General features: G+C 65.6%; 67 protein-coding genes and 1 riboswitch (1 of these 68 only partly in view). Of the genes, 34 read left to right on the forward strand and 33 right to left on the reverse strand.

The features are described 5' to 3' along the window. Positions 1–306, reverse strand: a 306-nt coding sequence (locus PKE85_RS08745; RefSeq protein ID WP_271204356.1) for a transposase, incomplete at its 3' end; no start/stop codon positions are given. Positions 307–426: 120 nt separating this feature from the next. Between PKE85_RS08745 and PKE85_RS08750 the strand changes: the two genes are divergently transcribed. Continuing rightward, on the forward strand, positions 427–873 hold the full coding sequence (locus PKE85_RS08750) for an NUDIX hydrolase (RefSeq protein ID WP_271204357.1): 447 nt from the start codon (positions 427–429) through the stop codon (positions 871–873). 42 nt (positions 874–915) lie between these two features. On the opposite strand, the gene PKE85_RS08755 is transcribed toward PKE85_RS08750, so the two are convergent. The 5 genes from PKE85_RS08755 to PKE85_RS08775 form a co-directional block, all read right to left on the reverse strand. Beyond that, positions 916–1,062 carry a hypothetical protein gene (locus PKE85_RS08755; protein WP_271204358.1) on the reverse strand — a complete coding sequence of 49 codons (147 nt, stop codon included), beginning with the start codon at positions 1,060–1,062 and terminating at the stop codon, positions 916–918. A gap of 154 nt (positions 1,063–1,216) precedes the next feature. Continuing rightward, the gene (locus PKE85_RS08760) at positions 1,217–3,451 is read right to left on the reverse strand and encodes a xanthine dehydrogenase family protein molybdopterin-binding subunit (protein WP_271204359.1); all 2,235 of its coding nucleotides are present in this window, start codon (positions 3,449–3,451) and stop codon (positions 1,217–1,219) included. A 16-nt stretch (positions 3,452–3,467) separates the two neighbouring features. Then, a complete protein-coding gene (locus tag PKE85_RS08765; RefSeq protein WP_271204360.1) occupies positions 3,468–4,484 on the reverse strand; it encodes an FAD binding domain-containing protein in 1,017 nt (338 codons plus the stop codon). Then, positions 4,481–5,014, reverse strand: coding sequence for a (2Fe-2S)-binding protein (locus tag PKE85_RS08770; protein ID WP_271204361.1), 534 nt, complete (start codon positions 5,012–5,014; stop codon positions 4,481–4,483). Before PKE85_RS08770 ends, PKE85_RS08765 begins: the two co-directional genes overlap by 4 nt. 71 nt (positions 5,015–5,085) lie before the next feature. Next, on the reverse strand, positions 5,086–5,406 hold the full coding sequence (locus PKE85_RS08775; protein WP_271204362.1) for a dihydroneopterin aldolase: 321 nt from the start codon (positions 5,404–5,406) through the stop codon (positions 5,086–5,088). Positions 5,407–5,558: 152 nt separating this feature from the next. On the opposite strand from PKE85_RS08775, the gene PKE85_RS08780 reads away from it, so the two are divergent. Further along, entirely contained in the window at positions 5,559–6,518 is a 960-nt protein-coding gene (locus PKE85_RS08780; protein ID WP_271204363.1) for an HWE histidine kinase domain-containing protein, read from the forward strand. A gap of 48 nt (positions 6,519–6,566) precedes the next feature. On the opposite strand, the gene PKE85_RS08785 is transcribed toward PKE85_RS08780, so the two are convergent. Both PKE85_RS08785 and PKE85_RS08790 read right to left on the reverse strand, forming a co-directional pair. Further along, positions 6,567–6,842 carry a hypothetical protein gene (locus PKE85_RS08785; protein WP_271204364.1) on the reverse strand — a complete coding sequence of 92 codons (276 nt, stop codon included), beginning with the start codon at positions 6,840–6,842 and terminating at the stop codon, positions 6,567–6,569. A gap of 266 nt (positions 6,843–7,108) precedes the next feature. Then, entirely contained in the window at positions 7,109–7,678 is a 570-nt protein-coding gene (locus PKE85_RS08790; RefSeq protein ID WP_271204365.1) for a type 1 glutamine amidotransferase domain-containing protein, read from the reverse strand. Positions 7,679–7,866: 188 nt separating this feature from the next. Here PKE85_RS08790 and PKE85_RS08795 point away from each other — a divergent pair, with 188 nt between their 5' ends. Both PKE85_RS08795 and PKE85_RS08800 read left to right on the forward strand, forming a co-directional pair. Beyond that, complete coding sequence (locus PKE85_RS08795) at positions 7,867–8,682, forward strand: alpha/beta fold hydrolase (RefSeq protein ID WP_271204366.1); 816 nt, start codon at positions 7,867–7,869, stop codon at positions 8,680–8,682. Between the two features lie 115 nt (positions 8,683–8,797). Continuing rightward, positions 8,798–9,658: an SDR family oxidoreductase gene (locus PKE85_RS08800; protein ID WP_271204367.1), complete on the forward strand. Its 861-nt coding sequence runs from the start codon at positions 8,798–8,800 to the stop codon at positions 9,656–9,658. A 55-nt stretch (positions 9,659–9,713) separates the two neighbouring features. Here the strand turns inward: PKE85_RS08800 and PKE85_RS08805 are convergent, their stop codons facing one another. Continuing rightward, complete coding sequence (locus PKE85_RS08805) at positions 9,714–10,043, reverse strand: hypothetical protein (protein ID WP_271204368.1); 330 nt, start codon at positions 10,041–10,043, stop codon at positions 9,714–9,716. 231 nt (positions 10,044–10,274) lie between these two features. On the opposite strand from PKE85_RS08805, the gene PKE85_RS08810 reads away from it, so the two are divergent. The 8 genes from PKE85_RS08810 (at position 10,275) to PKE85_RS08845 (ending at position 15,770) form a co-directional block, all read left to right on the forward strand. After that, a complete protein-coding gene (locus PKE85_RS08810; RefSeq protein ID WP_271202256.1) occupies positions 10,275–10,550 on the forward strand; it encodes a metal-sensitive transcriptional regulator in 276 nt (91 codons plus the stop codon). After that, a complete protein-coding gene (locus tag PKE85_RS08815) occupies positions 10,547–10,951 on the forward strand; it encodes a hypothetical protein (RefSeq protein WP_271204369.1) in 405 nt (134 codons plus the stop codon). Before PKE85_RS08810 ends, PKE85_RS08815 begins: the two co-directional genes overlap by 4 nt. Positions 10,952–11,081: 130 nt before the next feature. After that, the gene (locus tag PKE85_RS08820; protein WP_271204370.1) at positions 11,082–11,306 is read left to right on the forward strand and encodes a hypothetical protein; all 225 of its coding nucleotides are present in this window, start codon (positions 11,082–11,084) and stop codon (positions 11,304–11,306) included. Beyond that, positions 11,306–12,742: a TolC family protein gene (locus PKE85_RS08825; RefSeq protein ID WP_271204371.1), complete on the forward strand. Its 1,437-nt coding sequence runs from the start codon at positions 11,306–11,308 to the stop codon at positions 12,740–12,742. Before PKE85_RS08820 ends, PKE85_RS08825 begins: the two co-directional genes overlap by 1 nt. A 14-nt stretch (positions 12,743–12,756) precedes the next feature. Beyond that, positions 12,757–14,160: a multicopper oxidase domain-containing protein gene (locus PKE85_RS08830; RefSeq protein WP_271204372.1), complete on the forward strand. Its 1,404-nt coding sequence runs from the start codon at positions 12,757–12,759 to the stop codon at positions 14,158–14,160. A 26-nt stretch (positions 14,161–14,186) separates the two neighbouring features. After that, entirely contained in the window at positions 14,187–14,660 is a 474-nt protein-coding gene (locus tag PKE85_RS08835; protein WP_271204373.1) for a cupredoxin domain-containing protein, read from the forward strand. 20 nt (positions 14,661–14,680) lie between these two features. Continuing rightward, positions 14,681–14,962 (forward strand): copper-binding protein, encoded by a 282-nt coding sequence (locus PKE85_RS08840; protein ID WP_271204374.1) that lies wholly within the window; start codon positions 14,681–14,683, stop codon positions 14,960–14,962. Positions 14,963–15,026: 64 nt separating this feature from the next. Beyond that, positions 15,027–15,770 carry a MauE/DoxX family redox-associated membrane protein gene (locus PKE85_RS08845; protein WP_428981334.1) on the forward strand — a complete coding sequence of 248 codons (744 nt, stop codon included), beginning with the start codon at positions 15,027–15,029 and terminating at the stop codon, positions 15,768–15,770. A 12-nt stretch (positions 15,771–15,782) separates the two neighbouring features. On the opposite strand, the gene PKE85_RS08850 is transcribed toward PKE85_RS08845, so the two are convergent. The 7 genes from PKE85_RS08850 to PKE85_RS08880 all read right to left on the reverse strand — a co-directional run bounded on the left by PKE85_RS08850 (position 15,783) and on the right by PKE85_RS08880 (position 20,004). Beyond that, positions 15,783–16,220 carry an EamA family transporter gene (locus PKE85_RS08850; protein ID WP_271204375.1) on the reverse strand — a complete coding sequence of 146 codons (438 nt, stop codon included), beginning with the start codon at positions 16,218–16,220 and terminating at the stop codon, positions 15,783–15,785. 3 nt (positions 16,221–16,223) lie between these two features. Next, on the reverse strand, positions 16,224–16,601 hold the full coding sequence (gene crcB, locus PKE85_RS08855; protein WP_271204376.1) for a fluoride efflux transporter CrcB: 378 nt from the start codon (positions 16,599–16,601) through the stop codon (positions 16,224–16,226). Between the two features lie 92 nt (positions 16,602–16,693). Continuing rightward, a riboswitch (Fluoride riboswitch) is annotated at positions 16,694–16,754 on the reverse strand. 29 nt (positions 16,755–16,783) lie between these two features. Beyond that, a complete protein-coding gene (locus tag PKE85_RS08860; RefSeq protein WP_271204377.1) occupies positions 16,784–17,389 on the reverse strand; it encodes a uracil-DNA glycosylase family protein in 606 nt (201 codons plus the stop codon). Then, on the reverse strand, positions 17,386–18,270 hold the full coding sequence (locus PKE85_RS08865) for a LysR family transcriptional regulator (protein ID WP_271204378.1): 885 nt from the start codon (positions 18,268–18,270) through the stop codon (positions 17,386–17,388). Before PKE85_RS08865 ends, PKE85_RS08860 begins: the two co-directional genes overlap by 4 nt. A gap of 19 nt (positions 18,271–18,289) precedes the next feature. Beyond that, positions 18,290–19,066 carry an anti-sigma factor family protein gene (locus tag PKE85_RS08870; RefSeq protein WP_271204380.1) on the reverse strand — a complete coding sequence of 259 codons (777 nt, stop codon included), beginning with the start codon at positions 19,064–19,066 and terminating at the stop codon, positions 18,290–18,292. A 2-nt stretch (positions 19,067–19,068) separates the two neighbouring features. Beyond that, positions 19,069–19,572 carry an RNA polymerase sigma factor gene (locus PKE85_RS08875; RefSeq protein ID WP_271204381.1) on the reverse strand — a complete coding sequence of 168 codons (504 nt, stop codon included), beginning with the start codon at positions 19,570–19,572 and terminating at the stop codon, positions 19,069–19,071. A gap of 18 nt (positions 19,573–19,590) precedes the next feature. Next, positions 19,591–20,004 (reverse strand): nuclear transport factor 2 family protein, encoded by a 414-nt coding sequence (locus PKE85_RS08880; protein ID WP_271204382.1) that lies wholly within the window; start codon positions 20,002–20,004, stop codon positions 19,591–19,593. Between the two features lie 173 nt (positions 20,005–20,177). Here PKE85_RS08880 and PKE85_RS08885 point away from each other — a divergent pair, with 173 nt between their 5' ends. From PKE85_RS08885 to cydB, 7 genes are all read left to right on the forward strand, one after another. Then, entirely contained in the window at positions 20,178–20,600 is a 423-nt protein-coding gene (locus PKE85_RS08885) for a DUF305 domain-containing protein (protein WP_271204383.1), read from the forward strand. Continuing rightward, a complete protein-coding gene (locus PKE85_RS08890; protein WP_271204384.1) occupies positions 20,597–21,994 on the forward strand; it encodes a YncE family protein in 1,398 nt (465 codons plus the stop codon). The genes PKE85_RS08885 and PKE85_RS08890 overlap by 4 nt, the downstream gene beginning before the upstream one ends. Before the next feature lie 139 nt (positions 21,995–22,133). Continuing rightward, a complete protein-coding gene (locus tag PKE85_RS08895) occupies positions 22,134–22,628 on the forward strand; it encodes a UbiA prenyltransferase family protein (RefSeq protein ID WP_271204385.1) in 495 nt (164 codons plus the stop codon). 24 nt (positions 22,629–22,652) lie between these two features. After that, the gene (locus tag PKE85_RS08900; protein WP_271204386.1) at positions 22,653–23,804 is read left to right on the forward strand and encodes a TDT family transporter; all 1,152 of its coding nucleotides are present in this window, start codon (positions 22,653–22,655) and stop codon (positions 23,802–23,804) included. A 113-nt stretch (positions 23,805–23,917) separates the two neighbouring features. After that, complete coding sequence (gene dps, locus PKE85_RS08905; RefSeq protein ID WP_271204387.1) at positions 23,918–24,472, forward strand: DNA starvation/stationary phase protection protein Dps; 555 nt, start codon at positions 23,918–23,920, stop codon at positions 24,470–24,472. A 105-nt stretch (positions 24,473–24,577) separates the two neighbouring features. Continuing rightward, complete coding sequence (locus tag PKE85_RS08910) at positions 24,578–26,011, forward strand: cytochrome ubiquinol oxidase subunit I (RefSeq protein WP_271204388.1); 1,434 nt, start codon at positions 24,578–24,580, stop codon at positions 26,009–26,011. A gap of 7 nt (positions 26,012–26,018) precedes the next feature. After that, positions 26,019–27,035: a cytochrome d ubiquinol oxidase subunit II gene (gene cydB / locus PKE85_RS08915; RefSeq protein ID WP_271204389.1), complete on the forward strand. Its 1,017-nt coding sequence runs from the start codon at positions 26,019–26,021 to the stop codon at positions 27,033–27,035. A gap of 392 nt (positions 27,036–27,427) precedes the next feature. On the opposite strand, the gene PKE85_RS08920 is transcribed toward cydB, so the two are convergent. The 5 genes from PKE85_RS08920 to PKE85_RS08940 form a co-directional block, all read right to left on the reverse strand. Further along, positions 27,428–27,565 (reverse strand): hypothetical protein, encoded by a 138-nt coding sequence (locus PKE85_RS08920; RefSeq protein WP_271204390.1) that lies wholly within the window; start codon positions 27,563–27,565, stop codon positions 27,428–27,430. Positions 27,566–27,643: 78 nt separating this feature from the next. Further along, positions 27,644–27,946 carry a SorB family sulfite dehydrogenase c-type cytochrome subunit gene (sorB, locus tag PKE85_RS08925; RefSeq protein ID WP_271204391.1) on the reverse strand — a complete coding sequence of 101 codons (303 nt, stop codon included), beginning with the start codon at positions 27,944–27,946 and terminating at the stop codon, positions 27,644–27,646. 11 nt (positions 27,947–27,957) lie between these two features. Then, on the reverse strand, positions 27,958–29,172 hold the full coding sequence (sorA, locus tag PKE85_RS08930) for a SorA family sulfite dehydrogenase catalytic subunit (RefSeq protein WP_271204392.1): 1,215 nt from the start codon (positions 29,170–29,172) through the stop codon (positions 27,958–27,960). Between the two features lie 72 nt (positions 29,173–29,244). After that, on the reverse strand, positions 29,245–30,021 hold the full coding sequence (locus PKE85_RS08935) for an anti-sigma factor (protein ID WP_271204393.1): 777 nt from the start codon (positions 30,019–30,021) through the stop codon (positions 29,245–29,247). Next, positions 30,018–30,581, reverse strand: coding sequence for an RNA polymerase sigma factor (locus tag PKE85_RS08940; protein ID WP_271204394.1), 564 nt, complete (start codon positions 30,579–30,581; stop codon positions 30,018–30,020). The genes PKE85_RS08935 and PKE85_RS08940 overlap by 4 nt, the downstream gene beginning before the upstream one ends. An 87-nt stretch (positions 30,582–30,668) precedes the next feature. Between PKE85_RS08940 and PKE85_RS08945 the strand changes: the two genes are divergently transcribed. Beyond that, positions 30,669–31,760: a molybdopterin-dependent oxidoreductase gene (locus PKE85_RS08945; RefSeq protein WP_271204395.1), complete on the forward strand. Its 1,092-nt coding sequence runs from the start codon at positions 30,669–30,671 to the stop codon at positions 31,758–31,760. A gap of 3 nt (positions 31,761–31,763) precedes the next feature. Here the strand turns inward: PKE85_RS08945 and PKE85_RS08950 are convergent, their stop codons facing one another. Next, the gene (locus PKE85_RS08950; RefSeq protein WP_271204396.1) at positions 31,764–32,090 is read right to left on the reverse strand and encodes a DUF202 domain-containing protein; all 327 of its coding nucleotides are present in this window, start codon (positions 32,088–32,090) and stop codon (positions 31,764–31,766) included. A 275-nt stretch (positions 32,091–32,365) separates the two neighbouring features. Between PKE85_RS08950 and PKE85_RS08955 the strand changes: the two genes are divergently transcribed. After that, entirely contained in the window at positions 32,366–33,022 is a 657-nt protein-coding gene (locus PKE85_RS08955) for a Crp/Fnr family transcriptional regulator (protein WP_271204397.1), read from the forward strand. A 25-nt stretch (positions 33,023–33,047) separates the two neighbouring features. On the opposite strand, the gene PKE85_RS08960 is transcribed toward PKE85_RS08955, so the two are convergent. Genes PKE85_RS08960 through PKE85_RS08975 form a run of 4 tightly spaced genes read right to left on the reverse strand, consistent with a single transcriptional unit; the run spans position 33,048 to position 35,595 of the window. Then, a complete protein-coding gene (locus tag PKE85_RS08960) occupies positions 33,048–33,767 on the reverse strand; it encodes a cytochrome c biogenesis CcdA family protein (RefSeq protein ID WP_271204398.1) in 720 nt (239 codons plus the stop codon). A gap of 10 nt (positions 33,768–33,777) precedes the next feature. Beyond that, positions 33,778–34,179, reverse strand: coding sequence for a thioredoxin family protein (locus PKE85_RS08965; protein WP_428981335.1), 402 nt, complete (start codon positions 34,177–34,179; stop codon positions 33,778–33,780). A 25-nt stretch (positions 34,180–34,204) separates the two neighbouring features. Next, entirely contained in the window at positions 34,205–34,801 is a 597-nt protein-coding gene (locus PKE85_RS08970) for a rhodanese-like domain-containing protein (RefSeq protein WP_428981336.1), read from the reverse strand. Next, positions 34,798–35,595 (reverse strand): quinoprotein dehydrogenase-associated SoxYZ-like carrier, encoded by a 798-nt coding sequence (locus PKE85_RS08975; protein WP_271204399.1) that lies wholly within the window; start codon positions 35,593–35,595, stop codon positions 34,798–34,800. Before PKE85_RS08975 ends, PKE85_RS08970 begins: the two co-directional genes overlap by 4 nt. A 166-nt stretch (positions 35,596–35,761) precedes the next feature. On the opposite strand from PKE85_RS08975, the gene PKE85_RS08980 reads away from it, so the two are divergent. Then, positions 35,762–36,229: a cyclic nucleotide-binding domain-containing protein gene (locus tag PKE85_RS08980; RefSeq protein WP_271204400.1), complete on the forward strand. Its 468-nt coding sequence runs from the start codon at positions 35,762–35,764 to the stop codon at positions 36,227–36,229. Between the two features lie 36 nt (positions 36,230–36,265). Beyond that, positions 36,266–36,826, forward strand: a complete 561-nt coding sequence (locus PKE85_RS08985; RefSeq protein WP_271204401.1) for a hypothetical protein — start codon at positions 36,266–36,268, stop codon at positions 36,824–36,826. 33 nt (positions 36,827–36,859) lie between these two features. Here the strand turns inward: PKE85_RS08985 and PKE85_RS08990 are convergent, their stop codons facing one another. The 3 genes from PKE85_RS08990 to PKE85_RS09000 all read right to left on the reverse strand — a co-directional run bounded on the left by PKE85_RS08990 (position 36,860) and on the right by PKE85_RS09000 (position 38,891). After that, positions 36,860–38,074 carry a YeeE/YedE family protein gene (locus PKE85_RS08990; protein WP_271204402.1) on the reverse strand — a complete coding sequence of 405 codons (1,215 nt, stop codon included), beginning with the start codon at positions 38,072–38,074 and terminating at the stop codon, positions 36,860–36,862. Between the two features lie 76 nt (positions 38,075–38,150). After that, positions 38,151–38,519: an ArsR/SmtB family transcription factor gene (locus PKE85_RS08995; RefSeq protein ID WP_271204403.1), complete on the reverse strand. Its 369-nt coding sequence runs from the start codon at positions 38,517–38,519 to the stop codon at positions 38,151–38,153. Positions 38,520–38,534: 15 nt separating this feature from the next. Next, a complete protein-coding gene (locus tag PKE85_RS09000) occupies positions 38,535–38,891 on the reverse strand; it encodes a thioredoxin fold domain-containing protein (protein ID WP_271204404.1) in 357 nt (118 codons plus the stop codon). Positions 38,892–38,996: 105 nt separating this feature from the next. Here PKE85_RS09000 and PKE85_RS09005 point away from each other — a divergent pair, with 105 nt between their 5' ends. Next, positions 38,997–39,719, forward strand: a complete 723-nt coding sequence (locus tag PKE85_RS09005; RefSeq protein ID WP_271204405.1) for a cytochrome c biogenesis CcdA family protein — start codon at positions 38,997–38,999, stop codon at positions 39,717–39,719. An 11-nt stretch (positions 39,720–39,730) separates the two neighbouring features. After that, positions 39,731–40,297, forward strand: coding sequence for a SoxW family protein (locus PKE85_RS09010; protein WP_271204406.1), 567 nt, complete (start codon positions 39,731–39,733; stop codon positions 40,295–40,297). A 25-nt stretch (positions 40,298–40,322) separates the two neighbouring features. Here PKE85_RS09010 and soxX read toward each other — a convergent pair whose 3' ends face one another. Both soxX and soxA read right to left on the reverse strand, forming a co-directional pair. Next, positions 40,323–40,937, reverse strand: coding sequence for a sulfur oxidation c-type cytochrome SoxX (gene soxX, locus PKE85_RS09015; protein ID WP_271204407.1), 615 nt, complete (start codon positions 40,935–40,937; stop codon positions 40,323–40,325). A gap of 17 nt (positions 40,938–40,954) precedes the next feature. After that, positions 40,955–41,809, reverse strand: a complete 855-nt coding sequence (gene soxA, locus PKE85_RS09020; protein ID WP_271204408.1) for a sulfur oxidation c-type cytochrome SoxA — start codon at positions 41,807–41,809, stop codon at positions 40,955–40,957. 234 nt (positions 41,810–42,043) lie between these two features. On the opposite strand from soxA, the gene soxY reads away from it, so the two are divergent. The 9 genes from soxY to PKE85_RS09065 all read left to right on the forward strand — a co-directional run bounded on the left by soxY (position 42,044) and on the right by PKE85_RS09065 (position 50,707). Beyond that, positions 42,044–42,508, forward strand: a complete 465-nt coding sequence (soxY, locus tag PKE85_RS09025) for a thiosulfate oxidation carrier protein SoxY (RefSeq protein ID WP_271204409.1) — start codon at positions 42,044–42,046, stop codon at positions 42,506–42,508. Between the two features lie 46 nt (positions 42,509–42,554). After that, positions 42,555–42,881, forward strand: coding sequence for a thiosulfate oxidation carrier complex protein SoxZ (soxZ, locus tag PKE85_RS09030; protein ID WP_271204410.1), 327 nt, complete (start codon positions 42,555–42,557; stop codon positions 42,879–42,881). Positions 42,882–42,975: 94 nt separating this feature from the next. Further along, a complete protein-coding gene (gene soxB, locus PKE85_RS09035) occupies positions 42,976–44,670 on the forward strand; it encodes a thiosulfohydrolase SoxB (RefSeq protein ID WP_271204411.1) in 1,695 nt (564 codons plus the stop codon). A 29-nt stretch (positions 44,671–44,699) separates the two neighbouring features. Next, positions 44,700–45,965: a sulfite dehydrogenase gene (soxC, locus tag PKE85_RS09040; protein ID WP_271204412.1), complete on the forward strand. Its 1,266-nt coding sequence runs from the start codon at positions 44,700–44,702 to the stop codon at positions 45,963–45,965. Next, complete coding sequence (locus PKE85_RS09045; protein WP_271204413.1) at positions 45,949–46,623, forward strand: c-type cytochrome; 675 nt, start codon at positions 45,949–45,951, stop codon at positions 46,621–46,623. Before soxC ends, PKE85_RS09045 begins: the two co-directional genes overlap by 17 nt. 543 nt (positions 46,624–47,166) lie before the next feature. After that, on the forward strand, positions 47,167–48,450 hold the full coding sequence (locus PKE85_RS09050) for an NAD(P)/FAD-dependent oxidoreductase (protein WP_271204414.1): 1,284 nt from the start codon (positions 47,167–47,169) through the stop codon (positions 48,448–48,450). A 55-nt stretch (positions 48,451–48,505) separates the two neighbouring features. Continuing rightward, positions 48,506–48,991, forward strand: a complete 486-nt coding sequence (locus PKE85_RS09055) for a DsrE family protein (RefSeq protein WP_271204415.1) — start codon at positions 48,506–48,508, stop codon at positions 48,989–48,991. A 124-nt stretch (positions 48,992–49,115) separates the two neighbouring features. Beyond that, complete coding sequence (locus tag PKE85_RS09060; RefSeq protein ID WP_271204416.1) at positions 49,116–49,781, forward strand: c-type cytochrome; 666 nt, start codon at positions 49,116–49,118, stop codon at positions 49,779–49,781. A gap of 26 nt (positions 49,782–49,807) precedes the next feature. Continuing rightward, complete coding sequence (locus tag PKE85_RS09065; protein WP_271204417.1) at positions 49,808–50,707, forward strand: c-type cytochrome; 900 nt, start codon at positions 49,808–49,810, stop codon at positions 50,705–50,707. Positions 50,708–50,718: 11 nt separating this feature from the next. Here the strand turns inward: PKE85_RS09065 and PKE85_RS09070 are convergent, their stop codons facing one another. Then, a complete protein-coding gene (locus tag PKE85_RS09070) occupies positions 50,719–51,510 on the reverse strand; it encodes a sulfite exporter TauE/SafE family protein (RefSeq protein ID WP_271204418.1) in 792 nt (263 codons plus the stop codon). 10 nt (positions 51,511–51,520) lie between these two features. Beyond that, positions 51,521–52,911, reverse strand: the 3' portion of a protein-coding gene (locus PKE85_RS09075) for a bifunctional protein tyrosine phosphatase family protein/NAD(P)/FAD-dependent oxidoreductase (RefSeq protein ID WP_271204419.1). 298 nt of this gene lie beyond the right edge of the window; 1,391 of the gene's 1,689 nt are visible here — the last part of the coding sequence; the start codon falls outside the window, past its right edge; it ends in the stop codon at positions 51,521–51,523.

Raw genomic sequence — 52,911 nt, forward strand, 5'->3', positions numbered from 1 at the left:
CGTGCGGTGCGCCTTCAGGTAGGTCGCGTCGATCATCACCGCTTTGGGTTCGGCGCCCACCGCAGCCAGACCTTCCATGATGCGCGTGAACACGCCTGCCTCACCCCAGCGCTTCCAGCGGTTGTACAGCATCTTGTGCGGGCCGTACGCGCCAGGAGCATCGCGCCAGCGCAGCCCGTTGCAGTTGACGAACACGATGCCGCTCAGCACCCGCCGGTCATCCACTCGAGGCTTGCCGTGGCTCTTCGGAAAGAACGGCCGCAGCCGCTCCATCTGCTCATCCGTTAGCCAAAACAGGTCGCTCATCCCGGTCTCCTCGCGGAGCCTGAATCAGATCGCGACGCTCATATCAATGGGTCCTGAACCTAACCACCCGGCGCGACCTTCATCGGAAACGTTCATCAGATCAAGGCGTTGACGGTCGCCATGGGAAAGAAGAACAGCCGCGAGAAGCCGCATGAGCAGTTCGCCGCCGCTCCTTACAGAATCGGCGCTGATGGACGCCTCGAGGTCATGCTGATCACGAGCCGGGAAACCCGACGCTGGGTCGTCCCGAAGGGGTGGCCGATCAGCAAGCTCGGCCCAATGGGCACAGCGTTGAGGGAGGCCTTTGAAGAGGCTGGCGTCCGCGGTGTGGGTGGGGCCTCGATCGGCACGTTCGACTACCTGAAGCGGATGCGCCGGAAACGCGACCGTCAGTGCGCAGTGGAGGTGTTTCCCCTGCGCGTGCTCGAGCAACTCGACGAATGGCCTGAGATGGACGAGCGCGAACGGCGCTGGTTTCTCCCACAGGAAGCGTCGGAGGCCGTTCAGGAAAAGCGGCTGAGAAAAATTCTGCTCGGCCTGCCCGAACGCATCGCCCTCAACGACTGATCTCTTGGCTGGGAATCAGGGGCGGCCGGCGCTCCGTCCCATCTAGATCAAGCGGTAGGTCTCGGGCTCGACTCCAAGTCGCGCCTCCTGCGCGCGGACGTCGTCGCCACAGTTAATGATTGTGAGCTCCGCCTCGGGAACGTCGTGCGCGAGCAGGTCTCGCGCCTCGCCCTCGTCGATCGCGAACACGATACAGCGGTCGACCGCCTCGTCCGCTCCGCTGTTGCTCTCAATGATGAACCCGTCGTCGGTGGTCAGTCCTATTTGGCCCTCCGGTCGTTCGCGATCGAACGGCCGCCGCCGTCGACGGGATCGCAATCAGCGCGGCCGGTCGTCCTTCGCCTCAGAGCAGCTTATCGATCGTGATTGGCAGGTCGCGCACGCGCTTTCCTGTCGCGTGAAACACGGCGTTGGCGATGGCGGCCGCCGCGCCCACGATGCCGATCTCGCCGAGCCCCTTAACGCCGAGCGGATTGGCCTTGTCGTCCTCCTCGACGAAGATGACGTCGATGTTCTGGACGTCGGCGTGGGCCGGCATGTGGTACTCGCCGAGATTGGCGTTGACGACCCGACCGAGAGCCTTGTCCCACATAGTCTCCTCGTGGAGCGCCATGCCGATCCCCATCACCACGCCGCCGAGGATCTGGCTGCGGGCGGTGGCGAGGTTCAGGATCTTTCCGGCCGCGATGGCGCTGACGATGCGGGTCACCCGCACGACGCCGAGCTGCTCGTCGACGCGCACCTCGGCGAACACGGCCGAATGCGTGTAGGACGCGTATTTGCCGGCGAAGTCCTCGTCGGGCTCGAACATGGCTTCGGCCGTTACGTCCGCACTGCCCGAGCCCCTGACGGCGTCCCCGAAGGTCACGAATTTCTCGTCGTCGGAGACGAGCGAGATCTTCCCGTTTGCGAAACTGACATGCTCAAGGGAGGCGTTTGCGAGCGGAGAGTCATGGAGACCGCGGGCGGCCTTCAGCAGTTCCTCCTTGAGCGCCGTGCAGGCGACGCGGACCGCGTTGCCGGCGGACGCCGCGCCCCACGAGCCGCCTTCCGGCGGCGCCATCGGCAGCGAAGTGTCGCCGACGCGCGCCGTGACGTCGTCAATGTCGAGGCCCAGCGCGTCCGCGCCGATCTGGGCCAGGATCGTGTAGGTGCCAGTGCCGATGTCGGCGGTGCCGCACGCCACCTCGAGCTTGCCTTCAGCGGAAAGCGTCGCCCGCCCCCCATGCGGCTGCATCATGGCCTCCCAGCAGCCGGTCGCCATGCCCTGACCGATCAGCTCCTTGCCGTCGCGCATCGAGCGCGGCCTGGAATCGCGGTCCTTCCAGCCGAACTGCTCCGCGCCCTGCGCATAGGCCGCCTTCAGCTCCTTGGACGAGAACGGCTTGTCGTCATTCTGGTCCTTCTCGGCGTAGTTCTTCAGCCTGAGCTCGAGCGGGTCCATGCCGAGCCGGTAGGACAGCTCGTCCATCGCGATCTCGAGCGCACACACCCCGAGCGCCGCGCCGGGCGCGCGCATGTCGGACGGCGTCGAGACGTCGATCTTGGCGAGCTCGTACTTCAGGCTGACGTTCGGGCAATCGTAGATCAGCCCCGACCAGTTCACAGTCGGCTCCTGATAGTCCTCAAACTGCGACGTCGCCTGAATGGCGTGGTGGCTAATCGAGGTCAGCTCGCCGTCTTCTTTCGCCGACAGCGCCACGGTCTGCAGCGTGTCCGGCCGCCAGCCCATCGTGTACATCTGGCCACGTGTCAGCACGAGACGGACCGAGCGTTCGAGCTTGATCGCCGTCATGGTCGCAACCAGCAGGTCGTATTGCGGCCGCAGCACCATGCCGAAGGCGCCGCCCACGAAGGGCGACGTCACCCGAACTTTGCCCGGATCGAGGCCCAGCACCGCGCAGATGTAGTTCTTCGGGTTGTTCACCCCTTGCGTCTTGGTGTGGATCGTGAGCGCGCCGTCGCCTTCCCAGATGACGGTCGTCGCCATCAGCTCCATCGGATTGTGGTGCTCGGGCGCGACCCGATAGCTCTCGCTCAGCTTGATGTCAGCGCCCTTGAAGGTCGCCTCGGCGTCGCCGCGCGGAGGCGGCGGCGGCGGAATGCCGTCGCGGGGCTCGAACGTGTCGTAGGCCTCGTGGCGCGCCTCTGCGACGTCGACGGTCGGCGTCTCGGCCTCGTAGGTCGCGGTCACGAGCGAGGCTGCGTGGCGCGCGTTCTCATGGGTGTCGGCCACCACCAGCGCGATCGGCTGGCCGCTGTAGAGAATGCGGTCGTTGTACAGCGCTCGGAACGGGCTGCCGGGCACCGCCACCATGTCGTTGAGATAGGGCTCGTCGCTGTCGGGCAGCTCCGGGCGGTTCTCATGCGTCAGGATGTCGATGACGCCAGGCGCTGATTTCGCGGCCGACAAATCGATGCTGACGATGCGGCCCTTGGCGATCGTGGCCGGAACAGCCGCGGCGTACACCATGCCGTCGGCGAAGAATTCGGCGGCGTATTTCGCGCGGCCCGTCACTTTGAGCGCGCCGTCGACGCGCGGATGGGCGCGGCCGACGTAAGGATGGACGTTCGACATGTGCTGACGTCCCTTCTCAGTTGACGATCTTGCTGGACTGGACCTGCGGCGTCCCGGCTGCGGCCTGGAACAGCGCGCGGACGACGGCGCGGCGGGCGAGCTCGATCTTGAAATCGTTCTCACCATGGCCCGCGGCGCCCTTCAGCAGGCGGTCGGCCGCCTCCTCGAACGCGCTCGAGGACGGCAGCTTGCCCTTGAGGAGCGCCTCGGCCTCGGGCACGCGCCAGGGTTTGTGCGCGACCCCGCCGAGCGCGATCCGCGCCTCCCCGACCACGTCGCCGTCGAGCTCGACCGCGGCCGCGACCGAGACAAGCGCGAAAGCGTAGGACAGCCGGTCGCGGAGCTTGAGATAGGTGTGTTTCTTCCCGAAGCGCGGGGCCGGCAGTTCGACCGCCGTCACCATCTCGCCGTGGGCGAGCGTGTTGTCCTTCTCCGGACTGTCGCCGGGCAGGCGATGAAAATCTTCGAACGAGATGGTCCGCGCGCCGTCCGGTCCCTCGACATGCACCGTCGCTCCAAGCGCGGCGAGCGCGACGCACATGTCGGACGGGTGCGTGGCGATGCAGGAGTCGCTTGCGCCGAGGATTGCATGGATGCGGTTGACACCCGTTTTGGCCGGACAGCCAGAGCCCGGCTCGCGTTTGTTGCAGGGCACGCCGGCGTCGTAAAAATAGTAGCAGCGCGTGCGCTGGAGCAGGTTGCCGCCGGTGGTGGCGGCGTTCCGGAGCTGGGCGGACGCGCCGGCCAGAATGGCGCTCGCGAGCAGCGGATAGTCGCGCTCGATCCGCGTGTCATAGGCAAGGTCCGAGTTCGGCACGAGCGCGCCGATCTTCAGCCCGCCCTCCGCGGTGTCTTCGATATCTTTAAGTGGCAAACGGGTGATGTCGACGAGGCGCCCCGGCCGCTCGACGTCGTATTTCATCAAGTCGACGAGGTTGGTGCCGCCTGCGATGAAGCGTGCATGCGGATCCCCCGCCACCGCTTCGATGGCGTCGCCGACGGTGGTGGCGCGGGTGTAGCTGAAGTTCATCATTCCGCGGCCTCCAGCGTGGGGGCTTTAAGCGTCGGCGCCTCTCGCGCTCTCCGCACCTCCTCGATCGCTTCGACGATGTTGGTGTAGGCCCCGCAGCGGCAGAGGTTGCCGCTCATCAGCTCGCGGATCTCTTCCGGCCCATGGGCGTGGCCCTCGTCCAGCATGCCGACCGCCGAGCATATCTGGCCCGGCGTGCAGTAGCCGCACTGGAAGGCGTCATGCGTCACGAAGGCGGCTTGCAGCGGATGGAGATGCTCGGGCGTCCCTATGCCTTCGATCGTGGTGATCTCGCGGCCGTCGTTCATGACGGCGAGTTGCAGGCACGAGTTCACCCGCCGCCCGTCGATCAGCACCGTGCAGGCGCCGCACTGGCCCTGGTCGCAGCCCTTTTTCGAGCCGGTGAGATGTAGCCGCTCGCGCAGCACGTCGAGAAGCGTGGCCGAGGGTGGGATTTCGACCGAGTGGGTCTCGCCATTCACCGACAGGGTGACGGCGACGGGCTCCGGGGCGGAGCGCGCGTCTTGCGGCAAGGGAACATCTCCCAAAACTGGTTGTCACGCCCTCCATCGAGTGCGCGCGAAGCGTTTGGGATCAGAACAATTCAAAACCGAGAACGTTCCCGCTCCACGATGATCGCGGTGTGGGAGAAGATCGCCTGAATGGGTGCAGACGGCTTGCGGATCTCGACGCGCACGCGTTGCGCGATCCGGAACTTCGCGAACACAGCCGCCGCGACCGCGTTGGCGGCCGCCTCTACCAGCTTGTAGCGGCGCTCGGTGAAGGCCTTGGTCACGGTCTCGACGAGGTCGGCCCAGTCGATCGTGCCGTCGGCGTCGTCACGCTCTTCTGCCACGGACAGATCGGCCCCGATCCCGCCGACGCTTCGCAACCCCGACCAGCTCCGCGCCGGCGGGATCGACACCGCGCAGCCAGCTTCAGGGGGTCAACATTGGACGCCGATAAGGGGTCAAAGTTCAGTGCCGATTGATAGGCAAGCGCTGAGCGCGACCGAGCGAGTCGGAAGCAGGAACTTTTGATTGCGGAGCTGAACCACCGGTCCGTAACATCCTTGGGGTGATCCGCGGCCTCATCCGGCAGGCCAAGCCTTCATCGGACAGGATCGAGGACTTCGTGACCCTGGTCGACGGGCGCATCCACGCACTCGCCCGAGCTCACAACCAGATCACTGACGATCACTGGAGCCCGGCACCGATCCGCGCCCTTATCGACGCCGAGGCGCAGGCCTTCCTCGACGCCTCCGACAACGGCGTGCACGTCACCGGCGAGCCCGTGATGCTGAACCCGCAGGCTTACTCGACCATGGCGCTGGTGGTGCACGAGCTCGTCACGAACTCGACCAAGTACGGCAGCCTGTCGGCGGGCGGCCACGTCGACGTGTCCTGGACGCGCAAAAAGGGCGGCGACCTGACGTTCAACGGGCGCGAGCGGGGCGGCCCGCCCGTCGAGCCACCAACCCGCAAGCGCTTCGGCACGACGATCATCAACCGCTCAGTCCCGTACGACCTCGGCGGCCGTGCCGACATCGACTACTCGCCGGACGGCGTGAAGGCGACCTTCTTGATCCCGGCCCGCCACGTCTCCGATACAGCAGGTCCCCCGCCGCCGATGTCGATCAAGTGCCCGCGGCATTCGTCGACCCATCCCTCGAACGCGCCACCCAAGTTCCTGACCAGCCACAAGGCGCTGTTGGTCGAAGACAGCCTGATCATCGCGTTGGACGCCGAGGACATCCTCGGCCGGCTTGGCGCGGAGGTAATGACCGCCTCGACGGTCGAGGGAGCGCTGGACCTGATCGACGAAACGACGCCGACCATCGCCGTTCTCGACATCAATCTCGGCGACCAGACCAGTTTTACCGTGGCTGACCAACTCGCCAAGCTCGGCGTCCCGTTCCTGTTCGCCACCGGCTACGGCGAGCAGGCGGAATTACCGGACGAGCACAGGCACAGGACGGTGATCCAGAAGCCCTACTCGATCGAGGGCATAGCCCGCGTCTTGGAAGAACTGGTCTGAGACACAAAACCCTGCGGGCGAGCGTGGGCGCCCGGCAAGGCGGTGCGATCAGGCCCCGGCTTCGGTGGCTTCTTTGGCCAGCCGCGCCGCCTTGAGGCGCTCGGTCTTGGCTTCCCGCTCGGTTCGCTCACATTCGATGATGCCCATGGCCGCCTTCGTCGTGGCGTCATGTTTTGCGGTCCACTTCGCCGCGCCGACGGGCTGCTCTTCGCCTAGATCTTCGTCCACGTCCGGCTTCCTGCGTTGTGACGCCAGATAGGGCGAGAGAATCCGCGGGCGAAGTGTTCGGTTCGCCACGGCCATGTAAAAGACCGCGTGCCGCATGAACCGCACAGAACTTTTAGTGCCTCCCGCACGTAAGAAGCGCAACCGCTTCCGGTGTTTCCGACCTCGGGGCGCGGCGAGAGAGGCCGATCGCGAGGTCGGCTCCTGCATCGTGTGTCTCCGGTCTCTGTTCTCTCCATCGGCCTCGACCGCCACGCGAGTGCGGCAACCCAATGCTTACGTTTCGGCGCGTTGCTCAGCCCGACGCGACGCAAAACACGCGTCACGAACGGGGCGCCGGCCGTCTTGCTGCATAGCGACCGAAGTCAGACGCTACGCGCCTGTTCGGGATGCTTGCCCTCGGCGAACTCCTCGACGAGCTTGACGCAGAAGGCAGGAAGGTCGTCCGGGGTCCGGCTCGTCACGAGGCCCTTGTCGACCACGACCTCCTTGTCGACCCACGTCCCGCCCGCGTTCTCGACGTCGGTCTTGAGGGTCGGGAAGGACGTGATGGTCCTGCCCTTTAGGACGCCAGCCTCGATCAGCGTCCACGGCGCGTGGCAGATCGCGGCGACGGGCTTAGCCTGCTCGAAGAATGCCCGGATGAGCGTGATGGCGTCCTTGTCGGCTCGCAATTTGTCGGCCCCAACGCAGCCCCCTGGAATGACAAGGCCGTCGAACTCGTCTGCGGAGACCTCGGAGAATGTCTTGTCGACGGCGTAGCTGCCGCCCGGGTCGAGGTCGTTGTTCACCGATTTGGCCTGGCCCGACTCGATGCTGATGACCATCACTTCGCCGCCGGCCTGTTCGACGGCCTCCTTGGGCTTGGAAAACTCGGGCTCCTCCGTGCCGCGCGGTGCGATCAGGATCGCGATCTTCTTGCCTTGAAGGCTCATGGCCGTTTCCTTCCATGCAGATGCAGTGCGCCTTTTCATGGCGCGGGATGCGAATGTCCTAACCAACGGCGCTGGCGAGGTTTCGATCCCGAGAGCGGTGGCGGAGAACCGTTCGGCGCGCGTTGGCGTTGCGTCAGCAGACCGCCGCTTCACCGCCAGCCCCTGACTGATCGCACCAAGGAGAACGCATGCACATCGAGAGCCGCGACGGCGCGCATCTGCACGTCAAGGACGCCGGAAAGGGCAAGCCTGTGGTCCTGATCCACGGCTGGCCGCTGACGGGCGACATGTTCGAGTACCAGACGCTGGCGCTGCTCGAGGCGGGCTACCGGGTCATTACCTACGACCGCCGCGGCTTCGGTCAGTCGGCGCACCCCGCGACCGGATACGACTACGACACCTTCGCCGACGACCTGGCGGCCGTGCTGGACAAGCTTGACATCCGCGAGGCGAACCTCGTCGGGTTCTCGATGGGCGGCGGCGAGATCGCCCGCTACCTCACCCGCCATGGGTCCGACCGCATCGCGAAAACCGTGCTGGTGGCTTCGGTCGTACCGTACCTGCTGAAGGACGACAGCAATCCCGACGGCGTCGACGCGAGTGTCTTCAGGGACATGAAGAGCGAGATCCGCAAGGACCGCTTCGCCTTCCTGCAGACCTTCGCCAAGCAGTTCTACGGCGTCGGCGTGATCTCCCGGCCCGTCAGCTCCGCGCTGCTCGACTGGACTTTCACGCTTGCGCTGATGGCGAGCCCGAAGGCGACGCTCGATTGCGTGGACGCGTTCGGACGGACCGATTTCCGACCGGACCTGAAATCCTTCACTAAGCCGACCCTGATCATCCATGGCGCGTCGGACGCGACCGTCCCGATCAAGCCGAGCGGCAAGGCGGCGGCCGCGGGTATCCCGGGCTCGACCTACATCGAGTACGACGGCGAGCCTCACGGCTTGTTCGCGACCGATCCCGAGCGGCTGAACCGTGACCTGATCCAGTTCATCGGCTGAACCCAGCGTAGGCCCATCGCCGCGGTCGCGTGACCCCGGCGATGGGCGCTTCGCTTATTCGCGCCCGAACGAATTCCGGGCGCTGGCCGTTTGCTCCAGGACACAGGAGCATTCGATGAAGCACTTCCCGAAGCCGCCGTTTCCCAAGCAGCCGCAGTCTTTCCCGGGGCTGACCGAGAAGATGGATCCTCGGCCTGACCATGGCGAGGAGAGCTACAAGGGTTCGGGCAAGCTCTCGGGAAAGAAGGCGATCATTACAGGCGGCGACAGCGGGATCGGGCTCGCGGTGGCGATCGCCTTCGCGCGCGAGGGGGCCGACCTTCTGGTCGTCCATCTGCCAAGCGAGGGTGAAGACGGGGCGACCTGCCGTCGCCATATCGAGGAGGCCGGCCGCAAGGCCGTGATGGCGCCCGGCGACATCAACGAAGCGAACTTCCGCGAGCAGATCGTGGAGCGCGCCATGGCTGAACTTGGCGGCCTCGACATCCTGGTCAACAACGCGGCGTATCAGAAACCATTTAAGTCGCTCGACGAGGTCTCGCTCGAGGAGTGGACCAAGACGTTCGACACCAACGTCCATGCGACCTTCCACCTGACTCAACTCGCAACGCGCCACATCAAGCCCGGCGGCTCGATCATCAACACCGCTTCGGTCAACTCGAAGGATCCGTCCCCGCAGCTCTTGCCCTACGCCACCACGAAGGGAGCCATAGCGAACCTGACGGTCGGCCTCGCGCAACTGCTTGCCGAGAAAGGCATCCGGGTGAACGCGGTTCTGCCCGGTCCGATCTGGACCCCGTTCATTCCGGCAGGCATGCCGCCCGAGGCCGTCGAGACCTTCGGTTCAAAGACGCCGTTCGGCCGCCCCGGGCAGCCGGCCGAACTTGCCTCGGCCTACGTCATGCTAGCCTCAGAGGAAGCGAGCTACACCTCGGGCGCGCTGCTTACGATCGCGGGCGGCCAGACGGTGGTGTGATGAGGGTTGAGCCAAATCATCCGACGCCACGCCCTTGAGGGCAGGATGCCTAAGGTTATCCGGTGGCGTTCGAGAAGGGCTGGTCATTCTGGAAGGATCGCCTGCATCGGTGAAGGCCGGGTGCAAGCTGGCGGGTGCCTGTGTCGACGCTAGCTTGGATCTGATGAGCACGGGGAAGCCACGGCTGGTCGGCCTGAACCACACCGCCCTCGAGGTCGGGGACGTCGATGAAGCCCTGCGCTTCTACGAAGCCGTCATCGGGTAAGAGCTCCGCGGCAGCAATCGAGGCGGCGACGGCCGCACCACGATGGCGTTCATCGACATGGTCGACCAGTTTCTGGCGCTCAGCGGCGGCCGCACGCAGGCGCAAGACACGTGCAGGCATTTCGGGCTTGTCGCCCGCTAACGAGTCTGGTCCGAAACGACCGAAGATCAATCGGGCAGCCGGTGAGAACAACTCCACATGTCCGCTATCGGCAACGTTTTCTATGACCGCTATTGGCGCATCTAAGCCAGGCGGCCTTGTCCCTAGCTGACCCATTGCAGCCCTTGCGTAGGTCCGAATTCTGGAAAGCCACCCCTTGCCGATCATACCCCCATGGGGTAAATCTCGCGTATGCAGTGCTGCACCAAAACCTCGTGTGGGAAGCGTCTGAACCGGATCGAAGGTCAGGTCAGGGGCATCGCGCGCATGCTCGAGGAGGACCGCTACTGCATTGACGTGGTGACCCAGATCTCCGCCGTCCGGGCCGCGCTGAAGCGGGTCGAGGAGGAGATCCTCAAGGACCACGTCGGCCACTGCGTCGAGAACGCCATCCAGTCGGGCGACAAGGACGATCAGCGCCAGAAGGTCGCCGAGCTCGTCGACGTCCTCGGGAGGGTTCGCGGATGACGCTGCGCGGTCTCCTTCGCCTCGTGGCCGGGTTCGCGCTCGCGCTCTTCGTCGTCGCGAGCTGGTCGACGCCGAGCGAGGCCCATGCGGGCCACGGCACTCCGGTGCCGCAGGCCGCAAGCGTTCCGGCCGCAATGGCGGTCGCGGTCGCCCCTGTCGTCGAGCAGGCGGTCAGCACCGCCACGCAGGACTGCGGCGGCCACATGGGCAAATCTGGCTCGGGCCAGTCGACCTGCTGCAGCAACACGTGTCACGCGGTCATGTCGTCGGGCCTGATGGAACTGCGCGCCGTCGAGGTGTCCCTCACGGTCCTTCCTGAACCGCCGTCTCCGGCGGAGGTCACAGGACCCATGACGCATATCAAGCGCCCCCCGAGACTGTCCGCCGCGCTGGTCGGCTGACGTCCTCGCTCGCCTGACGCGTGCCCTGATCCGGGGCCTCGTCAACGCATCCCTGGACATCTGACCGACCGCGCGTGCCGCCGGCGCCTCCGCGCCATCGCGCTTGCTCGTCCAGATTCCGGGGTTCCCCATGAAGCCGCTCGTCTCGGCTGCCGTCGCACTGCTCCTGTCCGCCTGCTCGACCCAGTTGCCGTCGCCCGTCTCGGGGCGTGATCCCGGCGATCCGTCGGCTCCCGTGCCGTCCGCCCGTCCGGCCTCCGTCACGAAGGGCACGTCGGACTATCGCCCCGTCGAGCCGAAGCCTTGGCTCGAGCAGAACAAGGGCGTGACCTCCAAGCCGATGGAGGGCATGTGATGACCGCCCTCCGTTCCAGCCTCCTGAGGACCGCGACGGTCGTCGCGTTTTCGGGCGGCCTCGGCGCCTGCGCGAGCTTCACCAAGTACGGCGGCATGACGCCCGTCGCGTCGCGTGTCTCGCTCGAGCTCGGCGCAACGACGGCGAAGATCGCGACCCAAGCGGACGCCGTCGCCGTCAGGTCGCGCGTGGACCGGCTGCTCGCCAAACCCCTGACGGCCGACGCCGCCGTCCAGGTCGCCCTGCTGAATAACCGCGGCCTGCAGGCGCAGTACAACGCGCTCGGCGTGTCCGAGGCGGAATACGTCGAGGCCAGCCTGCCGCCGTCCCTGACAGTCTCGATCGAGCGGGTCGCCGGCTCTGGCGACCTCGACATCGAGCGGCGCCTCATCGCGGACCTGCTCCAGCTCCTGACTCTGCCCCGCCGCACAAAGATCGCCGAGAGCGAGTTCCGCGCGGCGCAGTACAAGGCGATCGGCGCGACCTTCCGCACGGCCGCGGAAGCAAGGCGCGCCTACTACCGCGCGGTGGCGGCCCGCGAGACCGCGGCGTTCCTCGAGACCGCCCGCGCCTCGGCAGGAGCCGCCGCGGAGCTGAGCCGCAAGCTCGGCGAGACCGGGGCCGCGACCAAGCTCAACCAGGCTCGCTCCGGCGCGCTCTACGCCGAGGTCGCGACCGAGCTCGCCGAAGCACGGCTCGACGCCGCGAAGGAGCGCGAGGCGCTCACCCGGCAGCTCGGCCTGTGGGGGCGAGACCTCGATTACAAGATCCCGGCAAGGCTTCCGTCCTTCCCTCGGCTCAAGACGCAAGCCGACGTCGAGGCGGTCGCGCTCACACGGCGGGTCGACATCATCGGCGACAGGCTCGCGCTCGACGCGCTGGCTCAGCAGTACGGCCTCACCGAACAGACCCGGGCGATCTCAATGCTCGAGGTCACCGGCCTCGCCAACCACGCGAAGTCCGCCGAGGGGGAGAAGGCGAACCCGAAGGGCTTCGAGGTCGCGGTCCAGATCCCGATCTTCGACTTCGGCAAGACCGCATCGACCAAGGCCCGGGAGGCCTACATGGGCGCGGTCAACCGACTGCTCGAGAAGGCGGTCAACGCCCGATCCGAAGCCCGCGAGGCCTACGCCACCTATCGCGGCCGCCACGATATCGCGCGGGCCTACCAGAGCCGCGTGCTGCCGCTCCGCAAGGTCATCACCGAGGAGTCGCTGCTGCAGTACAACGGCATGCTGGTCGACGCCTTCGAACTCCTGACCAACGCCCGCGAGAACGTCGCCTCGAACGTCGCGGCGATCCGTGCCAGGCGCGACTTTTTCATCGCCGACGTGGACTTCCAGGCCGCCCTGATCGGAGGCGGCGGCGTCGGGGAGGCGTCGCCGGAACCGAAGCTCGCCTCGGCGTCCTTCGCCTCCGCCGCATCGCCCCAGTGACCGGGAGAGACATCATGACCGTCTCGCGCAGATCCTTTCTGTCCGCATCAGCGGCAGGCGCCACGTCGCTCGTCGCGGCCGCCGCGGTTTCGGGCCGCGCCCAGGCCGCTTCGATCCCGGAGGCCGCGACCATGAGGGACGCGACCATGCGGCCGCCGCTCGTTCCGACGACCGGCCCCGACTACAACCCCGTCGTCACGCTCAACGGCTGGACCGCGCCGTGGCGCATGAACGGCGACTGGAAGGAGTTCCACCTCGTCGCCGAGCCCGTGATCCGCGAGCTCGCCCCCGGCATGGTGGCCCACCTCTGGGGCTACAACGGCCAGTCGCCCGGCCCGACCATCGAGGCGGTCGAGGGCGACAAGGTCCGCATCTTCGTGACCAACAAGCTGCCGGAGCACACGACCGTGCACTGGCACGGCATGCTCCTGCCCTCGGGGATGGACGGCGTCGGCGGACTCACCCAGCCGCACATCAAGCCCGGACAGACCTTCGTCTACGAGTTCCAGCTCCGTAAGAGCGGGACCTTCATGTACCACCCGCACGCCGACGAGATGGTCCAGATGGCCATGGGCATGATGGGCTTCTTCGTCGTGCACCCGAAGGATCCGGCGTTCCGGCGGGTCGACCGCGACTTCGTCTTCCTGATGTCGGCCTACGACATCGACCCGGGGACCTACGTGCCCCGCGTCGCGGAGATGACCGACTTCAACCTCTGGACCTGGAACACGCGCGTGTTCCCGGGCATCGACCACCTCGTCGCGAGCAGGGGCGACAGGGTGCGGGTGCGGTTCGGCAACCTCACCATGACCAACCACCCGATCCACATGCACGGCTACGACTTCAAGGTGTCGTGCACGGACGGCGGCTGGGTGCCGGAAGCTGCCGCCTGGCCCGAGGTCACGATCGACTGCGCGGTCGGGCAGATGCGCGCCTTCGACTTTGTCGCAGACGCTCCCGGCGACTGGGCGATCCACTGCCACAAGTCGCACCACACCATGAACGCCATGGGCCACGAGGTCCAAAATTTCATCGGCGTGAACAAGAAGGACGTGGCCAAGACCATCAAAAAGCTGGTCCCCGGCTACATGCCGATGGGTCAGGCGGGCATGGCCGACATGGGCGAGATGGAGATGCCGCTCCCCGACAACACGCTGCCCATGATGACGGGCTTTGGCCAGTTCGGCCCGATCGAGATGGGCGGGATGTTCTCGGTCGTGAAGGTCCGCGAGGGAATCGCGTCCGACGATTACAGCGATCCCGGCTGGTTCAAGCACCCGGAAGGACAGGTCGCCTTCGAATGGAAGGGCGAGGCGCCCGCGGCGCCCAAGGCTGCGCCCGCGGCCGCCAAGCCCGGCGACATGCAGATGAACGTCGTGAAGCCGAAGGCAGGCTCTGGCGGGCACGCGAACCACTGAACCCGACGCCCAACAGGACCAATGAGATGAAGAAGTTCCTCACGCTTGCCGTGCTCGTCGCGGCGCTCGCTCCGGCCGCGGCGTCTGCGGACCCCGGCCATTCGCATGGCGAGGCCACGGCCTTCGGCGAGCCCGGCGATCCCAAGAAACCGTCGCGGACTGTCGATGTGGTCATGAAGGAGACCGACGACGGCAAGATGCTGTTCGCGCCCGTCTCGATCGCCGCCAGGCGCGGCGAGCAGATCCGCTTCGTGCTGAAGAACGAGGGCCAACTCGACCACGAGTTCATGCTGGCGATGCGGAGCCAGAACGACAGGCACGCGATCGCGATGCGGAAGAACCCGGACATGGAGCACGACGAGCCGAACGGCCGTCGCGTCGCGCCGGGCAAGTCGGACGAGATCACCTGGAAGTTCTCGAAGTCGGGCGAGTTCAACTTCGCCTGCCTGATCCCGGGCCATCGCGAGGCCGGGATGGACGGCACGGTCGCCGTCAAGTGACCCCACGGAGGCATTCGAACATGAAGAAGACAGCAACGGTCATCGGCGCCCTCGCGGTCGCCATCATCGCCACCGCGGCTGCGGCCGCGGACGGGACGGTCAAGAAGATCAACGAGGCCGCGGGCAAGATCACGATCGACCACGGCCCGATCAAGAACCTCGGCATGGACGAGCCCATGACCATGGTCTTCAAGGCGGGCGACCCCGTCATGCTCAAGAACGTTAAGGTCGGAGACAAGGTGACGTTCGAGGCCGACCGCGTGAACGGCCAGATCACCGTGACCATGATCCGGAAAAAGTGAGCGTCATGGGTCGGAGGTCCGCCACGAAGGCCCTCCGACCCCGACACCGCACGAAGTTCGAGGAATGATGATGAACGAGAGCCGAGTCGCGTCGATCCACCGGATGGTGATGCCGGCGCATGTCTGTCCCTACGGCCTCAAGGCCGTCGACCTTCTTGAGCGGAAGGGCTTCGAGGTCGAGGACCACTGGCTGAAGACGCGCGAGGAGACCGACGCGTTCAAGGCCGAGCATGGAGTGAAGACCACGCCTCAGGTCTTCATCGGGGGCAAGCGGATCGGCGGCTACGACGACCTTCGGCGTCACTTCGGCCAGCATGTCCCCGAGCCTGGCGAGACCAGCTACAGGCCGGTCGTCGCGGTGTTCGCCATGACGGCGCTGATGGCGATGGCGGTTAGCCATGCGGCCTTCGGCTCGCCCTTCACCATGCGGGCCGCCGAGTGGTTCGTGTCGCTCAGCATGTGTGTCCTCGCGCTGCTCAAGCTGCAGGACGTCGAGAAGTTCTCGACCATGTTCCTGAACTACGACCTGCTCGCCCGCCGCTGGGTCCGATACGGCTATCTCTACCCGTTCGGCGAGGCGCTGGCAGGCGTTCTCATGACGGCCGACGCGCTGCACTGGGTCTCCATTCCGGTCGCGCTGCTCATCGGGACGGTCGGCGCCGTGTCGGTGTTCAAGGCCGTCTACGTCGATAAGCGCGAACTCAAATGCGCCTGCGTTGGAGGCTCGAGCAACGTGCCGCTCGGCTTCGTGTCGCTGACCGAGAACCTGATGATGGTCGCGATGGCGGTGTGGATGCTGTTCCGCTGATCGACGCCTCGGTCAGCCCCGATAGGCGACCAGCATCGCCCCGCCGGCGATCAGCGCGACGCCCAGCCAGTTGATCGCAGCCAGACGTTCTCCGAGAAACACGGCAGCGAATATGGCGACCATAACGACGCTGAGCTTGTCGATCGGCGCAACGCGCGCCGCGTCTCCAAGCTTCAGAGCCCTGAAATAGCAAAGCCAGGATGCACCGGTCGCCAGACCGGACAGCATTAGGAAGGCATAGGTACGAGAACTCACCGAATGTGGCTGTGGCCATTGCCCAGTCCCGATCACGATGACGGCGATCACGATCAGAATGACAACCGTCCGTACGAGCGTCGCATAATCTGAGGAGACATTGTCGATCCCGATCTTCGCGAAGATCGCAGTCAGCGCGGCGAAGGTAGCCGACAGCAGCGCCCAGAACGTCCACGAACCCACAATCGTTTTCATGTCTCAGGCTCCCGAAAGCCGCATCACCTGCAGACCCGCAAAGACGGCGGCGATCGACAGAATGATCGAGGCTGCGACGTAGGCCGCCGCGCCCAGTGTCTCGCCGCGCTCGTAGAGCAGCGCCGTTTCGAGCGAAAACGCCGAAAACGTCGTGAAACCACCGAGCACGCCTGTCGTCAGGAAAAGCCGCCACTCCTGGGGCAGTTCTCCCTTGATGACGAAGAGCGCCGCGATCAGCCCCATGGCGAAAGAACCTGCGATGTTGATCGCCATGGTGCCGACAGGAAAGCCGGACCCAAGCCATCGTAACGCCGCGAGGTTGACGGCATGCCGAAGGGCGCCGCCGAGCCCGGCGCCAAGAAAAACGATGATGAAACCCAACTGAGCTTTCCTTTCCGCGTGTCGGAAAGGCTGCCGCCAGCGCGTCGCTGGAGCGACGCACGCTCCTGCGACGCGCGAAGCCACAAGCCTCTCGCGTTGCAGGAGCTATCAGCCTGACGGCGGTTGTCGGGGAGCCCCATCCCCATCCCACGCTCGTAATCTCTCGTGCCGCTGTTCTCTCGTCAACTCTGCACGCAAAGTTTGGAGGCCGCTGAATCAAAGCCGCGAGCGAGCGCCCCGGCGGCCGTTCGATCCGCTGCAAGATTCGTAGGACTCGGATGCGGCGCTACGAGTGCGGTCAGGCCGATCTGTTGAATCCTGGCCAACGCGACCTCGGATGCGATCCCACCAAGCAGAAGCACCACTTCAAGCCGAGGTAGCAGACTGAGCAAGCGAGGCAGCTCATTTCGGGCGTCCTCAATATCGCGTTTTCGGGGCACGCCAAGTTGGGCTCCCCTCCGAGGCAGGATCCAGGGCACGGCGTTCCAGAGCACGGTCTCGCGACGATCTATCTCCGAGGCGTCGAACAGCCGTCGAAGCGTTCGCGCAGTGCCGGTGGGATTGTCCCGGGACGTGAAACGGATCAACGCCGTGCTCGGCCCGGGCGTCGCCAGCAGGACGAGCAGGCGGGCGCCGACCCCGCCGTCGAACGGATCGAAATGCGGAACGTCGCCGTGGCGCTGGCGGAGAAGTTCCGCGTAGGCCTCGAGCGGAGCGACGTGAGGCAAGCCCAACGCGTCGGCGCGCTCCGCGATCGCCACGGCGTTGTCGAGAAGTCCCGACGTCACGTCTTCCCGTCTTGGAGCATGTCGAGAAAAGCCTGCGCGGCCTTCGTGACGTGGCGCTCGCGATGCCGCAGCGACAGGAAGCGGCGCGTCGGGAGCTGGAAGGGCACGACGACCAACGCGCCGGCCGCGATCGAGGATTTGGCGACCAGGCGCGACAGCACCGTCGCCCCCGCGCCGGCTTCGACGGCAGAGCGCACCGCTTCGTTAGAGGCGAGCACCATGACGTCGAACTTTTCCATCGCGACTCCCGCCGTCTCGATGGCGGCCTCGAAGATCGCGCGCGTACCCGAGCCCGGCTCACGCAAAGTCCACTCCGAGGCGATGAGATCCTCGCCCGAACTCGGGGCTGATCCGATCCATGGATGTCCCGGCGCGACGACCAGGACCATGTCGTCCTCGGCGACCGTCTCGGAAGCGAGAAGCGGATCGTCGATTTCGCCCTCAACGATGCCGACATCGGCCTCGCCTTGGCGGATGAGCGCCGCCGCATCGTCGGTGTTGGCGATCTGGAGGCTGACCTCGACGCCTGGATAGGCGCGCCGAAAGTCGTGGATCAGCGGAGAGAGCCAGTATCCCGCGACCGTCTGGCTCGCGGCGAGCGCCAGGCGTCCGCGCTTGAGGCCGGAGAGATCTGTCAGCGCCTGCTCTGCGGTCGAGGCGCGGGCGAGCACGCTGCGCGCCTCGCCGAGAAACATTCTTCCTGCTTCCGTCAGCACGATGCTGCGCCCGACGCGGTCGAAAAGTTTTGTGGCGTAACGTGCCTCCAGCGTCGACACCGCGGCGCTAACGGCCGACTGCGTGAGGTTCAGGTCCTGTGCGGCCTTCGTCACATGCTCGCGTTCGGCGACAGCGACGAAGATGCGGAGCTGCTCGAGCGTCATCGCTTCGCGACCTCGCGCGTCACGCGCCGAGGTCCTTGTAGACAGCCTCTGCGATCGGGAGCAGTCGGTCGCGGTCGGCCTTGGCCGAGACCGCGAAACCGAAGCCGCGGTCGAGCCAGGTGAACGTGCCGACCTCGCCCTCGCGCATGAACTGGAACGCGGTCTCGGCGCCCTTGTCAGCGCGGACATAGACGGTGAGACGCGTGCCGGCGTCATCGTCATACATCAGCATCGCAGCGGCGCCCGCGCCTGCGGGAAGGACGCGCCCGCCCATCAGGCGGAAGCCGAAGCCGGTAAGGTCGGGCGCCTTCAGCGGCTTGCCGATCCGCTTCGAGAGCCAGGTGATCAGATGCGCCTCGTCGCCGGCGCGGACCTCGACGGGATGCGCGATCTCGACCACGAAGGTTCGATAGGCGCCGACGGCGTCGGACACGAAGGCGACGGGCGAAGAGCTTGCGCCCTGGCCCGTCCCCGCGACGTCCTTGGCGACCCAGCCGCCTGCGCCGCCGAGCGCGACCAGCGCCACCGCGGCTGCGACGGCGCGAAGCTGACTGAGGCTGCGCGCGCGGCGAGCGACGCGGATGTTCGCGATCCTCAGCCTCGACGGGATCGGCTCCTCGACCTTGAACGCGAGGCGCGCGCGCAGGTCATCACGCTGGCTGCGGTCCGCCTCGACACGGGCGGCGGCGTCGGGGTGTTCCGCGAGCCAGGCCTCAACCGCGGCGCGGCGTTCGGGCGTAAGGCGTCCGTCCACGAGGGCGGCGAGATCGTCGTCTCCGACAGGGGCGCCGGGCATCGTCACTTCACTCTCCTCAGGTAGCCGGAGCGTCCGGTCTCGATCAGCGCCCTGAGGCGTGTCCTTGCGCGCGACAACCGCGACATGACGGTCCCGACCGGCAGGTCCAGTACGCGCGCGGTCTCTTCGTAGGTCAGGTCTTCGACGCCAACCAGCAGAAGCACAGTGCGATGGTCTTCCGGCAGATGATCGAGCGCCTCGAGCGCGTCCCGGGCCGCGAGCCCGGCCTCCTGCGTCGCCGGGCCGCCCGGCTCGTCGGCGGCGTCGAGCGCGCTTTCCGGTCGGCGGCGTCGAGTGCGGATCGAACTCACGTGGAGATTGCGCTCGATCGCGAACAACCAGGCGCGCAGATCGCCATCGCGCCGGCGCAGCGCCCAGCGCGACAGCGCGCGCTCGAGCGTGTCCTGGACGAGGTCGTCGGCGCTCTCGTGGTCGCGCGTCATCGCATAGGCATAGCGCCTTAGCTGCGGAATCAGCGGTTCGAGAAGGGCGGCGGCCTCGTCCAAGGCGATGCGCTCCGGCGATCAGTAGGCGGCGTTAGGGTTCACCTGCCAGATTTCGTCCGCGAGCTTGCCCTCGCGCCAGACCATGACATAGCGCACCTTGACGGCGTTCTTGCCCGAGAAGGTGACGTCGGCGGTGACCGTCGAACCCTTCGGGTTCATGGCCTCGGAGACGGACGCGACCTTGGCGGTCTGCTCGCCTTGAGCGGTCGAAAACTTGGTCCAGACGGTCTTGAGCTTGTCCGCGCCCGTGTAGACGCCGTCGAGCGGGCCGCCGACCCAGTGAAGCATGGCGCCGTCGGCGTAGGCGGACTGGACCGCGGCGACGTCGCCCTTGGCGATCGCGTCGATGCGGGACTTGGACATCTCTTCCGCGGGGCCGGCGAAGGCAGGGGTCGCGAGCAAGAGAGCGGCGGCGGCGAGTGCGATGCGCATGGATGGCTCCGTCGGTTGAAGTGACTGACGAGCCGAGAGACGCCGCCTCGACACCTGCTATTCCCGCCGCCCGAAAAGATTTCTGCGACCGCGTCGATCACGCGTCCGTGATGGAATGGTCGCGGACGGGCTGGCGTCCCTCCTCGCGACATCGATCTTGAAGAGGAGGCCTCATGCGGATCGCGATCCCGCTCGCTTTGTCCTTATTCGCGCTGGCGTCGCCCGCTGGCGCAGAAGGCCTGCACGACCACAGCGCCATGGCGCATGCCTCGCCGGCTCAAGCCTCCAATCCCAAGGCTACGGCCTTCGCGGATCAGACCTCAAAGGCCATGGAGCGCATGCATGCCGGGATGATGCGGGCGCCGACCAACGGCGACCCGCGCCACAACTTCCTCTCCCAGATGATCCCGCACCATCAGGGCGCGGTCGACATGGCGAAAGCCGCGTTGCTCGCGACCGACGACCCCGAGATCCGCAACCTCGCCCAGTCGATCATCGTCGAGCAGCAGTACGAGATCGACCTGATGACGCGGCTCCTTGCCGCCAAGCCGCAGGCCGCAAAGGCCGAAATCCCCCAGCCCAAGGATTCGAAATGACCCGAACGCGCCTCGTCGCCGCGGCGTTTCTCGCCGCGACCGCTCTCACCTCGACGGAAGCCTTCGCGCTGCCGCAGGAGGGCGACCGCGTCTACACGGCCGACCAGAACTCCAACACCGTGACGGTGATCGACCCGGTGAAGAACGAGACGCTCGGCCAGATCAAGCTCGGCGACCCACGCCCGAATGTCCTGAGCCCTCTCTACAAGGGCCAGGTCAACGTCCACGGCCTCGGCTTCTCGCCGGACCACAAGACGCTGGTCGCGGTCTCGACCGTGACCAACTCGGTCACCTTCATCGACACGGCGACCAATAAGGTGAAGGGCACGGCCTATATCGGCCGCAACCCGCACGAGGCCTTCTTCACGCCGGACGGCAAGGAGGTGTGGGCGACGGTTCGCGGCGAGGACCATCTCGCGGTGATCGATCCGAACACTTTCGAGGAGACGGGCAAGATCAAGACGACGAGCGGCCCGGGCATGACCATCTTCGCGCCCGACGGCAAACTGGCCTTCGTGGCCAACAGCTTCAACAGCCAGCTCGATGTAATCGACGTCGCGACCAAGAAAATCGTCAAAGAGATCAAGGTCGTTTCGCCGTTCTCGCCCTTCGTCCAGATGACGCCGGACGGGTCGGAGGCCTGGATGACGCACAAGGACGTCGGCAAGGTCACGCGCATCGACGCCAAGACGCTGGAGGTAAAGGGCGTCATCGACTCCGGCCCGATTTCCAACCACCTCGCGTTCGGCAGATCCGGCGACCGGACGCTCGCCTATGTCACGATCGGCGGGGAGAACGTCGTAAAGGTCTACACGACCGACGCCGAGGCCAAGCTCGTCGCGACCATCCCGGTCGGCGCGCTGCCGCACGGAATCTGGGCGTCGGGTGACTTGAGCCGTCTCTATGTCGGGCTCGAGAACGGCGACGGCGTCGACGTGATCGACGCCGCCAGCAACAAGGCGGTGGCGCATATGGCGATCGGCCAGGCCCCGCAGGCGCTGGTCTACGTGCCGGGCGCGGCGCCGGGCGGCGGTGCGGAGAATCTGACGCCGCTGAAGAAAGCGCCCGAGAACCTCACCCTGAACCTCAAGGCCCCGGAGGGCGAGATGGGCGCCGGCCAGGTCGTCTCGCGCAATCTCGGCCTGATCGACATCCTTGAGATCAGCGCCTCGAAGCTGAAGCCCGACACAGCTTACGCCCTGTTCGTCGAGGGGACGGATGAGCCGCTGGTCGCCTTCAAGACCAACGAGAAAGGCGCTGCGATGGCGTCCGCGGTTGGCCCGGTCCGCGCGGTCGGCAAGGCCGCGGCTGGCGAGGCGAAGTCGGTCAAGTTCAGGGTCGTCGAAGGTGAGAAAGCCAAGGCGGACGGTGTCCCAGCGCTCAGCGGCGGCTGATCCAAGACACCACGTTCATTCGTTTTAAGCGAATGAAACGTGCCAAACTATTCGTTGGAACGATTGGATGGCGGTTTCTACCTTTCATGCATGAACCGGGACGCACTGAGCGCCCCGCCAGCAAACAAGGAGAGCCGCCATGACAGCCGTCGCTTTTCTGGCTCCTGCACGCGAACCCACCGCGCGGGCGATCGACCGCAGGAAGATCGTGCGGACGTCGTCCGACGTCGCCCGCCCACTCGCGGACGCGCCGCGCCTTCCTGCCACCCGCATCCATCCGCTCGCGATCTGGACCCCTCTCGCCGCCTATTCGTGGCTTATCCTCGCCGCCTGCGTGACGTTCGCCGGCGGCGAGACCTCGCTCGTCCTCGCCTTTGTGGTGCTGATCAGCGTGATGTTCCTCGGCGGCATGGCGCTTCCGGCCTTCATGGGCCGCAACATGGAGCCGGAGCGCGAACAGGACCGCAGCTTCAGCGCGTTCTGGAACGGCGAGACCGATATCGCCACAGGCCGGATCAGCGGACGCGCCGCCTTCTGGCAGATCGGCTCGCTTGCCATCGCTCTCGCGATCGGCGGAACCGCAATCCTCGTCGTCGCCCATATGGCCGCGGTCGCCGCCGGCCCCACCATCTGACCAGAGACCAACGAGGAGCGTCCGATGACCTTCGAACAGGCCCGCCTCGTCGCGACAGGCATCCATCCGCTGTCGCGCCTCGACAACCCCCGCGAGGTCGTGCGCCAGTTCACGCCGAACTGGTTCGCGGCCACGATGGGCACCGGCATCCTCGCGATCGCGCTGTCGCAGTTCGGCAAGGACGTTCCAGCGCTGATGGTGGTCGCCGAAGGGCTCTGGCTCTTCAACATCGGCCTGTTCGCGCTGTTTACGGGCCTCTACGCTGCGCGCTGGATCTTCTTCTTCGACGGCGCGCGGCGGATCTTCGGGCATTCGGTCGTGTCGATGTTCTTCGGCTGCATTCCGATGGGCCTCGCAACCATCATCAACGGGTTTTTCATCTTCGGCGTCGCGCGCTGGGGAGACGCCGCGGTCGGGATCGCCCATGCGCTGTGGTGGATCGACGTCGCCCTGTCGATCGTCTGCGGGATCGCGATCCCTTACATGATGTTCACCCGCCAGGAGCACTCGATCGAGCAGATGACGGCGGTCTGGCTGCTGCCGGTGGTCGCCTGCGAGGTTGCCGCGGTCTCGGGCGGCCTGCTGATCCCGCATCTCACTGAGGCCTCGCTTCGGCTCGACGTGCTGTTCGTCTCCTACGTCCTGTGGTCGCTCTCCGTGCCGCTCGCCATGAGCATGCTGGTGGTGTTGCTGCTGAGAATGGTCCTGCACAACCTGCCGCATGTCTCGATGGCGACGACGAGCTGGCTCGCGCTCGGCCCGATCGGGACCGGGGCGCTCGGCATGCTCGTCCTCGGCCACGCCGCGCCGGAGATCCTCGCCGCGAGCGGGCTCGGCCAGTTCGGCCAGATCGCGGAGGGCGTCGGGCTTGTGGCGGGACTGCTGCTGTGGGGTTACGGCCTGTGGTGGCTCGCGATGGCGCTGCTGATCACGTTCCGCTACCTGCGGGAGGGGCTGCCGTTCAACCTCGGCTGGTGGGGCTACACCTTTCCGCTCGGCGTTTACGCGGTCGCGACCTTGCGGCTCGGAAGCGTCCTGCCGATCCCGGCCATCCACGGCTTCGGCGTCGTCCTGGTCGCCGCGCTCGCGTGCCTCTGGCTGATCGTCGGCGCCCGCACCGTCCGCGGCGCCTGGCGAGGCGACCTGTTCGTGGCGCCCTGCCTGAAGAGCGGCTGACGGACAGGGGGAACGAGCCGTTCCTGCGCTCGTTGTGGTCGCGACATCACGGGCCTGTCATCCCATCGACCGACCGAGATCCAAGTTCAAACATTCGAAGAAGGCTGAGACACATGTCCACCAAGACCAAGACTGGCAAGGCGATCCACGACCACAAGACCCGCAACGCGACCCCTTCGAACGCGCGCAAGGTCTCGATCGAACTGCTGAACGCGCGTCTCGCAGACGGCATCGATTTGGCGCTGGCGGTGAAGCAGGCGCACTGGAACCTCAAGGGACCGGACTTCATCGGCGTCCATCTGATGCTGGACGGGTTCCGCGACGAACTCGACGACCTGAACGACAAGGTCGCCGAACGCGCCGTTCAGCTCGGCGCGACAGCGATCGGCACCGCGACCGAGGTCGCCGAGCGCTCGGCGCTCGCGCCCTATCCGACCGACGCCTATGCGATCGCCGACCACATCGCGGCGCTCATAGACCGCTATGCGGCCTACGCCAACGCCATCCGGGAGAACGTCGATCAGACCGATGAGGCGGGCGACGCCGGCACCTCGGATCTCTTCACCGAGGTCTCGCGAGCCGTCGACAAGCAGCTCTGGTTCCTCGAGGCGCATGTCAAGGAGCCGACCGGCCAGATGCGGGACGGCGACAACAAAGGAACGCGCTGACGTACCGCCGACAGGTGGGTGGTCTGATCTGGAAGCGGGTCAGCGGCTAGGGATCCACCGAAGTCCGAGAGAATTGCGTCACGGGTCCGCAGAGGAGGTCGAGCAATGTTTGATTTCACCGATCCCGTCTTGCTCGCCCGGGCGCAGTTCGCTTTCACGATGGCGTTCCACATCGTCTTCCCCGCGTTTTCGATCGGTCTCGCCAGCTATCTAGCTGTCCTCGAAGGCCTGTGGCTCGCGACGAAGCGCGAGGTCTATCTCGATCTCTTCAAATACTGGCTGAAAATCTTTGCGGTCGCGTTCGCCATGGGCGTCGTGTCCGGCGTGACGATGTCCTACCAGTTCGGCACGAATTGGTCGGTCTTCTCGGACAAGGCTGGCCCGATCGTCGGACCACTGATGGCGTACGAGGTGTTGTCAGCTTTCTTTCTGGAAGCAGGATTTCTCGGCGTCATGCTGTTCGGCATGCGCAAGGTTGGACCGGCGCTGCATTATCTCGCCACGCTGCTCGTCGCCCTCGGCACGCTCTTTTCGGCGTTCTGGATCCTGAGCGTCAATTCTTGGATGCAGACGCCGGCAGGCTTTGCCGTCAACGCGGCGGGCCAGTTCGTCCCCACCGACTGGTGGGCGATCGTGTTCAGCCCGTCCTTTCCCTACCGGCTCGTCCACATGGTGCTCGCCGCCTACCTTACGACCGCGCTGGTTGTGGGAGGCGTCGCGGCTTGGCATCTCCTGCGTGCGAGGCGTGACACGCTCGGCTTCGGAATGGAGGGCGCTCGGGTGATGTTCTCGATGGCGATGGGAATGGTGCTCGTGACCGCGCCGCTCCAGATCGCCGCTGGTGACATGCACGGCCTCAACACGCTGGAACATCAGCCCGCGAAGGTCATGGCGATGGAGGGTCATTTCCAAAGCCACCCGGATGGAGCGCCGCTGCTGCTGTTCGGTCTGCCCGACCAGGAGGCGGCGACCGTCCGCTACAAGCTCGAGATCCCAAAACTGTCGTCGCTCATCCTCAAGCACGACCTCAACGCGCCGCTCGCCGGTCTCGACACCATCCGCAGGCAGGACTGGCCTTCGGTCCCGATCGTGTTCTGGTCGTTCCGCATCATGGTCGGACTGGGCTTCTTGATGCTCGGCCTTGGCGCGGTCTCGTTGGTCGCAAGGCTGAAGCGGCGACTGTACGAATGGCGCCCGCTGCACCTCTACGCTCTCGTCATGGGCCCGGCCGGCTTCATCGCGGTGCTGGCGGGCTGGGTCACGACCGAGGTCGGGCGACAGCCGTTCACGGTTTACGGCCAGTTGCGCACCGTCGAGTCTGTATCGCCGCTCGCGGCGCCCGCGGTTGGTAGTTCGCTGGCCGCTTTCGCGGTGATCTATCTTCTCGTGTTCGCCGCCGGCGCCTTCTACATTCTCAGGCTGATGAGCGAGCCGCCGAAACACGGCGAAAGCGGACCGGCTGCGGACGAGCCGACCCGGACGGCCGGCATCGCCCCCGGTCCCGCACAGTCGCCGCTCACGCTCACCGCCGGCGAGTGAGGGGACCATGTCAGGCTTGCCCCCCTTCGACATTCCGACGATCTGGGCGTTCGTGATCGCCTTTGCGGTGTTCGCCTATGTCGTTCTCGACGGCTTCGATCTCGGGATCGGGCTGCTGTTTCAGTTCTTCCCCGAGCGGCGCGATCGTGACGTGATGATGAACTCCGTCGCGCCGGTCTGGGACGGCAACGAGACCTGGCTCGTGCTTGGCGGCGGCGGGCTGTTCGCGGCCTTTCCTCTCGCCTACGCGATCATCATGCCGGCCATCTACGCGCCCGTCATCGCGATGTTGCTCGGCCTGGTGCTGCGTGGCGTCGCGTTCGAGTTCCGCTGGCGTACGGAGCGCGGCCGCGGCCTGTGGGAGAACGCCTTCATCGGCGGCTCATTCGTTGCGACGTTTTCGCAAGGCCTCGCATTGGGGGCCCTGCTTCAGGGCGTCGTGGTGTCCGGTCGCGCCTATGGCGGCGGCTGGTGGGACTGGGCGACGCCGTTCACCCTGTTGACCGGCTGCGCCGTCACGGCTGGCTATGCCTTGCTCGGCGCGACGTGGCTCGTGCTGAAGACGACGGGCGACCTGCAGAATCATGCCTATCGCGTCGCTCGCCCACTGGTCTTCGCGACCGTCGGGGCAATCGTGCTGGTGAGCCTAGCGACGCCCTTTTTGGAAGCGGATTATTGGCGTCGCTGGTTCGAGTGGCCGGGCGTCGCGCTCACCGCTCCAGTGCCGATCGCTGTGGCGGCGACGGCGATTGTGCTGCTGAGAAGCCTCGAAAGCCGCCACGACTGGCGTCCGTTCGTGATGACGCTTTCTCTGTTTTTTCTCTGCTTTGTGGGCCTGGGCGTTTCGATCTTCCCGAACGTCGTGCCGAGCCGCGTCTCGATATGGGCAGCGGCGGCTCCGGAATCGAGCCAGATCTTCGTGCTGGTCGGCGCGTCGGTGCTAATCCCAATAATCCTCGCCTACACTGCTCACGCCTATTGGGTGTTCCGTGGCAAGATCGATCCCGACGCCGGCTACCACTGAGATGCGCCGTCCGCTTGAGCAGCCCCACGCGAACGACGGGCACGACTCTCGCCGGCCCTTCCGCGAGGACGTTCTGTTCATGAAAATGGTCTGGTTCGTGGCGCTTTGGGCCGGCGGCGTTGCGACTGTAGGCGCAGTGGCATTCGCGCTGAGGTTCGTCGCGCGCTGAGCCGCGGTTCAGTCGCCTTCCGTCTCCAGCCGCGTGAGTTCGAGCTCCGCTACCTCCCGCGCCTTTTCAGCGGTCCGGTAGGTTCGGTCGGATGACTCGAGCGGCGCCTCCTCGCCGCTCGGTGGATCGACCACACGAACTTCCCGTCGTCGCCCTCCGCCGGCCGAACCTTGATTTCGAACTGATCCGATCGATCGGCCGCGTTCACCGTCCGCCCCTTTGATCAGAATATCGTCAGCCACACCGCCGCGACCGAGACGATCGCGAGCACGATAGAGACGAGCAGGACCCACCGCATGTGGTTGCTGGTTTCGCCCTGTCGGGCTTCGGTTGGGGTCTCGGTGATCTGCGGATCGGTCATCGGGTCTCCAGACTAAAGAAATGAAGATAAAGCGCCGGCTGAACATAAACTTCCTGCCGGCGCTTTCGTTCGGTACGTTCAGTAGGTCTTCTCGAGGTAGTCGACGATCGCCTTGGCGTCGGTCTCTTCGATCGGCGCCTTGTAGGTGTGGATCATCTTCGTGACCTCCATCTCCCAGAACGCGCGGCCCTTCTTCGGCGGCTGCGCGTTGATGTAGTCGGCCGAGTGGCAGGACATGCAGTTGTCCTGCGCCGCCTCGACGCCGGGTCCCTGCTTGAACTCGGCCGTCTCGTCCGGGAGTTGGTAGGTCTTCGGTTCGGCCGACGCCGCGCCTGCGGCAAGCACTCCGACGAGGCCGAGGGCGATTGTGAAATGTCTCATCCGATCCTCCCTCACGCCGCCGTCACGCGGGTGGCCTCGACCGCGTTGCGCATGTAGCCGGGCGGGTTCCAGCGCGCGGACGTCGGCTGCGTCTCGCCGCCGTTCGAGGTGGCGCGGACCATGATGGTCGCTTCGCCGGAGGGCAGCGTCGCCTTCGAGGTCCACTGGCGGAACGAGTATTTGCCGAGGTCCTCGCCGAGCCTCGCCGGAGCCCACGTCTTGCCGCCGTCCACGGAGGTCTCGACCGACTTGATCCCGGTCCCGCCGTCGAACGCGATTCCGCGGAGCTCGGCGTCGCCGGCCTTCATCTTCGCGCCGTCGAGCACGTTGGTGACGAAGGAGCGCACGTTGAAGCGTCCGATCGGCTTGGTCTTGTCGGGCTTCTGGCCGGCCTCGACGCAGGCGCAGTCGTTGTCGGGAATGCGGTAGGCCGACTTCATCCAGAAGCCGTCGAACGGCTGGTCGAGCACGGTGATGGTCGCGAGGTGCTTGACCCAGTAGGTGCCGAAGCGACCGGGCACGACCAGGCGCACCGGAAAGCCGTTCAGCCAGGGCAGGTCTTCGCCGTTCATCTGGTAGGCGAGCATCACTTCGCCGTCGCGGGCGTGGTCGATCTCGAGCGCCTTCACGAAGTCGGGCGTCGCCGGGATGACCGGCTTGTCGAGCCCGTCGAACGAGACCTGCACGGCGCCGGCCTGGACGCCCGCCTTGTCGAGCACGGCTTTGAGCGGCACGCCCTTCCACTTGGCGTTACCCATCGCGCCGTTGGCGAGCTGGCCACCGGCCACCCGTGGGTCGACAAAGCCGCGGCTGTTGCCCGAGCATTGGTGGACCGCGACGAGCTCGACAGCGTCCATCTTCTTGAGATCATCGAGCGAGAGCGACAGCGGATTGTCGACCTTGCCCTTCACCTCGATCCTATAGGCCGCGGGGTCGATCGAGAGCGGCACGCCTGCAAGGTGGTAGCGCACGAAGAACGCGTCGTTCGGCGTCAGGACTCCCTCGTCGAACACAGAGAACGGCGTCTCGAGCTGCGGCGGGCGGGCGGTGAGCTGGATCAGCGGGCGCTTGCCCGGATACTGCACGAGCTTCCGCTCGCCATTGGCGAAGGGCAGCGTGACGGTCTCTGCCGCGAAGGCCTTCAGCGGCGATCCAGCGATCGCAAGCCCTGAAAACCCAAGCGCCATGCCGCCGGCGGATTTCAGCATCCGTCGTCTGTCGAACATGGTCGTCTCCTCGCGGGGACATATTCCCCGTGAAAGAGGAGACGCAGTCGGGCTTCGAATTATTCCAGGGCGTCAGCCGGTACAGGCGCCGCCGGACGTCGAGGCCTCCTTCAGCGCGATGCGGAGCCCATCGTCCAGCGTGCGGCCGGGACCTGCGAGATCGGCAATCACGGCTGCGAAGCGATCGAGCCGGAGCGGGTCCATCCCTCGGCTCATCAGCGCGTAGGACGCTCCGTCCGCCGACCAGCGGCGCACGCGCACGTCGCCCACGTCTACCGCCTCAGGCGCCGAACGAGCTGCGCCCCGACCAATCCAGAGGCCCAGCCGGCAGCCATGCGGACCGACATAGCCCGCGAACAGCCCGCGGCGGCCGTCAGAGACAGGATCCGCCGCGAGATAGGCGAGCCTGAGTTCGGCCGCCGACAGGTCCGGCAGGCTGCTGCTGGCGCCGGTCTCGACGGCGACGCGCACGCCTGCGCCCGACGCTTCCGGTGTGGCGCCCGCCAGCCAGCCGCGCTCCGCCGCGACAGTCGCAGCGAGAGGATCGGCGCCCGGAGCCCGGGAGAGCCACGCGCCCGCCCCGGCGGCGAGCAGCAGCGCGATGGAGGCGGCGAGCGCGAGCGGCCGCCATGACGTAACGGGGCGCCGCCCTGCCGGGCGGGCCGGAAACGGCGGGGCTTCGGTCGGTGCGGGAAGGCCGACGGCTTCAGCCTTCAGTTTCGACATCGTCGCCACGCGGGCAGCGAGCGACGGGTCGTGCGCGATCGCCGCCGCCACGGCCGCGGATGCGGACGCGTCGAGCTCGCGGTCCACATAGGCGTTGATCTCGTCCCAGCCTATCGTTGTCATCGCGTTCCGCGGCTCCGTTCCAGAGGCGTCACCTTTCCGCCCTCGATGGCCTCGAGCAGCGCGAGCCGGGCCCGCGAGAGACGGCTCATCACCGTGCCCACCGGCACCTCCAGAATCTCGGCGGCCTCGGCGTAACGGAACCCTGCAAGATCGACCAGCTCGATGATCTCGCGCTGATAGGGCTCAAGCCGGTCGAGCCCCTGCCGCACCGTAATGGCGGCGATCCGGGCGTCTTCATAGGCCCACGGCCCCTCGGTCGGTTCGACCGGCTCGCGGTCCGCCGCCCGCACGGTCGCCCTGCGCCCCCTGTCGATCCAGTCGTTCCGCATCACCCGGAACAACCAGGCTCGCGCGGCCGCGGGTTCTCTGGGAGGAGCGTTCGTGTCGAGCGCCTTGACCGCGCTCGACTGGATGAGGTCGCGCGCGGTCTCGCGGTCGCCGCACAGGCTCACCGCATAGCCGAAGAGGCGGCTCCAGCTCTCCCTCAGGCACTGTTCGACAACGTCGCGCAGGTGGCGCTCCTCCCAGAGCGAGTCTGACGTCCGCCTCCACGCCAGCATCTGGCGTCAGGGCAGTACGGAGCAAGCCAGGCGCCCTCGGATCGTTTTGGGCTCGCCGGCCGTTGCACCTCGAATGTGAGGCGCCCAATGCTCGACAAATCTCATCGAAAGCCCGGTCAGATCGTTCACAGCGAGGCGCCGTTCAACGCCGAGCCGACCCTGGACAGGCTTCGCCAATCCTTCCTGACGCCGGAAGAGAATTTCTACGTCCGCAGCCATGGCGACATCCCCGATCTCGAGGCCGACGGTTATCGGCTGACTGTCGGAGGGATGGTCGCGACGGAACTCAGCTTCACGCTGGCCGAGCTCATGGAGCGGTTCCCCAACCGATCGGTCATCGCGACGATGCAATGCGCCGGAAACCGGCGCGCCGACCTTCATCGCCATCGCCCGGTGTCCGGCGATCCCTGGGAGCCAGGCGCGATCGGCAACGCCCGCTGGACCGGCATCGCGCTTTGCGACGTGCTGAGAGCCGCGGGCGTCGACGAGCGGCAAGAACTGCATGTCGCCTTCGAGAGCCACGACGTGGTGGAGCAGGACGGCGAACGATTTCGCTTCGGCGTCTCGATCGCGATGGAGAAGGCGCTCGATCCCGACACGCTGCTGGCGACGCAAATGAACGATGCGCCTCTGCCGGCCGAGCATGGAAGGCCGCTGCGTCTGGTCGTGCCGGGATTCGCGGGCGTCCGGAGTCCGAAGTGGCTCGCCTCGATCACGATCCAGGACGCCCCTTCCTCCAATCCAATGCAGGCGGAGGACTACAAGCTGTTTCCGTCTCATCTGAGCAAAGAGACGGCCGACCCGAGCGACGCTCCGGCGATCGAAGCGCTGCCGATCAACGCCGCCATCTGCGAGCCGGCGGCTGGTGCCAAGCTTCCGGCCGGCGAGACGACGGTCCGCGGCTATGCGGTCGCATGCGACCGGCTCATCCGGCGGGTCGACGTCTCGGCCGACGGCGGCGAAAGCTGGACGCAAGCCGAACTCAGCGGTGACCCCGAGGCGCCCTTTGCGTGGATGTTCTGGACGACGAGGCTCGATCTGGCGCCAGGCGCGCATGAACTGGTCGTCCGCGCGTGGGACGCCGCCGGACAGACACAGCCCTCGCGCCCCGAGCATGTCTGGAACTTCAAGGGCTACCTCGGGTCATGCTGGCACCGCGTGACCGTCACGGTCACCTGACGATCAGTGCGTCGCAAGGAACGCCGCTGATACGGCCGACGAGATGATGAGGAACAGCGGGAGCCCCGCTGCGATCACGCGCGGCAAGAGGCGGACCTCTGTCCGCGCTCCCAACCGCTTTCGGACCTCCGCGTCGCGCCAGGCCGCGGAGCCGAAGCAGACGACTGCGCAAAGGATCATCGCCAGCGAGATGATCAGGAGCGGCGAGCCCGGCAGCACCTCGCGAAGGAAGCGTTGCGCCGCGAGCCCGACGACCAGGAAGGAAAGTCCCGTCCTGAGCCAGGAGGCGTAGGTCCGCTCCGCGGCCAGGATTGTGCGGTCCTCCGCCAAGCGGACCTGAGGGTTTTCGGGATGGTGAGGCGGACTGACGGGGGGCTCAGACATCAGAACATAGAAGCCGCGCGGAAGAGAGACGTTCCCAGGATCCGTCGTCGTCGTCCATTAGGTCCGCTTTTAGCGATGGCGCACCCCAATGCCGTCAGCATCTTATGCGCAGCTTATTACCGATTGCCTCGACAGGTGCGCCGTCGCAAGGTCGCGGCGCAAGGGGCCGTAGAGCTCCGAACAAGGTTGAGGGTGGAAGCGTCATGGCTCGTCAGGAGACAATGGACCGCTGGGAGTCGACGTTCCCGGTTCTGCGGGAAATGGCCGCGGACGATCTGTCCTTCGCGCGCGCGAACGTCCAGTTCCCGACTCTCGAAGCCGAGGCCATCGCCTACGAGTTCGAGGCCGACTGCCCGAACTACCTGATGTGCCTCGACGGGCGCACGCGCGTGTTCCGCCGGTCCGAGCAGGGTCGCGAGGTTCTGATCTATAAGGTCACGTCCGGCGGCACCTGCGTGCTCACGACCCAGTGCCTCCTGTCCGGCGGCAACTTCCCGGCCGAGAGCGTCGCTGAGGCCAGGACCGAGCTGGCGGCGATCCCGGCGAGCGTTTTTTCGGAGCTGATGGGGCGTTCAGCGCCGTTCCGGACATTTGTGCTGCAGGACTACAGCAGGCTCCTGTCGGGCATGTTCTCGATCGTCGACGAGGTCTCGTTCGCCACGCTCGAGCAGAAACTCGCGAGGCGGTTGCTCGTCGATGCGGACGATGCGGGGTTCGTCACGAAAACGCACCAACAGCTCGCCTCCGACGTGAACAGCGTCCGCGAGGTTGTCTCGCGCCACCTCGGCGAATGGGAGCGCGCAGGTTGGGTCGCCAACCACCGCGGCCGCGTCGAGATCCGCAACCGCAAGGCGCTGGCTTCGCTGAAGATGGCTTGAGCCGCCGGCGGTCCCGGCTCCGCTTTTAAAACCGCGTCGTCAGGGCGGTGAGCCAGTCGGGCGACGCGTCGACCAGCGCGGTCTCGACGGACTTGTCGAACCCGGTCAGGACGGCGGCGCCGATCGCGAGCAGCAGTAGGCCAAGCGCGATCTTCGCGCCGCGGCCGGTCTCCATCAGGCGCGTCCGCCAGCGCACGAGCGCCTCGCGCGACAGCATCCCGAGCAGGAGCAGCGGGGTCGCCGCGCCGATCCCGAACACCACCATGGTCAGCGCGACGCTGCCGAGGTTCTCGCCACGGGCCGCGAGCACCGACGTCGCGCCGAGCGTCGGGCCGACGCAGGGCGCCCAGACGGCGCCGAGCAGCAGCCCGACGAGGAACTGACCCGTCAGGCCGGTGCGCGAGACCGTGTCGAGGCGTTCGCCCGCCCAGTTCCCGACCGGGCCTGCGGCGACGGCGAAGCGCGCCTGCGCGGCCGGCACGATCAGGATCAAGCCGAACACGATCATGAGCACGGCGGCCACGGCGCGGAACACGTCCGCGTCGAGGCCGATCGCGAAGCCAACCGTCGCGACGAACAGCCCGATCGCCACGAAGGAGAGCGTCAGCCCGCCGACGAGGGCGAGCGGCCCCAGTCGGTGCTCGGACGCCGCCGCGCCGAGCGCGAGCGGCACGAGCGGCAGCACGCAGGGCGACAGGATGGTGAGGACGCCCGCAAGGAACGCCAGTCCGAGCGTGCCGATCATCGCCAGATCCTCAAACGGCCTTGTCGAGCAGGTCTTCGATCCACTCTGGCTGCGTCTCGCCGACCGAGCGGCCGACCTCCTTGCCGTCCCTGTAGACGAGCAGCGTGCTCTGCGCGGTCGCGCCGAGCTTTCGGACATTGGCCTTGCCGGTGTCGAAGTCGATCTCGAACGCCGCCATGTCCTTGTATTTCGGATCGGCCAGCAGCTTGCCGAGGATCGGCTTCTGGGTCTTGCAGATCGGGCACCAGGGCGCGCTGATCTCGACGAGGATCGGCTTGCCAGACTTCAGCGCCTCGTCGAAGGCGGCCGGGTCGAAGGGCTTGGATCCGGACATGTCGGCGAACGCCGGGCCGATGGCGGCCATGGCGGCCAGTCCGAGCGTGGCGAAGAGCGCGTTACGACGGGTGAGCATCTCGGTTTCCTCTAGCGGGCGCGGCTCAGCGGCCGGCCTCTTGTTTTGTGACGGCGGCCCAGTCGGGGTCTGCGGGCACGACCTCGGTGTCTCGGTCGGCCTTCTGCCAGCCGTCGATCCCCTCCGGGAACCAGCTCACCTTGGTGTATCCCCAGGTCACGAGCCGCTTGCCCATATTCCAGCTTCCCCAGCAGTCGGGATGGCAGAACGCGACGACGGGTTTGGCCTTGTCGCCGCCCGTCAGGGTCTCGACGCGCTTCTTGAGCGCGTCCTCATGCGCGGGCGGCAGGTCGCCGGGCGCGGCGCCCGGGAACCAGACGGCGCCCGGGATCGAGCGGTGCTGTGGCCGCCACAGGGCGGTCGGCGGCAGCGCCGCGGGCTTGTGGTCGGGCTCGGTCACGTCGATGAAGACGGCGCCGCCCTTGTCGACGAGGGATCCAGCCGCGGCGACGTCGATCACGGCGGCGCCCTTCAAGGTCGAGGGGGTGTAGCCGGGGATGGGCCCGGTCCAGAGCCCTTCCGGCTCTGGTGCCGATCCCGATCCCCCGGCCGCAGCCGCGCTGACGAGCGCGACTGCGGCGAAGGCTGCGAGCGCGAGGCTTCTCATGGCGCTCACGATCACTGCGTCTTCACGGGGACGTCGAAGGTCTTCTCGAAATGACCGCCCGAGGTGTCGTTCGCCACGACCTTGAACTGGCCCTTGGCCTCCGGCTTGAAGCCGAACTCGATCACCGGGTTGGTCGACAGCGAGATGTCGCTCGTCAGCGAGAACACGTCCTTGTCGTTGTAGGTGACCTTGATGTCCTTGATGTAGTTGGCCGGCGTATAGAGGTGGGACTGCTGGTCCTTCTGCATGCCGTTGAAGTTCGGATGCCGGATCATCAGCGTCGCCTGGGCGGACTTGCCCGCGGTCGCCTCGTCCTTCACCTTCAGCCGCATCTCGCCGACGGTCCCCTCGGCGCCGCCCCCGACCGGGGCGGAGCAGCCGCCGCTGGCCTTCACGAACTTCACTGTCTCGACCAGCTTCCCGTCCTTGGTCTCCGCGATCGCGTGGACATTGGAATAGGCGTTTACCCGCGTCCTCAGCCGCAGCAGGCCGGGATCGCCGGCGGGGCCGAAATCGATCTTGGCCGCGACCGGGCCCGGGTTCTCGTCGATGATGAGGGTCAGCCCCTTCACCTGGTCGGGGTTCGAGACCTTGATGTCCATCGGGACGAGGGCTGCGTCCTCGGCGCGGACAGGGGCATCGAGCGTGATGAGGCCGTCCTGCTGCTCGACCTGCTTGTCGCCGAACACGCTCTGGCGGAGCTCGGTCCAGCGCTGCTCGCGCGCCTTGGCGTCGTCGGCGGCGTAAGCGCCTGAGGCGCTCGTGATGGCGAGCGCCGCGGCGCCAGCGATGATCGCATACTTCTTCATGTTCTCCTCCATCGGGCATGGCCCGTCCGTCCGCGCTTCAGCGCTTGTGGGAGGAGACTGCTTTGAAAATCAGCGCGCGTCGGTGACCTAGGTCACCGACGCATAAAAAAGTCTTCCGTATCGTCTCTCCGACTGGCGGCACGCCTCGAAATCGAAGGGACTTGCAGTGACGAACCGACAGCTCGATCGATGGGAACGGATGTTCTCATTCGTCCCGTCGATGTCCGCCGTCGACCGACGCGTGGCCGAGGATGACATCGTTTTCGAGACGTTCCGAGCCGGCGGCGTCGTGTATCGACAAGGGGCGCGGTGCGATCGCTACATCATGTGCACCAGCGGAAGCGTCCGCTCGTCACGTGTCCCGACCAGGGGCGATGGCGTCCAACTCTATGCGCTGTCGCCGGGCGAAGGTTGCCCGCTCACGGCCCAGAGCCTGCTCTCCGGGGAGGTTCTCATGGCCGATGGCCGCGCCAGCGAACGGACGAACGTCGCCTCGCTGTCGGCCCCCGTCTTCGCGCACCTGATGTCGACCTCGGAACCGTTCCGATCCTTCGTTCTGGAAGGATACCTCGCCCTGCTTCCCCGGATTTCAAACGTCGTTGGCGCTCATGTCCAGCGACTGCAGCGCGCCTGACGCCAACAACAACAGCCCTACAGGGAGAGAACGAAGATGGGCCTATCGAGACAAATCATCCTCGGCTTAGCCGCAGTTTCGCTGCTGCTTGGAGGAATTGGCCGCGCCGACGTTTTCGACAGTTCCAAGAAGATTTATCTCAAGCCCGTAGATGGAGCTGAGATTGAGATCGGGTCGGTCGAATTCAAGAAATCGGACGACAAGACCACGTTCGCGGTGGATGTCGATCGCTCCAAGTTCAAAGACTTCTTTCTTTCAATGAGGGAGTTCAAATGCCTCGAAGGGAAAGAAGTTCAGTGCTACGTGCCATATCCCTATCCATCCCAAAACACCGTCTCAGAGAACGATCTGACGTGGCTCGAGACGAATCTCATCTTTCTGTACAAGTCGCCCGCCCAATTCGGCGCGACGCTCGGTAACGGCCTTTACTACAAACTTGAGCGGACGCCGGAAGGGTTCGAGGGGCGGCCATACTCGGTCGACCTGAACACGATCGCGTCGCCCCCTGAGGATGCCGCCAAGGCGCCATTTCCGGCGGACGACCGGCAGGAGATCGAAAGCGGCTCGAGGTGGATTTCGAAGCTCGTCATCCGCTGACGCGGACGCGGACCGGAGCCGACATCGCGACCGTTACAGCCGGGAAATTCGCCTCTGACGGCGGCGACTGGCAACGCCGACTTCGACTACGTTCGATCCCCCGTCGCTAAGGTCGTCGCTTGGATCCTTACGGACGTCCCTCGTCCGGCCGTCTATTCCGCGGTCCGGTCGCAGTCGGAAAGATCGCAGTAGATGGGCGATGGATCCTTCCATCAGCACTGCGATCCCGAGACGGGCTCCCGCGGCAATGCCCAAGATCGCCAAAGGCCAGGAAAGAGCCAGCATAGAACCTGCCGTCAGACCTTGGCCGATGGTACAACCGCCGCAGATTACGCCTCCTACACCCATCAATGCTGCGCCGCCGATGTGACGCTTCATCTCGCGCGGATCGTCGAACGCTTCCCACCGAAACTCTCGAGCTTCCCGCGCCGCCAGCCAAGCTCCCAACGTCACCCCGAGAACCGAGCCGACGCTGAACTCCAGCAGCGCGTCTTGGTCAAACAGAACCCCGAAGACGGCTCGCGCCACGGGCGAGACGAAGGTAAGGCTCTGCGGCGCGATCGGTTGGACGAATTCGTCGGTCAGGAAGATGGTCGCCAGCCATCCGGCGGTGACGCCAAGACCGAGCGCTAGCCCGCCCATGACCAGCCGCGGCGTTCGACGAAGCCGCTTGTCGATTACGACTAAGAGTAAGAGGGTACCGGATAGCGCGAGGCTGATCCATATCCTCAGGTCCACGCCGAATACGCCCTCAATCAGCCCAGGAATGTCGGCTCGACCAGGTGACGGTGGAGTGAAGGCGATGCTCTCGATGACGCCGATCCGGAACGGCGCGAGGACGCCCCGCAGCGTCGCGTAGGCTGCGACGCCGAAGATGAGCATCACGACGAGGCTTCTGAGGTCCCCTCCGCCTAGTCTCAGGAGCGAGCCGAACGCGCAGGTCCCGACGAGCGCCATCCCGAACCCGAAGAGCGTGCCGCCGATAGCCACTCCGAGCCAAGGAACCGCGACCGAGACGTAGGTAGTCTGGGCGGGATCGAGTAGTCCGGCCAGCACCAGCGCCTGAGCGCCGAGGACCGCGACGGCAAGCGCAAGTCCGAACACGCGAAGGCGCCGCGTGTCGGAACCGACGAAAGCATCCTCTAGCGCGCCGAACGTGCAGAGCCGCGCTCGCTTCACGGCGAAGCCGACGACCACGCCGATCGCGAGACCGGCGAGCGCGAGCCACATCGGCCCGATGAATTCCATTGCGCCCGGTCCTCCCGTCCCTTGGCAGACGCGGAGCTTTTGCCGCTCCTTCGTCCGTCAGGCGCGTTGATCGAATTTAGTCTTCTTCGTCTCTGTCGCAGAAGATGTCGTAAATCACGGAGATGACCCTGCGGACGTCATCGTTCGCGAGACTGTAGTAGATCGTTTTGCCGTCCCGACGCGTCGTCACGAGGTCCTCGAGCCTCAACCGAGCGAGCTGTTGCGAAACGCTCGCCTGACGAAGCGACAAAATGTTTTCAAGCTCGGTGACGGACCTCTCGCGCTCCGCCAGCAGGCAGAGCAGGAGCAGCCGGCTTTCGTGAGAGAGCGCCTTCAGAAAGTCGCTGGCGTCCCGTGCATTCCGCATGAGCGCGTCGAGCTCAGGCGACACTTCCGGACCGTCGCGGAGCTCGTCCTCGATCCTGGCCGAAACGATTGCTGGCATTCGGAGAGTCCTTGATCAGTCCATACGGGGAGCGGCTGAGAGGCGGCCGGTCAACGTGGCGAGCTCAGTCCAGAAGAAGTCTTTGCCAGGGTACCCGGTCAGTCGACCGACTTCCCGTTGATTGTCCACCAGCACGAAAGTGGGCGTGATCCTCACATGCTGAGCGAGCATGAAACCTGCCGAGTCCTGTTGCCGGATGTCGACGCGCCGTAGCGGCGCACGCCGACCTTCCTCCGACCTCTGGTAGCCCTCGGCCACCTCGGTCTCGAAACGCTGACACCACACGCATCCCGGCTGGTCGAACATGACGAGCTCCGCGGCGCGCGCGCCAGCGTTCGCGAACAGCCACCCGATCACAAGAACGAGCGCCACGATTGGGAATCTGAGATCTAACGCCATGGTTGATATATAAACGCATACGAATATGAATTCTACTCTGCGAGCCGAACGGACGTTTGGCCTGCTGGGAGGTAATGAATGGCTCTCGACGTGAGCCTTGTCGGCGCGGCCGCCGCCGGCGCGCTTTCTTTCGTTTCGCCCTGCGTTCTGCCGCTCACGCCGGCCTATCTCGGCTTCATCAGTGGCGCTGCGACGCCCGAGCAGATCGAGCGGGAGCGATTGAAGGTGTTCGCTCTTGCGCTCGCTTTCGTCGGCGGCTTCTCGACCGTCTTCATCGTGCTCGGTGCCACCGCGTCGACTCTTGGCCAGCTTGTCGCGAGCTACACGCAGCCGCTGACGATCGCGGCCGGCGCGATGCTGGTGCTCTTCGGGCTGCACTTCATGGAGATCGTCCGCATTCCTCTGCTCTATCGACAGGCGAGCGTCGGCATGGAGCGGCGACCGACCGGCCCGCTGGGCGCATATGCCGTCGGCCTCGCCTTCGGATTCGGCTGGACCCCCTGCGTTGGTCCGATCCTGGCGGCGATCCTAATGGTGGCCGGCTCTGAACAGACGGCATGGCGTGGCGCGGCGCTGCTTGCGGCTTACTCGGTCGGCATCGGCCTGCCGTTCCTGCTCGCCGCGCTGTTCATGGGGGCGTTCCTGCGCTGGTCGCGCGCGCTCAGATCGCGGCTCGGGTTGATCGAGAAAGCGTCGGGAGCGCTGCTGATCCTGACCGGGCTCGCTTTCATCGGGGGGTGGGTGCCGATCGCCGCCGGCTGGCTGCTCGAGACGTTCCCCGGCCTGGCCGAGATTGGATGAGGAGACGCGTCGTGGTTGGTCGTGCTGAATTCGACAGAAGGTTGATCCTTGGTCTCGGCGCCGGAACTGCTCTCGTTACGGCGACAGGGGCCCGGGCCGCGGCAGTGCTTGGCGACGATGGCAACTACGCCCAGGATTGGTACCTCGACAGCTTCCTCGACCTCGCCGAGGACGCCGAGGCTGCGCAGGCTGCCGGGAAGCGTTTCGCCGTCCAATGGGGCATGCGCGGCTGCCCTGCCTGCAAGCGCCTCCACACCACATATTTCGCGAAGCCCGATATCGAAACGTTCGTTCGAGAGAGATTCGAGCTCATGCACCTCGACACGTTCGGATCCCGAGAGGTGACGGACATCGACGGCGAGCGTCTCGGCGAAAAAGCGATGGCCGCAAAGCGCGCCGTGAGAACGACCCCGACGTTCCAGTTCTTCGCGCCCCGAGACGGCAAGGTCGCCGAGGTTGCGCGGATGCCCGGTCTTCTGGGCGAAAAGGATTTTCTCGAGATGTTCCGGTTCGTCGCAGAGGGCGCCTACGCGGATGGCTCGTTCGAAGACTGGTTGCGGAAGCGGCAGGCCGGGTGACGGCCAGCCGCGCCCTTTGGCAGAGCTACTTGTTCACCGGCGACTCCGGATCGAACAGGTAAGCTGTCACATCCTTCATCTGCTTTTCGTTCAGCACATGGTTCGTGCCGAAGCGTGGCATGTTCGAACAGGCGAGCACCGCCTGGGCGTCGAAGATCTTGGCGTAGGTCGCCTTGGCCGCCTCATCCGTGAACTTGAACGTCTTGCCATAGCCCTTCAGGCTCGGCCCCAGCGTCCCATAGCTCGTTTCCTTGGGGTCGAGCTGATGGCAGGCGTAGCAGTTGCCGCCGGCCTCCGTTCCCGCAGGATCGCTGAACTGGAAGCCGCGGCCGTTCTGGGCGACCTTTTCGCCCGCCTTCCAGTCGCCCAGCACCTTGCCGTCATCAGGCATTTTGACCTTGGCCTTCTCGGCCTCGACGATCTTGTCCGCCTGCTGTTCGGACGGCTGGTTGCGCGTCTCCGTGCAGATGCGCTGGGCCTCGTCCATTTTGAGGCGATCGTCCCAACCCTCCGGCAGGTTGGTGAAGCTCGACGTCACGGTCTTCTCGACGCGAGCGGCGTCGACGGACGACACGCTGTCGGCGGCGAGCGCAGGCGCGGCCAGAGCCAGAGCGACCAGCCCGATGATAAGGTTCTTCATGATCAGGGCTCCCGACGTCAGCGCTTGATCGAGGGCACTTTGAGCTCGCCCCCTTCAGCGTTCTTGTTGAGGTAGAGGGTGATCGCCGTGACTGCCTCGGAGCCGTATCCCGGAGCCGGCATGCGCATCTGGCGGTAGCAGTCCCAGAGGCGGTGCTGCATCGTGCGCGTGGCGCTCTGCGAAACACGGTAGGTCGGCCAACTCCCCATCGACGCCTGGGCAGACTTGTTGGGGACGTCGAACTGCGGCAGGTCTGTCGTGCGGATGCGCTTGTTGGCCGCCCCGTGGCAGGTCGCGCACGAGAAGTCCATGACCGCCGAGCGGCGGAAGAACAGCGCTTCGCCGATTTCGTAGAGCTCTTTCTCCTTCGGATGCGCGAGGGGAGCCTCAATCTTCATTCCGCTCGACTTGTTGGCGATGAAGGCGACGAGGTCTTCCATGTCGGAGCCTCGGCCGGGGCCGGAAAACGGCTTCGCGCGGATGCCTTTGGTGTCGAATGCTTGGACCTTCTCCATGCACCACAGCAGCCGCTGCTCCAGATCCATGACCTGGTCGGCGTCCTTGAAGTAGCGGGGGAGCTTCGCGTAGGCACCATCCAAGACGCCGGGGCCCTCACCGAGATCGCAGGTCTCGAGCGACACGTTCTTCTCGCCGCGCGCCTCCGACCAGAGCGCTTCGCCACGATCGACGTTCAGGAAGCCAGGATTGGCCATCGGGTCGTCGATCATCTTGCGGTAGCGCTCGATCTCCGCAGCGCTCGTCGAGCTGTTGGTGTTGCTACCGTCCTGAGCGGACCCTAGTCCGGTAAAGCTCAACGTCAGCGCGATCGCGCCGACGCCCAGCAGGGCGGCGCCGATGGCCTTCGATCTCATGTTTCGTCCCCATGCATTTTGTTTTTGACGACCCACCGCATCCGGCCGGTCAGGGAGTCCACCTGCACCGATCGAGTCCGTCAGCGGACTTTTCGATCGGCCGATACGCGACTTTACATTCAAAAAACTCTATATCACAATATGTCCAATTCGGTCGAGGGGCATATGGCGCTCGATCGAAAATAACAACGATAATTCAGAGCCTTACGGATGCGTATGGCTGGGAGGAATCGCATGATGCTGTTCGAGCGGGCCCATTCCCGTAGGGAGGCGCTGCGCGTTGCAGCCATCTCCGCCGCAGTCGCCGCGCTAACGCCACAGCTCGCCTTCGCGAAATCGGAGGACGTCAAGGCCGAGATCGACAAGCTCTACGGCGGCAAGGAAATGACGGCGGGCAAGCTGAAGCTCGACATGCCAGAGATCGCCGAGAACGGCCTCGTGGTGCCCATCAACATCGAGGTCGAAAGCCCCATGACGGAGGCGGACTACGTCAAGTCCGTCAGCGTTTTCGCCGAGGGCAATCCCTTTCCCCGGGTCCTGACCTACCACTTCACGCCGGCCTGCGGCCGCGCGGCTGCATCCCTGCGGATGCGCCTCGCCCAGACGCAGAACGTCATCGCCGTCGCCGAGACGTCAACCGGCCAACTCTACACGGCGAAGTCCGAAGTGAAGGTCACGATCGGCGGCTGCGGCGGCTGACGCCGCGCCCCGATTTAACAAGAACCCGAGACAAAGGAGCGATCAGATGGCCAAGACTTCAGCCCGTGTCCGTGTGCCGCCGAAGGCGAAGAAGGACGAGATCATCGAGGTAAAGACGCTGGTTTCCCACGAGATGGAAAGCGGCGTTCGCAAGGATTCCGCGGGCAAGATCGTGCCGCGCGACATCATCAACAAGTTCACCGCGGCCTTCAACGGCAAGGTGGTGTTCGAGGCGGAGTGGTTCCCGTCCGTCTCGGCAAATCCTTACCAGGCGTTTTTCTTTAAGGCCCAGGAGTCGGGCGAGTTCGCTTTCACCTGGAAAGACGACAACGGCGAAGAGACGACGGCGAAGGCCAAGCTCGAAGTCGCCTGAGCATCAGAACTCGCATTGCGACGCCTGACGCCGCGCCCGGCTGCCGCCGAGCGCGAGCGGTAAGTCGCGCCTCGAAATGGAGAGAGCCTCTCTCATGATATCTCGCCGAGAATTCGTCATCGCCGCCTCCGCCGCCGCATCGCTAACGGCCGCGTCTGGACGTAGCCTGGCCCAGGTCGCATCGAGCGGAAAGCTCACGCAGGACGACCTTCTCCGCTTCGATGCGGCAGGCAAGGTGACGCTGCTCCACATCACCGACACGCATGCGCAGCTTAACCCAATCTATTTTCGCGAACCTTCGGTCAATCTCGGCGTCGGCGAGACAAAAGGCCTCCCGCCTCACGTCACCGGGACGTCGTTCCTTGACCAGTTCAAGATCAAGCCGGACAGCCCCGAAGCCTATGCGCTGACGAGCGAGGACTTCGTATCGTTGGCGAAGGCCTATGGACGCATGGGCGGCTTCGACCGCATCGCGACCCTCGTGAAGGCAATTCGCGCCGAGCGCGGCGAGGACAATGTGCTTCTCCTGGCCGGCGGCGACGAGATGCAGGGGAGCTGGACGTCGCTGAAGACCCAAGGCGAGGACGTGCTACAGGCGCTCAAAGCTCTGAAGCTCGACGCGATGGTGGGCCACTGGGAGTTCACCTATGGCGCAGATCGCGTGAAGGAGATCGCCGAAGCCGGTCCCTTCGCCTTTCTGGCCCAGAACATCCGCAGCCTCGAATGGCAGGAAGAGGTGTTTCCCGCAGCCAAAGTGTTCGAGCGTGGCGGCGCCCAGATCGCAGTGATCGGTCAGGCCTATCCGCGAACGCCGATCGCCAACCCGCGCTGGATGATCCCGGACTGGGAATTCGGCCTGCGTGAGGACGACCTACGGAAGCAGATCGAGACCGTGCGGTCCGGAGGGGCCGACGTCGTCGTCCTGCTTTCCCACAACGGCTTCGACGTCGACCGCAAAATGGCCGGCCGGGTGAAGGGGATCGACGTGATCCTCACTGCGCACACCCACGACGCCATCCCGACCGCGGTCGAGGTCGACAAGACCCTTCTGATCGCCTCTGGGTCGCATGGCAAGTTCCTGTCGAGGCTCGACCTCGATGTGAAGGACGGCAAGGTTGCGGGCTATCGCTTCGGTCTGATCCCGGTGTTCTCGGACGCGATCACGCCGGACGCCGAAATGTCGAAGCTCATCGCCGACTCTCGCGCTCCATATTCTGCGGAACTCGCGCGAGAGATCGGGCGGACCGAGAGCGTCCTTTATCGCCGGGGCAATTTCAACGGCACGCTCGACGACGTCATCTGCCAGGCGATGATCGAGCAGCGTGATGTCGAGATCGCTCTTTCTCCGGCGTTCCGATGGGGCACCAGCTTGCTGCCGGGAGATCCGATCACCTTCGAGGCGATCTCGAACGCGACCGCGGTGACCTATCCGAGTTGCTACCGCAACACGATGACGGGCAAGCAGTTCAAGGACGTGCTCGAGGACGTCGCCGACAACATCTTCAATCCTGACCCGTACTTCCAGGGCGGCGGCGACATGGTGCGCCTTGGGGGCGTCGGCTACGCGATCAACGTCGCGCAGCCGATTGGCAAGCGCATCTCGAACCTGACCCTGCTCAAGTCGGGCGCGCCGATCGAGGCCGACAAGTCCTACACGGTCGCGGGCTGGGCGAGCGTCAACCAGAACGTCGAAGGCCCGCCGATTTGGGAAGTGGTCGAGCGCTACGTCGCCGACCGCAAGACCATCAAGGTCGAACCCAACGACGCCATCAAGGTCACGGGCGCATGACGCGACCATCGATCCAAGGAGACAGCGCGATGAGCGAACCCGCAACGCTCAGCCGACGACGCTTGCTCAATCTCGGCCTCGCAGGCGCCGGAGCCGCCGCCGTCGCGCCCACGCTCGCCGCGGCGCAAACGCCCGACCCGCTGATCGTCGAGCGACAGGAGTGGACTCAGTATCTCGGCGAGGGCGTCAATGCGAAGCCGTACGGCGTCCCGTCGAAGTTCGAGAAGGAGGTGGTGCGCCGTGAGGTCGAGTGGCTGACCGCCAGCCGTCAGAGTTCGGTGTCGTTCACTCCGCTTCACGCTCTGGACGGCGTCATTACGCCGAACGGGCTCTGCTTCGTCCGTCATCACGGCGGCGAGGCCGAGATCGATCCGGCGAAGCACCGCTTCATGATCAACGGCATGGTGGACAAGCCGCTCGTCTTCACAATGGAGGACATCAAGCGGATGCCGGGACGCGTGAACCGCGTCTACTTCCTCGAATGCGCCGCCAACAGCGGCATGGAGTGGCGTGGCGCCCAGCTCAATGGGTGCCAGTTCACCCACGGCATGATCCACAACGTGGTCTACACGGGCGTTCCGTTGAAGGCGTTCCTGAACGAGGCCGGCGTCAGCCCGAAGGGCAAGTGGGTGCTGGCGGAAGGCGCCGACGCCTCTGTGATGACGCGGTCGATCCCGCTCGAAAAGGCGATGGACGACTGCCTTGTCGCCTGGGCCATGAACGGCGAGGCGTTGCGGCCCGAGCAGGGTTACCCGCTTCGCCTCGTCGTCCCGGGCTGGGAAGGCAACATGTGGATCAAGTGGCTGCGCCGCGTCGAGATCGGCGATCAGCCATGGGCGCAGCGCGAGGAAACGTCGAAGTACACTGACCTGCTCGCGGACGGCCGCTCGCGCCAGCATACCTTCCTGATGGACGCCAAGTCCGTCGTCACCAATCCGAGTCCCCAAGCCCCCCTGAAGTCCAAGGGCCCGAACGTGATCTCGGGGGTCGCCTGGTCGGGGCGCGGGGCCATCACTCGCGTCGACGTATCGATCGACGGCGGCAAGAACTGGCGATCGGCGCGCATCGAGGGACCAACCTTCCCGCGGGCCATGGCGCGCTTCTACGCGGACTTCGACTGGAATGGGCAGGAGTTGCTGCTGCAGTCGCGGGCCATGGACGACAGCGGCTACGTCCAGCCGACAAAGGACGAGCTCCGCAAAGTCCGCGGCACCAATTCGATCTACCACAACAACGGCATCCAGACCTGGCTGGTGCGTCCGGACGGGAGCGCAGAAAATGTCGAAGTCAGCTAAGGCGGCAGCGCTCTTCGCTGTAGCTCTCGCCATACCGTTCGCCGCGGCGGCAGCCGAAAAGACAGGTCTTGGGCGTCCGGCCCTGCCTGAAGAGGTCAAGGCCTGGGATATCGACGTCCGACCCGATGGCCTCGGCCTTCCCGATGGCAAGGGATCTGTCTCCGAGGGCGAAGCGCTCTTCCAGACCAAATGCTCAGCCTGCCACGGCGAGTTCGGCGAGGGCGCCGGGCGCTGGCCAGTTCTGGCAGGCGGAAAGGACAGCCTGAAGTCAGACAGGCCGGAGAAGACGGTCGGCTCGTTCTGGCCGAACACCTCGACGGTCTTCGACTACGTGCATCGCGCCATGCCCTTCGGCGACGCCCTTTCGCTCAAGCCGGACGAGGTCTACGCGCTGACCGCCTACATCATGAATCTCAACGATCTCGTGCCGAGTGACTTCGTGCTGTCGAAGGACAACTTCCCGAAGGCGCTTCCAAACGAAAAGGGCTTTTACGACGACGACCGAGAGACGACCGAAAAGTCGTTTTGGAAGAAGGACCCTTGCATGACGAACTGCAAGGAGAAGGTCGAGATTACGGGTCATGCGGCTATCCTCGATGTCACGCCCGACGACCAGAAAGACAACAAGGATGAGAAGCCGAGCGCGGGCGTCGAGTGATGTCTCAAGCCGCCCAAAGCTGAAAGCTTCAGCAGCGGTCGCGGCCTTTATGATCGCGGCACCGGCGTCGAGCTTGGTCGATAATGTCTCATCGCGCGGCGAGAGCGCCGAGGCGCGCAAGAAGACGGAGGAAGAAAACGTCGTCTGGCACCAAGCGATCACGACCGACATGCTCGCGTAGTCGTTTGTCGTCTGCCGGCCTCTCGATGCGCGTTCATCTTGCGAAGCTCGCAGGTGGAACGCTGTGCCTCGCGCTGCTTTGGATCCGGCCGGCGTCCGCTGCCGAGCTTGCGTCAGAACCGTCGCTTGGCGAAGTCGTCGCGAGCCGCTGTGCGGCATGTCATGCGGCCGGCTCCAGCGACGCTCGGATTCTCGATGGTCGCCCGAAGGCCGACCTGGCCGCGGCGTTGCGCGGCTTTCGCGAACGACCGGAGCCACGCAGCGTCATGGGCTCCCGGACGCGGCTGATGACGGACGCGGAGATAGACGCCGTAGCGGCCTATTTCGCGGGGCGCACGGCTGTCGAGCGGGGTCGGGAATAGCATGACACTTTCCCGCATCATCGACAGGCGACGCTTCTGCCTTGCGGCGGGGGGAACCGCTGCGCTCGTCACCGGGGTGCCGCTCGCGCTCGGCTCTCGGAGGCCACGGCTGGTCGTGGTCGGCGGCGGCGTGGGCGGCGCGACAGCCGCACGTTACGCGGCGATCTGGGGACGTGGCGCGCTCGATGTCATCCTCATCGAGCCATCCGAATCTTACGCGACCTGTTTCTTCTCCAATCTTTATCTGGGCGGACTGCGATCGTTCGACTCGCTGGTTCACGAATACGACGCGCTTGCCCGTCGACCGGGCCTCGAGCTGGTGCGCCGCTTCGCACAGAAGATCGACCGCGAAAGGCGCCAGGTCGAACTCGTCGACGGAACGGAACTGGCCTACGACAGGCTGGTGCTGTCTCCGGGCATCGAGCTCGACTACGGGTCAGTGCCTGGTTACTCACAGGCCGCTGCCGAGATCATGCCGCACGCCTGGAAAGCCGGTCCCCAGACCAAGCTGCTCAAGGCCAAGCTCGACGCCGTTCCTGACGGCGGACTGGTCGTCATGATCGCGCCGCCCAATCCCTATCGCTGCCCTCCAGGCCCCTACGAGCGTGTCTCCATGATGGCTCACGCGCTGCGCGCCGCGGGGAAGGCGAAGGCGCGCATCATCGTGCTCGACCCGAAAGACAAGTTCTCCAAGATGGCGCTGTTCCAAGAGGGCTGGGATCGGCGCTACCCGGGCGTGGTCGAATGGCAGGACCCGACGATCCACGGGGGAATCAAGGGCGTCGACGCCGTGGCGATGACGGTCGCGACCGACTTCGAGCAGCGCCGAGCGGATCTCGTGAACGTCATTCCCGCCCAGCGCGCGGGTCGGATCGCCCAGGACTCCGGGCTGACGGACGCGACTGGCTACTGCCCGATCGATCCTTCCAGCATGCGCTCGACCGTCGACCCTTCCGTCTTCGTTATCGGGGACGCCTGCATCGGCGGCGACATGCCGAAATCGGGCTTTGCGGCGAACAGCCAAGCCAAGGTCGCGGCGTTGGCCGTACTAACGGACCTCGCCGGCGCCGCAGCGCTTCCGGCGCATTACGAGAGCACCTGCTGGAGCCTCATCACGCCCACGGACTGCGTGAAGGTCGACGGGCTCTACGGAGTGCGCGACGGCAGGATCAAGGAGCTCGCCGGCTTCGTTTCAGACACCGGCGAGCCTGACGCCCTCAGGCGGCGGAACGTCGCCGAAGCGGAAGCCTGGTACGACGCGATGATCGCGGACGTCTTCGGGTGATGGTCGAAACTTTGGGAGGACCAAGATGGTCGGCGATATGAGCAGGAGGGCCGTCATGGCCGGCGTGGCGCTCGGGGGCGCGACGGTCGCCGGGAAAGCGATCGCGGCGCCAGTGCATTTGGCACTCGACGACATCAAAAAGGAGGGCGAAGTCGCTGCGCTTTACCATTGCGACTTCGGTGACGCCGCGCGGTTCGAGCAGACGCTGAACAACATCTCGAACCACTATTCGGCCTACAACGGCGATCCTTTCGCACTGCAGCTTGTGATCATCGCCCACGGCGGCGGGATCAAGTTCTTCCTCGACAATCTGGAGAACACGCAGTGGAAGGATGAGAAGCTGCCAGCGGAGCTGTTCGAGCGCGCAGCCTCGCTTTCTAAGAACGGTCTGAAGGTCCATCTCTGCGAGATCACCTTCAAGCGCAACAAGCTCGACCCTTCCCGGGCGAAGGAGGCCGATTTTATATCCTTCGTGCCGTCGGGCGTGGCGACCGTTGCTGCGCTTCAGTCGAAGGGCTTCGCCTATCTCAAGGTTGGATGACGGCGTGCGACCAAGCGCGCATGGTGCGCCAAGTTGCTGGCTCGCCAGTTCAATGTGGACTTAAGGCCTGCTTAAGGTGGGTGCGCAGTAAAACTTGGAACGCTGAATCTATCGGGAGCTTCTCATGCTTGTTCCCAGGTTTTGGACCATCGTCGCCGTGGGGGCGGCCCTATCGCTTCCCGAGCCGGCCGCCGCCGCCGACCTAGGATCGGCGATCGTCGACCAAGGCAACGGCAAGGGGGCCATGCCCTGCAAGGCGTGTCACGGACCCGCCGGCGGAGGAAACCCGGCGGCTGGCTTCCCTCGACTCGCTGGTCTTTCCCGGGACTACGTCGTCCGTCAGCTCGACGCCTACGCCGATGGCAGCCGAACTCAGCCAACGATGACGGCCATCGCGAAGGCTCTGTCACTCGAAGAACGGATGGCCGTCGCCACGTACTTCGAGGCTGCGCGAGCGCCCGCGGCAGTCGATGCCAAGCCCGGTGACGAAGCGGCGATCGCGCGCGGCGCCGACCTTGCGAGAGATGGAGATTGGTCGGAAGGGCTGCCAGCGTGCGGGCAGTGTCATGGACCTGATGGTCGAGGCGTCGCGCCGGATTTTCCTCCTCTCGCGGGTCAGTCCGAGAAATACCTCAAGGGACAGCTCGACGCCTGGAGGCAGGGCAAACGCAGCAGCGATCCGCTGCATCTCATGACCGCGATCGCAAGCAAGCTTGACGACGCGGATGTCGCGGCCGCCGCGGCCTATTACGCGAGCCTGCCGCCCAGCGCAGAAGGCGATCAGCGGTGAGAGCGTCGAGAACAGCGCATTCCGTCATGCTTGCGGCAGCAGCCTCGTTCGGCGTTGCTGGCATAGTCGCCGTGACCGCGGCCTGGGCCGATCAATCGGGCAAGCAAGCGGCGTTCATCCCGCCGACTGAAACCGAGATGCCGAAGGACGGCTTCGGCGACATGGTCGCTCTCGGGCGAGACATCTTCACCGACACCTCCAAACACGCCGGCGCTTTCGTGGGCAACGACCTCAAGTGCTCGAACTGCCATCTCGACAAGGGGCGGCTGGCCAACTCGGCCCCGCTATGGGCGGCCTACGTCGCCTATCCCGCCTTTCGGAAAAAGAACAACCACGTCAATACGTTCGAGGAGCGGCTGCAGGGCTGCTTTCAGTACAGCATGAACGGCAAGGCACCGCCGCTTGGCGACAAGACGCTCGTCGCCCTCGAGGCGTACGCCTACTGGCTGGCAAAAGGCGCCCCGACAGGCGCCGACATGGACGGACAAGGGTATCCAGACCTCAAGAAGCCGGAAGCGTTCGACGTCGCCAAGGGCGGCGAAATCTACTCCCAGAAATGTGCGCTCTGCCACGGCGCCGATGGAGCCGGCCGGAAGGCGGCAGACGGATCGGTCGCCTTTCCGCCGCTCTGGGGACCGCGCTCTTACAACTGGGGCGCGGGCATGAGTTCGATCAAGAACGCGGCCGGCTTCATCAAGGCGAACATGCCTCTCGGGCTCGGCGGCACGCTAAGCGACGAAGAGGCATGGAACGTCGCGGCCTATGTGAACACCCACGAGCGACCCCAGGACCCACGATTCAACGGTTCGGTGGCCGAGACGCGAAAGGCGCATCATGAAGGACCGTTCGAGTTCTACGGCACGGTGATCGACGGCAAGACGCTTGGGGAGAATTCGCCGGCCTTCGGGACCGTCCCGAAACAATAGTAGCGGCGCGATCAGGCCGTGCTCAGAGCGGAGACTCCCCGCACGATCATGTAGCCAGCGACGCAGAAGATCATGACGGCGAACGCAACGTTGAGCGCGCCCTTCGCCTTCGCCAGATGGCAGGCGATCTTCGTCCCGATGAGGCCGCCCAGCACCCCGCCGACGACGAACACGAACGCTAGAGGCCAGTCGACGAAACCTGAAGCCGCGTAGTTCAGCGCCGTCGTCAGACCGAACGCGCCGACGGCCACGAGCGACGATCCGATCGCCATGAGCGTCGGCATGCCCGTTGATGCCACAAGGCCCGGGACGATGAGGAAGCCGCCTCCGATCCCGAAAAATCCGGAAAACACGCCCGTGGCGGCTCCGACGCCGAGGATTTTCGGAGCCTTCTCGATCGTGCATTCAGAGTTGGAGTCGCCGACATGGCCGCGGCTCCGAAGCATCATGACGCCGATGCCGACCATGAGCACGGCGAACAGCAACAGCAGCTTTTGGCCGTCGATGGCCTTTCCGACGGTTGATCCGAGTAGCGCGCCGGCGACGCCCGCCACGCTGAACATCGCCGCGCAACGCCATTTCACGTTGCCGCAGCGCGCATGGGCGAACAGGCTCGAGCCTGCATTGGCCGCGACCGCGAGAGCGCTTGTCCCGATGGCCATGTGCGCGCTTGGAACGCCGACCAGGTAGACCATCAGCGGCACGGCGAGGATCGATCCGCCGCCGCCGAAGAGGCCAAGCGCAAGCCCGACCAAACCGCCCGAGGCGCCTCCGAGTGCGTACTGGATCGGCTCGAGCGTCATGACAAGCCGCCTACTCGGCCGCCTCGAGCGCTTTGTGCTCGGGTTTGCACATCGGCTCGCGACCCTTCAGCATTGCGTCCCAGTAGACCTTCGGAAGGACCTTCTCCTTGAGCATCCAAGCGGCCTTGGACGGCTTGAGATCGTCGATCAACCATTTCGGGAAGCTCGGCATGCGCTTCCCGCCATAGCCGAACTCGGCGAGGATCACCTTGCCGCGCTCGACGGTCAGCGGGCATGAGCCATAGCCATTGTAGACGGCGGTCTCGGACATGCTGATCGCGCCCATATCCCGCAGCAGGTTCTCGGCAACGACCGGAGCTTGCTTACGAGCCGCGGCCGCGGTCTTGGCGTTTGAAGCGCCCATCGCGTCACCGAGGCTGTAGACGTCGGGATAGCGCGTGTGCCGCAGCGTGGCCGAATCGACGTCGACCCATCCCGCTTCGTTGGCGAGCGGCGACGAACGGATGAAGTCCGGAGCGCTCTGCGGCGGCGTCACGTGGATCATGTCAAATGATCGCTCGAAGATCTGGGGCTCGCCGTCCTTCGGCGTCGCCTTGAACCATGCGCGCTTGGCCGGGCCGTCGATCCTGACGAGGTTGTGCCCGAAGCTGAGGTCGATGCCGTAGGCCTTCACGTACTCCATCAACGGGGGCACGTAATCCGCGACGCCGAAGAGCACGGGGCCGGCGTTCAGGAACTCGACCTTGGTGTTTCCGAGCGTGCCGACGTTCCGCCACTGGTCGCACGACAGGTACATCGCCTTCTGGGGCGCGCCCGCGCATTTGATCGGCATCGGGGGCTGCGTGAAGAGCGCGGTCCCGCCGCGCAAGCCCTTCACGAGTTCCCAGGTGTAGGGAGCGAGATCATAGCGGTAGTTGGATGTCACGCCGTTCTTGCCGAGCGCCTCCTCAAGCCCCTCGACGCCGGCCCAATTCAGCTTGAGGCCGGGCGCAACGACCAGCTTGCCGTAGCCGATCGACCTGCCGCTCTCGAGCGTCACGGTCTTCGCATCGGGCTCGAAGGTCGCGACCTTCTCTTTGATCCACTTCAGGCCGTTCGGAATGAGCGAGGCCATGTCCCGCTTGGTTTCTGCCGCGGAGAACACGCCTCGGCCGACCAGCGTCCATCCAGGCTGGTAATAGTGGGCGTCGGCTGGATCGATAATCGCGATATCGAGGCCCGACTTTCGGGCCAGCATGCTGGCCGCCGCCGCGATGCCCCCGGCGCCCGCTCCGACGATGACGATGTCATGCCTGCCGCCCGAGCCGCCGGTCGCGGTCGCGCCGTTGGTCGATGAGGCGGCGAGAACGGACGAGACGTCGTAGCCCGCGTCCTTCGCAAGGCGACGAATATCGTCCGCTGGGCGCCGTCCCGCTTCGGACAGCGCCCAGAGCATCGCGG

The organism is Methylopila jiangsuensis, assembly GCF_027922305.1.
Lineage (GTDB): Bacteria > Pseudomonadota > Alphaproteobacteria > Rhizobiales > Methylopilaceae > Methylopila > Methylopila jiangsuensis.

Bases quoted from the DNA above. Each gene is read 5' to 3' on its own strand.
- PKE85_RS08750 (WP_271204357.1), top strand. From the start codon at position 427: ATGGGAAAGAAGAACAGCCGCGAGAAGCCGCATGAGCAGTTCGCCGCC.
- PKE85_RS08760 (WP_271204359.1), bottom strand. From the start codon at position 3,451: ATGTCGAACGTCCATCCTTACGTCGGCCGCGCCCATCCGCGCGTCGAC.
- PKE85_RS08765 (WP_271204360.1), bottom strand. From the start codon at position 4,484: ATGATGAACTTCAGCTACACCCGCGCCACCACCGTCGGCGACGCCATC.
- PKE85_RS08785 (WP_271204364.1), bottom strand. From the start codon at position 6,842: ATGCGGCACGCGGTCTTTTACATGGCCGTGGCGAACCGAACACTTCGC.
- PKE85_RS08790 (WP_271204365.1), bottom strand. From the start codon at position 7,678: ATGAGCCTTCAAGGCAAGAAGATCGCGATCCTGATCGCACCGCGCGGC.
- PKE85_RS08795 (WP_271204366.1), top strand. From the start codon at position 7,867: ATGCACATCGAGAGCCGCGACGGCGCGCATCTGCACGTCAAGGACGCC.
- PKE85_RS08800 (WP_271204367.1), top strand. From the start codon at position 8,798: ATGAAGCACTTCCCGAAGCCGCCGTTTCCCAAGCAGCCGCAGTCTTTC.
- PKE85_RS08805 (WP_271204368.1), bottom strand. From the start codon at position 10,043: ATGCCTGCACGTGTCTTGCGCCTGCGTGCGGCCGCCGCTGAGCGCCAG.
- PKE85_RS08810 (WP_271202256.1), top strand. From the start codon at position 10,275: ATGCAGTGCTGCACCAAAACCTCGTGTGGGAAGCGTCTGAACCGGATC.
- PKE85_RS08815 (WP_271204369.1), top strand. From the start codon at position 10,547: ATGACGCTGCGCGGTCTCCTTCGCCTCGTGGCCGGGTTCGCGCTCGCG.
- PKE85_RS08820 (WP_271204370.1), top strand. From the start codon at position 11,082: ATGAAGCCGCTCGTCTCGGCTGCCGTCGCACTGCTCCTGTCCGCCTGC.
- PKE85_RS08825 (WP_271204371.1), top strand. From the start codon at position 11,306: ATGACCGCCCTCCGTTCCAGCCTCCTGAGGACCGCGACGGTCGTCGCG.
- PKE85_RS08830 (WP_271204372.1), top strand. From the start codon at position 12,757: ATGACCGTCTCGCGCAGATCCTTTCTGTCCGCATCAGCGGCAGGCGCC.
- PKE85_RS08835 (WP_271204373.1), top strand. From the start codon at position 14,187: ATGAAGAAGTTCCTCACGCTTGCCGTGCTCGTCGCGGCGCTCGCTCCG.
- PKE85_RS08840 (WP_271204374.1), top strand. From the start codon at position 14,681: ATGAAGAAGACAGCAACGGTCATCGGCGCCCTCGCGGTCGCCATCATC.
- PKE85_RS08845 (WP_428981334.1), top strand. From the start codon at position 15,027: ATGATGATGAACGAGAGCCGAGTCGCGTCGATCCACCGGATGGTGATG.
- PKE85_RS08850 (WP_271204375.1), bottom strand. From the start codon at position 16,220: ATGAAAACGATTGTGGGTTCGTGGACGTTCTGGGCGCTGCTGTCGGCT.
- PKE85_RS08865 (WP_271204378.1), bottom strand. From the start codon at position 18,270: ATGACGCTCGAGCAGCTCCGCATCTTCGTCGCTGTCGCCGAACGCGAG.
- PKE85_RS08870 (WP_271204380.1), bottom strand. From the start codon at position 19,066: ATGCCCGGCGCCCCTGTCGGAGACGACGATCTCGCCGCCCTCGTGGAC.
- PKE85_RS08880 (WP_271204382.1), bottom strand. From the start codon at position 20,004: ATGCGCATCGCACTCGCCGCCGCCGCTCTCTTGCTCGCGACCCCTGCC.
- PKE85_RS08885 (WP_271204383.1), top strand. From the start codon at position 20,178: ATGCGGATCGCGATCCCGCTCGCTTTGTCCTTATTCGCGCTGGCGTCG.
- PKE85_RS08890 (WP_271204384.1), top strand. From the start codon at position 20,597: ATGACCCGAACGCGCCTCGTCGCCGCGGCGTTTCTCGCCGCGACCGCT.
- PKE85_RS08895 (WP_271204385.1), top strand. From the start codon at position 22,134: ATGACAGCCGTCGCTTTTCTGGCTCCTGCACGCGAACCCACCGCGCGG.
- PKE85_RS08900 (WP_271204386.1), top strand. From the start codon at position 22,653: ATGACCTTCGAACAGGCCCGCCTCGTCGCGACAGGCATCCATCCGCTG.
- dps (WP_271204387.1), top strand. From the start codon at position 23,918: ATGTCCACCAAGACCAAGACTGGCAAGGCGATCCACGACCACAAGACC.
- PKE85_RS08910 (WP_271204388.1), top strand. From the start codon at position 24,578: ATGTTTGATTTCACCGATCCCGTCTTGCTCGCCCGGGCGCAGTTCGCT.
- cydB (WP_271204389.1), top strand. From the start codon at position 26,019: ATGTCAGGCTTGCCCCCCTTCGACATTCCGACGATCTGGGCGTTCGTG.
- PKE85_RS08920 (WP_271204390.1), bottom strand. From the start codon at position 27,565: ATGACCGATCCGCAGATCACCGAGACCCCAACCGAAGCCCGACAGGGC.
- sorB (WP_271204391.1), bottom strand. From the start codon at position 27,946: ATGAGACATTTCACAATCGCCCTCGGCCTCGTCGGAGTGCTTGCCGCA.
- sorA (WP_271204392.1), bottom strand. From the start codon at position 29,172: ATGTTCGACAGACGACGGATGCTGAAATCCGCCGGCGGCATGGCGCTT.
- PKE85_RS08935 (WP_271204393.1), bottom strand. From the start codon at position 30,021: ATGACAACGATAGGCTGGGACGAGATCAACGCCTATGTGGACCGCGAG.
- PKE85_RS08940 (WP_271204394.1), bottom strand. From the start codon at position 30,581: ATGCTGGCGTGGAGGCGGACGTCAGACTCGCTCTGGGAGGAGCGCCAC.
- PKE85_RS08945 (WP_271204395.1), top strand. From the start codon at position 30,669: ATGCTCGACAAATCTCATCGAAAGCCCGGTCAGATCGTTCACAGCGAG.
- PKE85_RS08955 (WP_271204397.1), top strand. From the start codon at position 32,366: ATGGACCGCTGGGAGTCGACGTTCCCGGTTCTGCGGGAAATGGCCGCG.
- PKE85_RS08960 (WP_271204398.1), bottom strand. From the start codon at position 33,767: ATGATCGGCACGCTCGGACTGGCGTTCCTTGCGGGCGTCCTCACCATC.
- PKE85_RS08965 (WP_428981335.1), bottom strand. From the start codon at position 34,179: ATGCTCACCCGTCGTAACGCGCTCTTCGCCACGCTCGGACTGGCCGCC.
- PKE85_RS08975 (WP_271204399.1), bottom strand. From the start codon at position 35,595: ATGAAGAAGTATGCGATCATCGCTGGCGCCGCGGCGCTCGCCATCACG.
- PKE85_RS08985 (WP_271204401.1), top strand. From the start codon at position 36,266: ATGGGCCTATCGAGACAAATCATCCTCGGCTTAGCCGCAGTTTCGCTG.
- PKE85_RS08990 (WP_271204402.1), bottom strand. From the start codon at position 38,074: ATGGAATTCATCGGGCCGATGTGGCTCGCGCTCGCCGGTCTCGCGATC.
- PKE85_RS08995 (WP_271204403.1), bottom strand. From the start codon at position 38,519: ATGCCAGCAATCGTTTCGGCCAGGATCGAGGACGAGCTCCGCGACGGT.
- PKE85_RS09005 (WP_271204405.1), top strand. From the start codon at position 38,997: ATGGCTCTCGACGTGAGCCTTGTCGGCGCGGCCGCCGCCGGCGCGCTT.
- soxX (WP_271204407.1), bottom strand. From the start codon at position 40,937: ATGAAGAACCTTATCATCGGGCTGGTCGCTCTGGCTCTGGCCGCGCCT.
- soxA (WP_271204408.1), bottom strand. From the start codon at position 41,809: ATGAGATCGAAGGCCATCGGCGCCGCCCTGCTGGGCGTCGGCGCGATC.
- soxY (WP_271204409.1), top strand. From the start codon at position 42,044: ATGATGCTGTTCGAGCGGGCCCATTCCCGTAGGGAGGCGCTGCGCGTT.
- soxZ (WP_271204410.1), top strand. From the start codon at position 42,555: ATGGCCAAGACTTCAGCCCGTGTCCGTGTGCCGCCGAAGGCGAAGAAG.
- soxB (WP_271204411.1), top strand. From the start codon at position 42,976: ATGATATCTCGCCGAGAATTCGTCATCGCCGCCTCCGCCGCCGCATCG.
- soxC (WP_271204412.1), top strand. From the start codon at position 44,700: ATGAGCGAACCCGCAACGCTCAGCCGACGACGCTTGCTCAATCTCGGC.
- PKE85_RS09045 (WP_271204413.1), top strand. From the start codon at position 45,949: ATGTCGAAGTCAGCTAAGGCGGCAGCGCTCTTCGCTGTAGCTCTCGCC.
- PKE85_RS09050 (WP_271204414.1), top strand. From the start codon at position 47,167: ATGACACTTTCCCGCATCATCGACAGGCGACGCTTCTGCCTTGCGGCG.
- PKE85_RS09055 (WP_271204415.1), top strand. From the start codon at position 48,506: ATGGCCGGCGTGGCGCTCGGGGGCGCGACGGTCGCCGGGAAAGCGATC.
- PKE85_RS09060 (WP_271204416.1), top strand. From the start codon at position 49,116: ATGCTTGTTCCCAGGTTTTGGACCATCGTCGCCGTGGGGGCGGCCCTA.
- PKE85_RS09065 (WP_271204417.1), top strand. From the start codon at position 49,808: ATGCTTGCGGCAGCAGCCTCGTTCGGCGTTGCTGGCATAGTCGCCGTG.
- PKE85_RS09070 (WP_271204418.1), bottom strand. From the start codon at position 51,510: ATGACGCTCGAGCCGATCCAGTACGCACTCGGAGGCGCCTCGGGCGGT.